Below are 54,895 nucleotides of genomic sequence, written 5' to 3'. Positions count from 1 at the left end.
GGGGGCTGTCGAAGCTGGGCAGCAGACTGCGACCGAGAGTGCCGGAACCGCAGGCGGCGGAGTAAGTAGAAAGACGCCCTGGGGGATGATCCCCCAGAACTTCAAACTCTCAGAAGCTCTTCAACGCGTAGATCTTCGACAGATCGCCGCCCCATTCCCCATTGTAGAGGTCCAGCAGGCGCTGCGCCGGCACCTTGCCGGTCGCGACGATCTCGGCCAGGGGCTCGAGGTAGCCCGTCTCGTTGTCGCCGCCGGCGTTCAGGCGATTGCGCGCAGCAAGGCCGGACCGCGAGATGTTCAGCACTTCGCCCGCGATATCGCGCAAGGTGCCGCCACCGCCCCTGAACGACTTGGGTAGCGGCGCGTCGAGCGCCAGCCGAGGCACGGCGTTGCGCAGCTCCTCGCGGCCTTCCATGTCCCAGTCCTTGACCAGATCCCAAGCGGCATCGAGCGCCGTGTGATCGTAAAGCAGGCCCACCCAGAAAGCGGGAAGCGCACAGATCCAGCCCCACGGGCCGCCATCGGCGCCGCGCATTTCGAGGAACGACTTGAGGCGCACTTCCGGGAACGCCGTGGAAAGGTGGTCCGTCCAATCCGAGAGGCGCGGACGCTCACCCGGCAGCACCGAAAGCTCACCCTTGAGGAAGTCGCGGAAGGAATGGCCTGCCGCGTCGATGTACTGGCCGTCGCGGAATACGAAATACATCGGCACGTCGAGCATGTAGTCGACGTAGCGCTCGTAGCCGAAGCCGTCCTCGAACACGAAGGGCAGCATGCCGGTGCGGGCGGGATCGGTGTCCGACCAGATGTGGCTGCGGTAGGAAAGGAAGCCGTTGGGCTTGCCTTCGGTGAACGGCGAACTGGCGAAAAGCGCGGTCGCCAGCGGCTGCAGCGCGAGACTGGTGCGGAACTTCTTCACCATGTCCGCCTCGCTCGAATAGTCGAGGTTCACCTGGATGGTGCAGGTCCGCAGCATCATGTCGAGACCCATCGTCCCCACGCGCGGCATGTGCCGCAGCATGATGTCGTATCGGCCCTTAGGCATGATCGGAAGTTCGGCACGGGTCTTGTCGGGCCACATGCCGAGGCCCAGGAAGGCCTTGCCGATACGATCGCCGATGGTCTTCACCTGCGCCAGATGGCGGCCGGTCTCGGCACATGTCTGGTGCAGGTTTTCCAGCGGTGCGCCCGAGAGTTCGAGCTGACCGGCCGGTTCCAGGCTGACCGTTCCGTCGCTGCCCTTCATGGCGATGACGTTCTCGCCTTCCATGATGGGCTCCCATCCGAACTCGGTCAGGGCCATCAGCAGGTCGCGGATGCCGCCTTTCTCGGCATAGGACGGCGCATGGTGATCGGCCGTGTCGTAGACGAACTTTTCGTGCTCTGTACCGATCCGCCACGCATCGCGCGGCTTTTCGCCCGCAGCCATCGGCGCGGCGAGTTGGTCCAGGCTTTCGATCACCGGATCTTCGCGATCCGAAACCTCACGGGTGCTCATGGCGGCGGAGGTAGTGCGGCCTGCGTTCGGACGCTAGAACTTTTTGTACCGGGCGGTTTGTTTTGCTGCGGAACCTGGAAAAAGGACGTCCTGGGGGGTGATCCCCCAGACCCTGGAAATGTCGGCCTTGTGCGCCGCCTTTCCGTTTCGATTTCCTTGCGGCGCAGGGGGGCTTTGCTGCCCTGCCGGCCTATCTACTTTCCCCAATCTCCTGCGACAGCCATCCACAAGGCCGTCGCCCCGATACTCGCCGTCTCCCCGCGCAGGATCCGGGGGCCGAGCGTGATCGCCCGGGCCATCGGATGCGCGCGCACCAGCGCGCGTTCCTCGTCGTCGAAGCCGCCTTCCGGCCCCACGAGCAGCGCGGCCGGGCCTTCGTGCGCGGAAAACTGGGCGGCAGCGGGCGCGCCGCCGGTTTCGTCGGCGAAGAACAGCGCGCGGTCCGCAGGCCAGTCGCGCAGAAGCGCTTCGAGCTTCATCGGCTCGGCCACTTCCGGCAGCGCGGTGCGGGCGCATTGCTCGGCGGCTTCGGTGACGATCGTGGCGGCGCGCTCGGCATTGAGCTTGTCCGCCACGCAGCGGCGCGTGACGAGCGGCTGGATCCTTGCCACGCCGAGTTCGGTGGCTTTTTCGAGAACAAGGTCGAAGTTCGGCTTCTTGAGCAGTGCTGCGCAAAGCCAGAGATCCGGGACGGCCTCCCGCGGGCGCAGCCGATCGCGGACCTCCAGCGTGACGTCCCGCTTGCCTGCGCCGGACACGGCGCAGGCCCATTCGCCGCTCTTGTCGTCGCAGAGGATCACGGCATCGCCGGGAGCGACCCGCATCACCTTGGAGAGGTAGTGCGCCTGCCCCCCCTCGATCACGACACTGCTGCCTTGCGCCAGGTGCGTAGTGACGAAAAGACGCGGCGCACTGCGCGGGGGCCAGGCGGGAGTGGCAGCCATGATCTGGGTTAATCTCCGAAAAAGCGGTGAGCGCGCCTTTTCACCGGAAGGCGGCCAAGGTGCAACCTTTGCGGGCGTGCGGCATGTTCACTGGGAACGTTCGAGCATGACAGTCCGGCGGCGATGGTCTACCTGCGTGGAGGTGAACGACTCTCTACTCGTCCCGGATACGCAACATCGCGGCCTCGTTTCGCTGCTGCCGGCCGGCCTGCGTCCTTATGCCCTGCTGGCCCGCTTCGACCGTCCGATCGGCTGGTGGCTGCTGTTCTGGCCCTGCGTCTGGGGCGTGCTGCTGGCAGGAGGAGAATCGCGCTGGGGTCTGGTCCTGTGGCTGCTGCTGGGGTCGATCGCCATGCGCGGCGCGGGATGTGTGCTCAACGACATCGTCGACGCCGATCTTGATCGCAAGGTGGCGCGCACGGCGTCCCGGCCGGTTGCCAGCGGGCAGGTCAGCACGAAAGCGGCATGGGTCTGGTTGCTGGCGCTCTGCGCGGTGGGCCTGGTGGTACTGCTCCAGTTGCGCTGGCAGGCGCAGTTGACGGCGCTGGGCAGCGTTGCGCTGGTGGCCGCCTATCCTTTCATGAAGCGGATCACCTGGTGGCCGCAAGCATGGCTCGGCATGGTCTTCACCTGGGGCGCGCTGGTTGGCTGGGTTGAAATTCGCGGAGACCAGCTTGCCGTCATGGCCGCGCTCTACGCCGGATCGATCTTCTGGTGCATCGGCTACGACACCATCTATGCGCTTCAGGACCGCGAAGACGACGCGGTGGTCGGTATCCGCTCCTCGGCACTGCGGCTCGGCCGCCATGTTCGCGGCGGCGTGGCGGGGTTCTACGCCCTGGCCCTCGCATTCTGGGGGCTGGGTTTCTGGACCTTGCGCCAGGACTGGGTCGCGCTGGTGGCGCTGTTGCCGGTGGCGCTCCATCTCGGCTTCCAGGTGTTCACCCTCGATACCGAGGATGGTGAGAATGCGCTGGCCCGGTTCCGGTCCAATCGCGATCTCGGCCTGGTAATGGCGCTGGCCTGCTGGGTCGTCGGCAACGCCGGGATCATCTGATCCCGGCGCGCCTGGCCGTTCAGTCGTAGCTGACCATTTCGAACTCGATCCCGTCCCAGTCGAAGAAGTAGAACCGGCGGCCTGGCGCATAGTCCGCATGGTTGAAGGGTTCGAGCCCGGCGGCGATCACCACGCGTTCGGCAGCGTCGAGATCGCTCACCACCAGTCCAACATGGTTGAGGGGCGCGCCCTTCGGAAACCGGTCGTGGGGTTTGCGATCGGTGTAGACGGCGATGTAGCTGAAATCCCCGCCCACGTGGATGGTCTCTCCGCCATTGATGGCGGGCCCGCGCCAGCGTTCGTGCCAACCCAGCAGGTCCTGCAGGAGGGCTGAACTGCGGTCGATGTCGCTGACCGTGATATTGGCGTGTTCGAGGCGGCCCTGGGCCATTCTCATATCTCCTGTGCGTCACCGGCGAATCACCGGCTTGGCTTTGATACGACCTCAAGTTAACTTGAGATCAAGGCCGCATCAGGAGAAAACATGGTCGAGGACAGGTTCATTACCATCGGCCATCTGGCGCGGCGTACCGGCGTGGCCGTGTCGGCGATCCGTTTCTACGAGGAAAAAGGCCTGCTCACCGCGCTGCGGACCAGCGGCAACCAGAGGCGCTTCCTCCGCTCCGACATTCGCCGTGTCAGCTTCGTGCTGATCGCGCAGAAGCTGGGCCTGGGACTTTCCGAGATCGAGCGTGAGCTTTCCGCCCTGCCGCAAGGGCGCACGCCGACATTGGCAGATTGGGAGACGATCAGCCGCTCCCTGCGCGAAGCGATCGACGCAAAGATCGCGCTGCTGGAACTGACGCGCCGCAAGCTGGACGAATGCATCGGCTGCGGCTGCCTCAGCCTTGCCAAATGCCGGCTCTACAACCGCGACGACGAAGCCGGCGCGCAAGGGCCGGGGCCGCGCTTCGTGCTCAAGTGAAGCGGGGCGGCGTGGACAAATTCTGCCAATCTGGAAATGACTGTGATGGGTGGTTAGTTGCCGTTCCCGAATGGTAGGTTGCAAGCGTCTAGGTCGGCATCCCAAGCGCCACCACGATCTAAACAACGGTCGCTCGCAATGAAGTCGCGACCGGCCCAACCTACTGAAATGCCTATGACGAGGGCGACAAGAACAGCGATCAGAACGCGGGGCTTCATGCCGCCAAGCTGTCAATTGTCGGAAGAGCCGTCAACGACCGACATGGGGCGCTTCCGGCTGGACCGCTTTGCCGATTTAAATCTTGAAAGTCTGCCATTCCGCTTCCGGCGAGCGGCTTTGCGCTCCCTGATGAACTAGAGGCTGGTAAGCTGCCTTTCGATCAAGCCGTCGTCCTGGACTTGATCCGGACCGCTGGGTACTCTGGAGGCGAGAGCTTGCGATGGGCCACTGCTGCGTTGCGCTGCTTTCGGGCCTCGAATGGCCTTGCCAGCGGTCCCCGATCAAGTCCGGGACGACGTAAATACGCGAGAATGACAAGGGGCGTCAGCCGACAGCCTGAATTTGTCCAAGCCGCCTGGATGCCGAGGACCTTGCGCAGTTCGGCATCGATCCGCGAGTGCTTTCTGGGATTGCCGGACGACGAGCGGGCCGTAATCACAAAACTCTCGCGGTCAATGTCATTCCGCCGCCAGCAGCTCCTCGGCGCCAACAAGGTCGACGCTGACGAGGCGCGAGACGCCCTTTTCCACCATGGTCACGCCGAACAGGCGGTGCATGCGGCTCATCGTCACGGCATTATGCGTGACGATCAGGTAACGCGTGTCGGTTTCCTGCGTCATCGCTTCGAGCAGATCGCAGAACCGCTCGATGTTGGCATCGTCGAGCGGCGCGTCGACTTCGTCCAGCACGCAGATCGGCGCGGGATTGGTGAGGAACAGCGCAAAGATCAGCGCCACGGCGGTCAGCGCCTGCTCGCCGCCCGAAAGCAGCGTCAGAGACTGGAGGCGCTTGCCCGGCGGCTGGGCGAAGATCTCCAGACCGGCTTCCAGCGGATCGTCCGAATCGACCAGCGCGAGGTGGGCCTGACCGCCCTGGAACAGGCGCGTGAACAGGCGTTGGAAGTGCCCGTCCACGGCTTCGAAAGCGGCGCGCAGCCGCTCGCGGCCCTCGCGGTTGAGGTTGCCGATCGATCCGCGCAGCCGGTTCACTGCCTCGGCGAGTTCGGCCTTCTCGGTCACGCTGGTGCCGAGCTGGGCTTCGGCTTCCGCCAGTTCGGTTGCCGCGACCAGGTTGACCGGGCCGATCCGCTCGCGATCGGCGCCGAGGCGCTCCATGGCCGCCATTTCGTCCTGCGCGTCGCGCACATCGGTAGCGGCGAAAGCGAAGCGTTCGGGCAGGACCGGCGGCGGGCACTGGAAGCGCTCGCCGGAAACGCGGGTCATCTCGACCCGGCGGGCGTCTTCGTTCTCGGCGCGGGCTGCCGCGCCAGCGCGGTTCTCGCGGGCGCTGGCAAGCAGTTCCTGGGCGGCGGCAAGCGCTGCATCCGCCTTGCGGGCGGCGTCGGTGACGAAAGCGACGGCGGCTTCGGCCTTGCCCAGTTCCTCGGCGATGCGATTGCGCACGGCTTCGCCCTGCTCGATCTGTTCCATCAGCGAGGCCGGCTTGGCGGCGACGACGGCGCGTTCGGTCTCGATTTCCTCAAGCCGTCCGGACATCTGGGCGAGGCGGTTGGCCGCATCGCCTGCCCTGGACTGCCAGTTGCGGATGTCGCCGCGCTGCGAGGCGGTACGTTCGCGCGCAACGGCTAGCCCTTGGTCATGCGAAGCGAGAGTCGCAGTGGACATCTGGAGCGTGGCCCGCGCGGCGTCGTGCTTATCCCGCGCGGCAACCAGCCCGGCGCGCCCCTTTTCGGGATCGGGGAGGACCGACCGCTTGCCTTCGGCGGCGGCGATGTCCCGCTCGGCGGCCTGCCGCTGTTCCGCAAGCTCGCCCAGCGCGCGATCGATCTCGGCGCGGCGCGTTTCCTGGCGGACGCGCGCGTCCTCGGCCTGATCGGCAGCGCGCAGAGCGCCGCGTTCGGCATTGGCGGCGTCCGCAATCTCACGCTCGGCGGCGACCACGGCGGCTGCATGGGCGGAGAGTTCCTGCTGCACCGCGCTCTGACGCGCTTCGGCGGCGGCAACGGCTTCGCGCAGCGGCGGCAGCCGGGCTTCCAGTTCGGCGAAGCGGTTCTCGGCTTCGAGCCGCGCGGCTTCGGCAGCGCCTTCCCCGCGCGCGACGAAACCGTCCCAGCGGCGCAGTGCGCCTGCGCGGGTGACCAGCCATTCGCCGGTGCCCAACGTGCGCGCATCGTCTTCCTCGACCACATGGACGAGGGCGAGGCGCGCGGCGAGTTCCGGCGGGCATCGAGTCACATGGGCGGCAAGGCTGTCCTTCACTGCCGCCGGAGCTTGTGCGCCTGTCCAGAACCGGCCGTCCGCCCTGGCGACTTCGCCCAGCGGCGCCTTGGCATCGCGGCCGAGCACTGCCGCGACGGCGCGTTCATAGCCCGGCGCCGCACGCACGGCGTCGATGGCCACTGGCAGACCATGCGCGGCCCTGGCGCCCTTGGCGCGGGCCTCGCGATCCTTGAGCAGGGCGGAATGTTCACGTTCGATGCCGGTGAGGTCGGCGCGGGCGGCTGCCAGGGCCGAGGCAGCGGCATCGCGCTCGCTCTGAAGCTCGGCCTTGCGGGTCTGCTGAGCGTCCAGCCCCTCGCGCGCATGGGCGAGGGCGACGGTCGCCGCTTGGGCCCTGGCTCGTGCATCGACAACCGCGGCGTCGAGTTCTCCGGCGGCAGCAAGAGCGGCCGTTTGCGCTTCGAACCGCGCCGTTTCGGCGGCAAGGCGGTCGAGCCGGCCGCGTGCCTGCGTGAGTTCGGCTTCGGCAATGCGCCATTCCGCCTCGACTCCGGCCTGCGCGGCGGTGGCCTGCGCCAGATCGAGTTCGGCGGCGCGGGCAGCGCGTTCGGCGCCTTCGAGGGCATTGGCGAGGCGCGGGCGCTGGGCCTCGTCCTGTTCGAGCTGCTTTGCCCCTTCCGCCAGATCGCGCTCCAGCCGGGCGAGAGCCTCGGCGGCATCGCGCGTCATGCGATCGGCATCGCCGCGATCCTCATCGAGCCGGGCCTTCTGACGTTCAAGGTCCTTCAGGCGCTGTTCGGCGGCCTCGAGCTGGCTGGTGAGCGTTGCCATGCGATGGCCCTGGGCGCTGGCATCGTCGCGGCGGTCGGCGAGTTCGTCGCGCGCTTCGACCAAGGCTTCGGCGGCCTTGGCCTGGGCGTCCTGCGCCAGCTTGGCCGCGTCCTGCGCCTCGGCTACGCGGGTCTCGGCGCCTTGGGCTTCCCTCTTGGCGGCTTCGGCGGCCTGCGCCGCATCGCGCCAGCGGGCGAAAACCAGCCGCGCTTCGGCCAGGCGGATCTCGTCCGAGAGTGCCTTGTAGCGTTCGGCCGCCTTGGCCTGGCGGCGCAGGCCGGCGACTTGCTTGTCCAGCCCGGCCATGAGGTCTTCGAGGCGGGAGAGATTGGCCTCGGTGGCACGCAGCTTCTGCTCGGCGTCCTTGCGGCGGACGTGGAGACCGGCAATGCCCGCCGCTTCTTCCAGCATGGCGCGGCGTTCGGCGGGCTTGGCGGCGATGACGGCGGCGATGCGGCCCTGGCTGACGAGGGCGGGACTATGCGCGCCGGTGGCAGCATCGGCGAAGACCAGCGAGACGTCCTTGGCGCGCACGTCGCGGCCGTTGATGCGGTAGGCACTGCCCGCGCCGCGCTCGATGCGGCGGACCACCTCCAGTTCCTCGCGCACACCCTGGGCGTCCGGCGCGGCATCGGCCTGTAGCACCACTTCGGCGAAGGCGCGGGGCGGGCGGGAGGCGGTGCCGGCGAAGATCACGTCTTCCATGCCGCCGCCGCGCATCGACTTGGCCGAGCTTTCGCCCATGACCCAGCGAATCGCCTCCAGCAGGTTGGACTTGCCGCAACCGTTGGGGCCGACCACGCCGGTCAGCCCCGGTTCGATGCGCAATTCCGCCGGCTCCACGAAACTCTTGAAACCGGTGAGCTTGAGCCGTCTTATGCGCATCGTAATTCGTTCAGTTCAAAAGGGCGTTTGCAGGGGCGGCGCCGATCAGCGCGCGCCGGCTTCCTGCAGCTTGGGCTCGAGTTCCTTCCAGCCCATCGAGCCGACGACAGCGCCGTTGATGATGAAGGTGGGCGTGCCGTTGATATTGAGCTCGCTCGTCGCCTTCTGGGTCTGGTCGGCAAGCGCCTTGGCCCTGGCGGGATCGCCAAGGCAGGCCTTGGCCTGATCGCGCGAGATCCCGCGCGAGGCGAAGAATTCGGTCATGCCGCCGACTTCGGCGATGGCCTGCATCTGCTGGTCCCTGGGGAGGTCCTGAATCTGCTTCATCCGGGCGTCACCGGCCGACTGGAGGTTCTGGAACATGTTCGGCTGCCAGGCCCAGAACTGCTCGCTGAGCGGCAGCACCGCTTCCGTCGAACCGCACGTGGCCAGCAGGGTGGCGGGGAGGTCGAAAGCGTTGAGCATGAAGTGGCGCAGTTCGTAGCTCACGCGGCCGCTGCCGACATAGTCGTCGCGCAGCTTGTCGTAGCTTTCATGCGCGAACTCGGCGCAGTGCGAGCACGACAGGGCGCCATATTCGACCAGCTTGATCGGCGCATCCGGATTGCCGATGCGGTAGCCGCCCTCGGGCGTCTTGACCACGGTGTCCGCCCAAGACTTGCCGGCGGGCGGCGCAACCTTGGGCAGCGCCTGCTCCGACTTGGGCGCTTCGCCGGGCGCGGCTTCGTCCTTCTTGCCGCAGGCGGCGAGGCCCAGCGCGAGAGGCGCGGCGATCATACCGAGGGCGATAGCGCGCAGGGGGCGGCGCAGGGCGGTCTTGCGGATCATGTCGGCGAATCCTTGTGAGAAGCGGGGAAACTAGCCCAAGCTCGGGCTGGATAACAGCGGTGGAGAGACGGAGAACAGGCGCTTTCCCACAGGAATGCGCCCTTTCGCACCCTCAGATCGCGCCCTTGTGCCTGGCGGCCATCTGGGCGGTGATTTCCTTGGAGAGGCCCGGCCAGTCGTGCGCGTCGAGCAGCTTGCCGTTGAGGATGAAGCTGGGCGTGGAGTTCACGCCGAACTGCGTCACGGCGGCCTGCTGCTTCTTGATCGTCTCGAACACGGCCGTGTTGGCGAAGCAGGCGTCGGCCTGGGTACGGCTCATGCCCCAGGCCGCCACGCGCGTGTAGAAGTCGAGATCGCTGGCGATCGCTTTCATGCGATCCGGCAGGGCGCCCTGATACCAGCGCTTCTGCTGCTCCTCGCCGATCTTCTCCAGCTTGCCCATCCAGGCGTCCTGGCCGGAGAGGAAGGCGTTGTGCCGCACGAAGAAGCGCTTGGGATCGCCGCAAGTGGTGAGCATCGAGATCGTCAGGTCGATCGGGTTGCGCAGCAGGGTGGTGACGGTCACGCCGATCTGGCCTTTGGGCACCAGCGTCAGGCGCAGCGCCGGATCGGCCTCGCGGTTGAAGTGCGCGCAGTGCGGGCAGGTGTAGCTGACGAATTCGCGCAGCTGCATCTCGGCCTTGGGATTGCCGTACATGTGGCTGCCGTCCGCGGTGACGACGATCTGGTTGGCCCAGTTCGACCCCGGATTCGCGGCGGACGCCAGGGGTTTGTGGACCGGCTTGGCGGCGGCGACGCTCAGCAGGGCAACGGTGGCGAGTGCGGCGAGACGCAAGGTGGACTTCATCACTGCTTTTCCTGGTTTTGCGTTTGATCATCCTGGGCACCGAGGCTTCGGGCCAGCGATTCGAGCACCGCGCGAAGCTCGGGATCGCCGACGTCGCGCAGCGAATCCCCCAGTTCGAACGGTACGGGTTTGAGCGAGGGCGGAGCCGCCTTCGGCCGGGTGGCAGGCGGCGCCTTAACCTCTCCTTGCCGGATTTTCACTTTGGCGACAGCCTTGTAGCCGAAGAAGCGGTTCACCCGCTCCATGATCTCGGGCACGACGTGCTGGATCATCGGGGCATGGGCGGCCAGCACCACCAACTGCAGAATGCCGTCGCACTTCTCGCCCGGCGGGAACCGGATCGATTCGGGCGCGCACACGCGGGCATGGCGCAGACCGACGATCTCGGGCCAGCGCGTCACCACGCTCGATTGCACGAAGCCGAAGCGGCGGAAGGCGGTGCGGCCCACTTCGGGCATGAGGTCGGAAATCTGGCGTGCCTGTCCGCCGCGCGGGCGCTCGAAGCGCTTGGGGCCTTCCGCAGCCTTCGCGGCGCTCTTGCCGGTTCCCGCACCGGCGCCCTTGCCGGGGGCAGGAGCCTTGGGCGCCTTGGCCTTCTTTTCTGTTCCTTTGCTCGGATGCCGTTCCATTGTGCGCGCTCCAATGCCATAGGGCGCTGATGGATGCCAGCCGCGATACGATCCCGTCCAACGTTCCGGGCAAGGTTCTCGACTGGTACGATGCCCATGCCCGCACCCTGCCGTGGCGGGCGGCTCCCGGCACTCCCGCACCCGATCCCTACCGCGTCTGGCTTTCGGAGGTCATGCTCCAGCAAACCACCGTGACGGCAGTGAAGGACTATTTCGCCAAGTTCACCAGCCGCTGGCCCGGCGTCTGCGACCTGGCCGCCGCTTCCGACGAGGACGTCATGGCGGCCTGGGCGGGGCTCGGCTATTATGCCCGCGCCCGCAACCTGCTGGCCTGCGCCCGCGAAGTCGCGGCGCGGGGCGGGATTTTTCCCGACACCGAGGAAGGCCTGCGCGCTTTGCCGGGGCTGGGCGCCTATACCGCCGCCGCCGTGGCCGCGATCGCCTTCGGTCGCCGCGCGGTCGTGGTGGACGCCAATGTCGAGCGCGTGGTGACGCGGCTGTTCGCGCTGGACGCGCCGCTGCCGGGTTCCCGCCCTGCGATCCGCGCGCTCACCGATACGATCACGCCCGACCGCCGCGCCGGAGACTTCGCGCAGGCGCTGATGGACATGGGTGCGACCGTCTGCACCGCGCGCGCGCCGCGCTGTCTGCTCTGCCCGATTGCCGCCGATTGCCGGGCCAGGGCCATGGGCGCGCCGGAACGCTTCCCGGTCAAGGCGCCGAAGAAAGCCAAGCCCACGCGCAAGGGTCACGCCTTCTGGATTGAGCGCGATGACAAGGTCTGGCTGGTGCGCCGAGCGGGCAAGGGCATGCTGGGCGGCATGCGCGCGCTCCCCGACGACGGCTGGTCCGCCCGCGAGGATGGTCACGGCGAAGCGCCGATCCCAGGCCACTGGGAGAGCGCGGGGCGGGTCGGCCACGTCTTCACGCATTTCTCGCTCGAACTCGGGCTTTCCGTGCATCTCGGCGCTTGTCCCGACGATCCGCCGGGCGAAGGCGAGTGGTGGCCGCTCGACCGGCTCGATGACGCGGGCCTGCCCACGCTTTTCGCCAAGGCCGCGCGCCTCGCGCTGGCCGAGCCGGCATGACGGCGATCCGCGAGCGGCTGCAGGCGGCGCTCGATCGCCGCATGCTGCTGCGCATGGCGGGCGCTGCCGGGATCGGCGCTGCGCTCCTGCCAGGTCTCGTCCGCGCAGCCACGCAGCTGGAGAGCCTTCCCCGCGTCCGCGCTTTGCTGGAGCGCTGGACCGGAACCGCCGAGAAGCCCGGCGTCTTTCCCGGCCTCGTCGCTTCGCTGGGAATGCTGGGCCGCGAGGCCGAGTTCGTCGCGCGCGGTGCGCAGGGCTTTACCGACGGCACCCCGATCTCCGCCCAGAGCCTGTTCCGCATCTATTCGATGACCAAGCCGATCACCGGGATCATGGCGATGCAGCTGATCGCGGAGGGGCGGCTTTCGCTCGACCAGCCGCTTGCCGACGTGCTGCCCAGGTTCGCCGCGATGCAGGTTCAGGACCGCTACGACGGCTCGCTCTCCGCGCTTCACGCCGCGCCGCGGGCGATCACCATGCGGCACTTGCTCACCCACACGTCGGGGCTGGGCTATTCGATCATCCAGACCGGTCCGATCCGCGATCTGTTGCAGGCAAAGGGCCTCGCTGCGGGGCAGGTCACCCGCCTTCAAGTGCCGGGCTTCACCGATGCCGCCCCCGCGCCCAGCCTCGCGCTGTTCGCGGACCGTCTGGCCGACGTGCCGCTGGTCTACGATCCGGCGACGCATTGGAGCTATTCGCTGGGCCTCGACCTGATGGGGCGGGTGATCGAGGTCGTCACCGGCCGCCCGTTCGACATCTACTTGCGCGAGGCGCTGTTCGAACCGGCCGGGATGACGAGCACTTTCTTCCAGGTCCCCGCCGCCGATCGCGCCCGCCTGACGACCAACTACGCCGCGCTGGGCGAAGTGCTGGTGCCGATCGACGAGCCGGGCAATTCCCTGTTCCTGGACAAGCCTGCATTTCCCTTCGGCGGCTCGGGCCTGGTCAGCAGTCCACGCGATTACGACCGCTTCCTGCGCCTGCTCGCCCAGCGCGGCGTGCTGGACGGCAAGCGGGTGCTGGCGGAAAGCGCGGTCATGACCGGGACCGGTGACCTTCTGCCGCCTCTCGTCCGCCTTTCCGCGATGTTGCCACCCGGTAGCGGCTTCGGCGCGGGCGGGCGCGTGGGCAAGGGCGCGGAAGCCGGGATCTTCGGGTGGTCCGGCGCGGCGGCGACGGTAGGCATGGTGGACATGATCCGGGGCCTGCGCTCTCAGCTCTTCGCGCAGTTCATGCCGCCCAATGCCTTCGGCCTCATCCCCCAGTTCCAGACCGCGCTGAAGGCCGACATCATGGCCCTGTTGGAGACGCAGAGTTGAATCACACCGTCCTGCCGAAGCTGCTGCCTGTCGCGTTCGCGGGATCCTATCTCGACCGCGCCGACCACATCCGCAGCGATCCCGATGCGCTTTTCGCGCTGCAGACGGCCGAAGCCCGGCTGCTGCGGCTCGACGGTCTGGACGCGGTGCTCCAGGACGATGGCGCGCTGACCTGGGGAGAGCTGGGCGAGGCCGAACCGGGCAGCGAGATGATCTTCCTCGGCCTCGACGGCAAGGTTCCCTGTTTCGCGGAAGTTCCTCCGGTGACGCCGCCGGGCGGCCCTCACGCCTCGCCGGTCAACTGGCATGCGATGGCCGTGCTCGATCCTGCCGAACTGGCCGCCTATGGCGGCGCTCGCTCGCTGGTGAGCTGGCACTGTCGGCACCGGTTCTGTGCAGTCTGCGGCCATGGCACGGTTCTCGCCAAGGGCGGCTGGCAGCGCACCTGCATCAATCCCGGCTGCGGCGCCGACCATTTCCCGCGCGTCGACCCGGTGACGATCATGCTCGTCGAGCACCAGGACCGCGCCCTGCTGGGCCGCCAGCCGCGCTTCCCGGAAGGTCGCTATTCCACGCTCGCGGGCTTCGTGGAGCCGGGCGAGTCGGTGGAAGAGGCCGTCGCGCGGGAGATCCATGAGGAGGCGGGCCTGCGGGTGCGGGACGTGACATATGTGGCCAGCCAGCCCTGGCCGTTTCCGTCCTCGCTCATGATCGGCTGCCATGCGGTGGCGGACGACGATGCGATCACCATCGACGAAACCGAGCTTGAGGACGTGCGCTGGTTCACCCGCGAAGACGTGGCAGAAGCACTGGAAGCGATCGGTCGGGGCGAAAACGGCAAGGCTTTCGGCGCACCGCCTGCCCATGCGATCGCGCATGTGCTGATGCGCTGGTGGGTGGATCCGAGGTAACGTTACCCGGTTTGAAGACCGTCTACGGCCCGCGCCACGGCAGCGGCGATGGCGGCGCGCGCCTGCGGGCTGTTGCGCCAGCAGGTGGAACCCAGCGTTGCGGAAACCTCGGCGCAGATCGCGTCGGGATCGCGCGCGGCGAGATCGGCGAAGGTAGCGATGCCCAGTTCCTCCAGCCGCGAAACCACCGTGGGGCCGACGCCCTTCACCGCCAGCAGCGCCGCGCGTTCGTCCTTGCTGAACCCCGTCATACCAGTCCCAGCTTCGCCAGTTCCCGCGCCATGGCGGGTGGCATGGCGTCGCCTGCCGTCTCGCCTTCGCCGAGGTCGCGCGGGGCGTCCTGTTCCGCAAGGTAGCGCCAGCCCTGATGCGCGCGCTTCGGCTGGGTGACGACCGAAATCAGCCTGGGCGCGAGGCGGATATGCCAGCGACCGTCATCGCGTTGCTCGAAGCCCAGGATCGGCGAGCGGCCGATTAGCGCATGTTCGTAGATCCAGTATAGCGAGCCGCCGACCATCTCCTCCTGCCGCTTGGGCAGGTAGCGGGTGGTGAGGCGCGCCTCGCCGATATCTCCATGGCTTTCCAGCCAGGCGCGCAGATCCGCCGGGCTCTCGGCGGAAAAGGCGATCTTGGTCATGTGCAGCGGCATGGCGACTAGATAGGAAGGGGAAGCCTACCCGACCAGACCGGAGACCGTCGCCAGGCCGAGGAAAACCAGGAAGCCCATCGAGTCGGTGGTCATCGTCACGAAGATGGACGAGGCGATGGCCGGGTCGGCCTTGAAACGTTCCAGCGTCAGCGGCACGAAGACGCCGGCCATGCCCGCGATCAGGATGTTGGTCATCATGGCCATGGCTATGACCAGACCCAGCGTCACATTGCCGAATATAAGGCTCACCACGATGCCGATGACGACCGCCACCGTGCAGCCGTTCAGCAGGGCGATCGACATTTCGCGCCGCACCGCGCGCCAGGCGTTGGAGGCGGTAAGCTGGTTGGTGGCGAGTGCGCGCACCGTCACTGCCAGCGTCTGGGTGCCGGCATTGCCGCCGAGGCCAGCGACGATCGGCATGAGCGTGGCCAGCGCCACCATCTTCGAGATCGTACCCTCGAACATCGCTATCACCGAGGAGGCGAGGGTTGCGGTGAGCAGGTTGGCGATCAGCCAGCGCACGCGCGCAGAATAGGCGTCGCGGATCGGCTCGTTGATGTCGCCGTCGCCGGCGCCAGACAGCAGCAGGGTATCCTCGCCCGCTTCTTCCTGGATGATGTGGACGATGTCGTCGACGGTGATCTGGCCGATCAGCCGTCCGGCTTCATCGACCACCGCCGCCGAGATCAGCGCGTACTTCTGGAAGCGCAGCGCGACTTCCTCCTGGTCCATGTCGGCCGGGATAAGCGTCTGGTCGCGCGCCATCACGTCGTAGAGCGGTATGTTTCGCGGGGTGCGCAGGATCCACGAGAGCGCGCAAGTGCCGATCGGGCGGTGCATCGGATCGACGATGAACACTTCCCAGAACTCGGTGGGCAACTCGCGGTGCTCGCGCAGGAAATCGATGAGATCGCCTACCGTCATCGATTCGTGGACGGCCACGAAATCGCGGCTCATCAGGCGGCCGGCGGATTCCTCGGGGTAGGACAGCGCCGTCTCGATCGCGGCGCGGTCTTCCGGCTCCATCTCGGCCAGGACGGCCTGCTGGTCCTCCTCGTCGAGGTCTTCCAGCATGGCGACGGCATCGTCGGTGTCGAGCTGCTCGGCGATCTCGGCGACGACTTCGGCGGGCAGCGCCTCCATCAGCGCCTCGCGCACCCAGTCGTTCATCTCGGCGATGACTTCCACGCCCATGAGGTCGCGGATGGCGCGGGCGAGGCCGAGGCGCTCGTTCTCGTCGACCAGCTCGAACAAGTCGGCGATGTCGGCAGGGTGGAGCGGTTCGACGAGGTCGTAGACGCGCTCGAAGTCCTCGTCGTCCAGCGCATCCTTCACGCTGCGCACGAATTCGGCCTTGAGGCGGTTGTCGTCGTCGAGGGATTCGGATTCGGGCACATCGAGACGCGCGGTGTCTTCCGCCTGTTCCGCCGGGTCGTGCTGGAGGTCCGTTTCGCTCATCCCGGCGGGTCTACGCAGCTATTTCGCGATTGCAACAGGGGGGCAAAAATTCGCCCGACGTTTATCTCGGACCTCGCGGCGTGACATTGGCGCGCCAGTGCCTATATCGGGCGGCGATGCCCCACCGGCGCCAATCCGCGCCGGCAGAAGGAGACTGCAATGGCTGACGAATACCTGACCCTCACGCTCGACACCGGCAACGGCGAAGGCGGCGACGTGAAGATCAAGCTGCGTTCCGACCTCGCCCCCGGCCACGTCGAGCGTATCAAGGAACTGACCGGCGAAGGCTTCTACGACGGCATCAAGTTCCACCGCGTGATCCCCGGCTTCATGGCGCAGGGCGGCTGCCCCAACGGCACCGGCATGGGCGGTTCGGACAAGCCGGACCTCAAGGCCGAATTCAACGCCGAGCCGCACGTTCGCGGCGTGTGCTCGATGGCCCGCACCAGCGCGCCGCACTCGGCCAACAGCCAGTTCTTCATCTGCTTCGACGATGCCCGCTTCCTGGACAACCAGTACACCGTCTGGGGCCAGGTGGTCGAAGGCATGGAACTCGTGGACGCGCTGCCCAAGGGCGAGCCGCCGCGCGAACCCGGCAAGATCGTCAAGGCGACCATTTCGGAAGGCTGATCCTTTCCGAACGCCTGCAATGAAAAAGGGCGGCTCTGCAAGGAGCCGCCCTTTTTTCGTCTCGCTTCCGCGTCCTCCCGGACTTGATCCGGGTCCGCTGCCGGTCCTTAGGCGCAAGCTAGCGCCGGGTCGCACTGTTTCGAGCTGGGCTGTTCATGGCCAGCGGTCCCGGATCAAGTCCGGGACCACGACGTGGATGGACCTACTCCACCTTCTTGGCCTTCTCATTCTTTTCGAGCTGTTCCTCCGAAACGCCCAGCAGCTTGGCGAGACGGGCCTTTTCGGCTTTCGAAAGATCCCCATAGGCACGCGGCTCCGGCAATCCGGCGCTGGCGGCCTTCACCTTTTCCACGATGGCGGGCATCTGCTCCGTCAGCTTGGGCACGAAGCCCTGCATCTTCGCCATGACTTCCGGCGACATCATGATGAGGTAGGAATCGGCGGCGTAGACTTTGCCGGTCGGCGTCGCGAAGAAGGCGTTCAGCTCGGTCAGCTGGGTGGCTGTATACCTGCCGGCATAGGCCTGCGTCAGGCCTTCCCGGATATCAGGTTCGACCTGGGTCATCAGCGGGATCATCTCGCTCATCATGGTGCGCGTGGAAACCTGCATCCGCTGTTTGAAGGCAGGGTCGTAGATTTCCATGATCTCGGCCATCGAAGCCTCGCCCAGATCCTCCGTGTTCACGCCGCCGAGGCCCGCAAGCTGCTTGAGCGGCAGCTTCATCGTGGAGTCCATGATGGAATCCATCATCTTGTCGAGCGTGCCGTTCATCAGGCGGGCGTAGGTTCCCAATGGGAATACGTGGTCCACCGTTTGGCGGGCGGCGGCGATGCGCGCGGGGTCAGTCACCGGCGCAGCAGACACCGTCTGGACAGGTTCGGCGGCGCGGCCCGGCGTGGCCGAGGCGATAGCGGCTGCGGCGGCAGCGGTGAAGAAGACGAAACGCATGGCGGAGCCCCCAGACAGGTCGAAAAGTTCCGGGATCATACCGCGAAGCACCTGCCAGGGGAATGAAATCGCCTGTTATGTCGCAAAAGCGCCGCCCGGAGGGGGCGGCGCCCGGAGCCGTTACAGCCCGGCTTGCAGCAGCCACTCGTGGAAGATGCGCACGGGGCGCGATTCTAGCGCCTTGGGCTTGCAGACGAACCAGTAGCGGTAGGGGCTCTCGACGTCGATGTCGAACAGCCGCGCCAGGCGGTTGTCGTGGCTGCGACGGAAGTGGTCGTCGTGCATGATCGCGATGCCGAGGCCCTGGGCGGCGGCTTCGAGCACCAGCTGGCCAGAGTCGAAGCGGTCGACCGAGGCCGGTTCCAGCTTTTCCAGACCGATCGCGCTCTTCCAGGCATCCAGGCTCTGCGGCAGGTCCTGGTGGATCAGGAACGTCTGCTTGGAGAGGATCGCCTCGTCCGGAACGGTGCCGATCTCGCGCGCCATCTCCTGCGAGGTGATGGCGTAGACCTTGTTGTGGTCGAGCTGGATGCGATAGTAGGCCGGGTCCGGCTCGGGCGAGAGGATGATCGCCGCGTCCAGCGTGTCGCCGACGCGGTCTTCCAGATGGGCGCCGGTGTCGATGTCGATATGCAGGCGCGGGTGCAGCTTGCGCAGTTCCGGCAGGCGCGGGAACAGGCGCTGGCCGCCGAACAGCGATGGCACGCCCAGGTGCAGGCGGAGTACCTGGCCGCGATCGATCTGCGATTCCACAGCTTCGGCCAGTTCTTCCAGCTTGGGGCCGACGACGTTGTAGAAGGCCTGGCCTTCGTCCGTCAGCTTCATCGACTGGTGCTGGCGGGTGAAGAGACGCTTGCCGGTGAAGTCCTCCAGCGCGGCGACCCGGCGCGACAGTGCCGAAGGGCTGAGCGCCAGCTCGTTGGCGGCGGCCTTGGCCGAACCGAGGCGGACGACGCGAACGAAGGCTTCAAGCGCGCGCAGGGGGGGTAGTCGGCGTACTGGCAATGTCTCGTCTTTTCACTTGGGGTGTCGAGGCCGCCGATCAAGGCGGCTTCGAGGTTCAATCTGTCTCTTCGACCACTTCCGTGATCGGCGGATGCAGCCTCAGCCGCGTGACCCGGCGCTCGTCGCCATCGGTGACTTCGATGCGCCAGCCGCTGTCGTGCTCCAGGACCGTGCCGACCGCCGGAACCTGACCGGCCAGCACGAAAGCGAGGCCGCCCAGGGTGTCCACCGCTTCCTCGACTTCGGCGAGGCGCGGGTCGATCCGCTCTGCCACATCATCAAGCTCGACGCGGGCGTCGGCGTCCCAGATACCGTTCTCTTGCGAAATTAGCAACTCTTCGGGGGCGTCGTCGTGCTCATCCTCGATGTTGCCCACGATTTCCTCGACAAGGTCCTCGATGGTGATGATCCCGTCGGTGCCGCTGTACTCGTCGATCACGACGGCCAGGTGCGTGCGCTGGGCGCGCATGTCGGCCAGTACGTCCAGCGCGCCGCGGGCCTGGGGCACGTAGAGCGGCTGGCGCAGCAGGGTGGACCAGTCCTCGGGCGGCTGCTCCCCGCGCGCCAGGATGGGGAACACGTCCTTGATGTGGATCATGCCCTTTATCGCGTCGAGCGAATCCCCGTAGACGGGCATGCGGCTGTGGCCATGTTCGGCAAAGGCCTCGACCACTTCGGCCCAGCTGGCCGAGGCGGGAATCGCCACGATCTCGCTGCGCGGCACCGCGATGTCGTCCGCATCGTGCTCGCTGAAGTGGAGCAGGTTGCGCAGCATCTGCCGCTCGATCGAGGAAAGGTCGCCGCGCGCGCGGGCCTCGTCCTCGGCATCGCTCTCATGTTCGTTGATGACGCCTTCGATCTGCGCGCGAAGCGACTGATCGCCGTCGTTCTGGAAAAGCCTCCGGAAAACACGCCAGAGCGTGCCGGTACTGTCCCCGTCTCCCGAGCCGGACTCGGTGTGGCGGCCATTGTCGGCCATCGTCCTGTGTTACCCCTGTAAGGTTAAGTTCTGTCGCCATATGGGTCGGCAATGCCGATGAGGGCAAGAGCCTTTGTTTCCAAAGCCTCCATCGCCTCGGCGTCCTCGTCCGAAATCTCGTGGTCGAGCCCGGCGAGGTGGAGCAGGCCGTGGACGATCAGGTGGCTGGCGTGGTGCTGCACCGGCACGTTCTTTTCCTCGGCTTCCCGGGCGCAAGTCTCGAAGGCGAGGGCGAGATCGCCCAGCATCTCCGGCGGCCCATCGGGCGCGAGATCGAGCAGGGCGGCGCGTTCGAGCATGGGGAAGGACAGCACGTTGGTCGGCTTGTCCTTGGCACGCCATTCGCGGTTCAGCACATGGACTTCGGCGTCCGAGGTGAACAGCAGGCTGGCGATGAGCCGCGGATTGTCGAGTTCCGGGGCCACCTGAACCAGGGCCTCGAGCGCGGCTTCGGCAAGGTCGGCCCAGTCGGTGCTGCCGGGCCAGGGGGCTTCGATATCGATTTCGAGATCCATCCCTGGCCCTTTGGCGCAATTCCAGCCGAGAAGCTACTCGCCCTTTTTGTCCGAAGGGTCCACGTAAGGTCCTTCGTAGGCTTCGACGATGCGGCCGACGATCGGGTGGCGGACGACGTCCTGCACGGTGAAGCGGGTGACGTCGATGCCCTCAACGCCCTCCAGCCGGCTGACCGCGTCGGCAAGGCCGCTCATGCGGTCGCCGCCGGGGATGTCGACCTGCCGGGGGTCGCCGCAGACGACCATGCGGCTGTTCTGGCCGAAGCGGGTGAGGAACATCTTCATCTGCTCGCGCGTGGTGTTCTGCGCTTCGTCGAGGATGACGAAGGCGTCGGCCAGCGTGCGGCCGCGCATAAAGGCGATCGGCGCGATCTCGATCTCTCCCGAGGCAAGACGGCGTTCCACCTGTTCGGGCGGCATGCAGTCGTAGAGTGCGTCGTACAGCGGGCGCAGGTAGGGATCGACCTTGTCCTTCATGTCGCCGGGCAGGAATCCCAGCTTCTCGCCCGCTTCCACAGCCGGACGGGAGAGAATCAGGCGCTGGACGGAGCCGGTCATGAGCTGACTGACCGCCTGCGCCACCGCGAGGTAGGTCTTGCCCGTGCCCGCCGGGCCCAGCGCGAAAATCACATCCGATCGGGCGAGCGCGCGCATGTACTCGATCTGCATCGCGGAACGCGGCACGATCGTCTTGCGGCGGGTGCGGATCATGATCGGCGGCGCGCCGGTGTCGCCGGAGATGATGCCCTCCAGCGTGGGTTCGGCCGACATGACGATCAGGGCCTCCACCGCGCCGGAATCGAGAGCCTGGCCCTGCTCCAGCCGGTGATACATGCTTTTGAGCGTATCCCTTGCGCGGGCGACGGCATCTTCGGGGCCTTCGATCTGGATCTTGTTGCCGCGTGCGGCAATGTAGACGCCGAGGCGATTTTCGACCTGGACGAGATTGGCGTCGAACTGGCCGAACAAGGCCCCCAGCAAAGTCTGCTCGTCGAACTCGACTTCGACACGCGCCCGGCGGTGTGCTTCGGGCCTGAACTGCGCCGCTTCACCGGCGCGTGCTGCTTTGCGGGCCATGTGCTCCTTTCAGATGAGGATGCATTCATTCTGTCTCGAAGATGGCTCCGCGCATCGCTTCCTGCAAGATCCGCCTAGCGGAAAAATGCGCAGCTCATCGGGGATAAAGGGGCGTTTCGGCGCGGTCCTTGCGGATTTGTCGCAGGGCTAAGACAAACCTGAAATTTTCCTGCAAACAACATTTTAAGTTCGTTCAGCTTGCGGAGTGCAAACCTGAACTCACAGACCGGGCAGAAGCCTTCAGGTTTTCAGCTCGATCGGTTCAAGGAGAAACACAATGCGCAAGTTCATCATGGCCGCCCTGGCAGCAAGCGTTATCGTTCCCACCGTGGCGGTTCCCACCATGGCCTCGGCCCAGAGCGCCCGCGAAGTCCGTGAAAGCGCCCGCGACGTCCGCCACGACGAACGCAAGCTGCGCCAGGCCCAGCGCTACGGCGATCGCCGCGACGTTCGTGAGGCGCGCCGCGATCTGAACGATTCCCGCCGCGAACTGCGGGGCGACTGGCGCGACTACCGCAAGAGCCATCGCAACGACTTCCGCCGTCCTGCCTATGTCGGGCCGCGCGGCTACCAGTACCGCCCGGTCGCCGTAGGCCACCGCTTCCAGCCTTCGTACTACGGCAGCCGCTACTGGGTGAACGACTATGGCCGCTACCGCCTTCCCGCGCCGCGCGCCGGCCACCGCTGGGTTCGCTACGGCAACGACGTAGTCATGGTGAACATGCGAAATGGCCGTGTAGTCGCCGTCAACAACGGCTTCTTCTGGTAAGCCGTCAACCTTCTACAACCGCCGAGTCCCCCGGCGGGTCGCGAGGAGCCTCCGGCGCATGCCGGGGGCTCTTTGGCATGTGTGGCGCCTTTGGAACGTGTCGGCCACGCGATGAAGCGGGCTTGCGGCGAAGGCGAACAAGCGGCTAGCCTCGGCCCATGAGAAGGACATCTTCCGCCAGGACGGTTCTGGCATTCGCACCGCTCCTCGCCCTCGGCCTGTCGCTGGCCGCCTGCAAGAAGGACGCGGCGCCGCCCGAGCCGACCTCCAGCGCCGAGCCGGTGGAAGAGGTCAGCCAGCCTGCGCCGATGACGGCGGAAGACTGGATCCGCGCCAACCACAAGGACGCCGTCTCCAGCGATCTTGGCCAGCTGCAATACGCCGCGGCGGAGACCGACCTCGACGGTGACGGCACGCCGGAAGTGCTGGTCTATCTCGGCGGGCCGATGTTCTGCGGCACCGGTGGCTGCAACCTCGCGGTGCTCAAGCGCGAGGGCGGCGATCTGATCCAGGTGAGCGAGACCAGCGTGGTGCAGCTTCCGGTCGGCGTGCTGGACAGCAAGTCTCACGGCTGGCGCGATCTGGCGGTGAGCGTTTCGGGGGGCGGCATGACGGAAGGCATCTCGCGCCTGCGCTTCACTGGCAGCCGCTACCCCGGCAATGCCAGCGTGGAAGTGAGCGCCGATGCCGCTCCGATAAGCAAGCCGCTGATCACGGAAGATGCGCTGAAGCCGCTGGATTGAGCGGCGGGCGGGTGTGTTTCGCGCCCAACGCCTGGATGACGGCAGTTGTGGGTAGAGGCGGCGCCAGGACCGAGGATCGAAAACGGAGGTCTAACCCTCAAGCCACCGGCGGAAGGCGGCATTGACCGCGTCCGGCTGCTCCATCGGCACCATGTGCCCGGCGTCGGAAATAATCTCGTAGGCGGAGCCGGGCAGCGCTTGCACCATTTCCTCGGCCAGTCGCGGCGGGGTGAGGGCATCCGCTTCTCCGACCATGACCATCGCCGGAACGGTGACCGTGCCGAGCGTCTCCAGCGAATCGGCGCGGTCGATGATGGCGGCCTGCTGGTCCATGTAGGTGCCGAAGCCGACGCGCAGGGCCATCTGCACCACCTCCTCGAACAGCGGCTCCGGACAGTCCGGCGCGACCAGCTGGCGCAACGAGCCGCGCAGCACATGCTCGAAGCCGCGCGCACGGGCCGTGGCTATAGCGGCGCGGCGCAGCGCTGCCTGCTCTCCGGTATCGGCGCGGGCATTGGTGGCGACGAGGGCGAGACGGGTGACGCGCTCCGGCGCGCGGCGCCAGATCTCCATGGCCACGTAGCCGCCCATCGAGAACCCCGCGATGGCGAACCGATCCGGGGCCGTGTCGAGCACGCGGCTGGCCATGAGCGCGATCGAATCGTCCTTCAGCGTATCGCCGACGGAAATCTCCGCGATGTCGCAAAGGCCGGCGATCTGCGCCTGCCAGACGTGGCGGTCGCAGGACAGACCCGGAACGAGAACCAGCGATTGCCTCCGGGTCACGCCGGAACGGTGCTCAGCAACCTGGCGGACAGAGAGTTCGCGCCTGCTTCCGTCAATTCCACGGTGACGACGTCGCCCACGGCGGCCTCACCGACGAAGTGAACCGACTGCAGCCACGGCGACTTGCCCAGCCATTGCCCCGGAAGCTTGCCCTTGCGCTCCACCAGGACTTCGCAGGTTCGTCCTACCGTAGCCTTGTTGAAGGCATACTGGTCTCGGTTGACCGCAGCCTGGAGGCGCTGGAGCCGCTCGTCCATCACTGCGGGCGCGACTTGGTCGTCCATCGTCGCGGCAGGCGTGCCGGCGCGGGGCGAATACTTGAAGCTGAAGCACTGGGCATAGCCGACCGCGTCGACCAGCCTGAGCGTATCCTCGAACTCGGCGTCGGTCTCGCCGGGGAAGCCGACGATGAAGTCGCCTGAAAGTGCGATGTCGGGCCGCACCGCGCGCACCCGGTCGAGGATCTTGAGGTAGCTTTCGGCGGTGTGGCTGCGATTCATCGCCTTGAGCACGCGGTCGTTGCCCGCCTGAACCGGCAGGTGGAGGAAGGGCATCAGCTTGGCCACCTCGCCATGCGCCACGATCAGCGCCTCGGTCATGTCGTTGGGGTGGCTGGTGGTGTAGCGGATGCGGGCGAGATCGGGGATCTCGGCCAGTTCGCGGATCAGGCCGGCCAGGCCGACCTTCCGTCCCTTGGCATCCTTGCCGTACCACGCATTCACGTTCTGCCCGAGCAGGGTGATCTCGCGCGCCCCGGCATCGACCAGCCGCTTCGCCTCGTCGATCAGGTCGGCATGGGGGCGGGAAACTTCGGCGCCGCGCGTATAGGGCACGACACAGTAGGTGCAGAACTTGTCGCAGCCTTCCTGCACGGTGAGGAAGGCGGTCGGGCCGGAGCGCCGACCCCCTTGTCCTCGGGGCGGAAGGGCGTCGAACTTGGTTTCCGCCGGCATGTCGGTATCGGTGATGCGCTTGCCTTCGGCGGCCACGCGGATCATCTCGGGCAGCCGGTGGTAGGCCTGGGGACCGACAACCATCTTGACCGCGGGCGAACGTTTCATGATCTCGTCACCTTCGGCCTGCGCGACGCAGCCGGCCACCGCGATCAGCGGCGTCGAGCCGTCCTGGCGCTTCAGACGTCCGATGTCGGAAAAGACCTTCTCCGCCGCGCGCTCGCGGATATGGCAGGTGTTGAGCACGACCAGGTCGGCCTCCTCGCCTTCCGGTGCGGCGGCGATGCCCTGCTCGGCCAGCAGTTCCGCCATGCGCTCGCCGTCATAGACGTTCATCTGGCAGCCGAAGCTCTTGACCCGGTAGGTCCTGGGAATCTCGATGGTCGGCGTAAGCGGAGGGACGGGGCTGGGCATAGCCGCGCCCCTAGCGGATTTGCCGGCGATTTTGAAGCGGAGGTTGGTTTATCCGCGATTCCCGGCTAATCGCGCGCGTCATGAGCGATAACCAGACCCTTTACGCCGCCTTCGCAGGCCACCTCAACGCCGCGCTCGATGCGCTCGAAGTAGCCGGTACGCTGCCCGGCGGGTTGAAGCGAAGCGCGATTACGGTCGAGCCGCCACGCGATGCCTCGCACGGCGATCTCTCGACCAATGCGGCGATGGTGCTGTCCAAGCCTGCCGGGATGAAGCCGCGCGATCTGGCCGAGGCGCTGGTGGTGGAACTGTCGAAGCTCGATTCGGTGACCTCTGCCGAGATCGCGGGGCCCGGCTTCATCAACTTGCGCCTCTCGTCGGCCACCTGGCTGGCCGAACTGCGCGCCATCGCCGCGCAGGGCGCCGATTACGGCCGTTCGAGCATCGGTGGCGGCACCACCGTCAATATCGAGTACGTTTCGGCCAACCCGACCGGCCCGATGCACATGGGCCACTGTCGCGGTGCCGTCGTCGGCGATGCACTGGCAACGCTGCTCGAATTCGCCGGGCACAAGGTCATCAAGGAATATTACGTCAACGACGCCGGTGCGCAGGTTCAGGTGCTCGCCCGTTCGGCGCACGTCCGCTATCGCGAGGCGCTTGGTGAAGCCGTGGGCGCGATTCCCGAGGGCCTCTACCCGGGCGACTACCTAATCCCGGTCGGCCAGCAACTCGCTGACGAGTTCGGCACCAGATACGTGGCCGCTCCCGAGTCGGAATGGCTGACGCTGTTCCGCGAAAAGGCCGTTGCCGCCATGCTGGTGATGATCAAGCAGGATCTCGCGCTGCTGGGCATCCATCACGACCTGTTCTCCTCGGAAGCCGAGCTTCAGGCATCGGGCAAGCCGGATGAGGCGGAAGCATGGCTGCGTGCCAAAGGCCTCGTCTACGACGGCGTACTCGAAGCGCCCAAGGGCAAGACGCTTGAGGATTGGGAAGCGGTGGAACTGCCGCTGTTCAAGTCGACCGCGTTCGGTGACGATCAGGACCGCCCGATCAAGAAGTCGGACGGCACCTGGACCTACTTCGGCGCCGATCTGGCCTATCACTTCCAGAAGGCCCAAAACGCCGACGCGCTCGTCGATATCTGGGGCGCCGACCACGCCGGCACCGTCAAGCGCATCAAGGCCGCCGTCGCCGCCATGACCGGTGCCGATGGCGAACCCACGCCCTTCGAGATCAAGCTGGTGCAGATGGTGCAGCTGCTGCGCGACGGTGAGCCGGTGAAGATGTCCAAGCGTTCGGGCAACTTCGTGACGCTGGCCGAAGTCGTCACCGAAGTGGGCAAGGACGTGGTGCGCTTCACCATGCTGACCCGCAAGCCGGAAGCGCAGATGGACTTCGACTTCGCCAAGGTCGTGGAAGCCTCGAAGGACAACCCGGTGTTCTACGTGCAGTACGCCAATGCCCGCGTCCATTCGACCTTGCGCAAGGGCCTGGCCGAGGGCGGCTTCACTCCCTCGGGCGAGCACCTTGAACTGCTGGGTGAAGAGGAACTGGAGCTGGTCAAGCTGGCCGCGCAGTTCCCCCGCATCGTCGAAGCCGCTGCCGCCGCGCGCGAGCCGCACCGCATCGCCTTCTTCCTCGGCGATGTCGCGGCGGCCTTCCACGGCTACTGGAACCTCGGCAACGACCGCGTGGAAAAGCGCTTCGTTAACGCTGCCGATGCTAACCTGACCGGCGCACGGCTGTTCCTGGCCGCGCAGATCGGGCAGCTTGTCCGCAATGGCCTGGCGCTGCTCGGCGTCGAGGCAGTGGAGGAAATGTAACTCATGGCGAACTGGGGGCAGAATCAGGACGGCGGAGACCTGAACGCCGGGCGCTCTCCTGCCGGTTTCGAGCGTTCGGACCAACCTGCGAACAAGCTGGAACTCGGTGATGGCGACGTGCGCCTGCCCTGGCTCGAAGGCGAGGACGAGGAGTTCGAGGACCAGCAGGGTGGCGGGTCCGGGCAGACCCTGCTCCTCATTGCGCTCGCCGTGGTCGCTATCCTGGTGATCGTCGGCGGCATCTGGTGGGCCACCCGCGACAAGGCGGAGCCGCTGGTAGCCAGCGGCGGCGTGATCGAGGCGCCCAGGGAGCCTTACAAGACGCGTCCGGAAAACCCCGGCGGAGACGTCGTGGCCGGCACCGGCGATACCAGTTACGCGGTTGCCGAGGGCCAGACCCGCATGCCCCAAATCGGTCAGAACCAGGCCGGCAACCCGCCCCCGGCGCAGCCGTCTCCCTCTCCGTCGCCCTCGGCCAGCGAATCGGCCAAGCCGGAGCCGGTGGTGACCGGGGTGGGCGTGCAGGTCGGCGCCTATACTTCGAAGCCTACTGCGGAAGCGGGCTGGAACGCGCTGAAAGTGCAGTATCCCGCGCTTTCCGGGGTCAGCCATCGCATCGTCGAAGGACAGGCGGATATCGGCAAGGTCTACCGCCTCCAGGCCGTACCCGGCGATCTCGCGGCAGCGCGGGCGCTGTGCAGCGGGATGAAGGCGGCCGGACTGAGCTGTCAGGTCAAGCCGTAAAGCTGCCTCGCTCGTCAATGGGCGCGTAGCGACGCAATCCAGGGGCGGTTCGCGCCGCTCTGGATTGCCGCGTCGGCTTCGCGTCCTCGCAAGGACGAGGGCGGCAGGGAGCGCGGGGCAGATCGGCGGGGCGCACGGCCGCCATTTCGAGGGTCTGGGGCATCATCCCCAGGTCTTCCCCTTTCCACACTTCCCAAGTTCCCAAATCTTGCGAAAATCGCATAATCCTGCGACCAAGCGCGATTATGACACCCGCCATCTTCGGCCTTTCCGGGCTGACTCTCAGCGCCGACGAGCGCGCGTTCTTCCGCGATGCCGATCCGGCCGGCTACATCCTCTTCGGCCGCAATGTGCAAGACCGCGAACAGTTGCGGGCGCTGACGGATGAACTGCGCGCGATCCATGGCCGCGACCGGCTCTACATCACCATCGACCAGGAAGGCGGCCGCGTCGCGCGGATGAAGCCGCCGGTGTGGTGCGCCTATCCGCCGGGCGAAGTCTTCGACAAGCTCTACGACCTTGCGCCTGCCAGCGCGATCGAGGCGGCGCGGGACAACGCCGAAGCGCTTGGGATGGACCTTGCGGAAGTGGGCGTGACGGCAGATTGTCACCCGCCGCTCGACCTCCGCCACACCGGAGCGCATGACATCGTTGGCGACCGTTCGTTCGGCGGCGATCCGATGCGCGTCGCCGCGCTGGGCCGCGCGACCCTTCAGGGGCTGGCGCGCGCGGGCATCGTCGGCTGCGTCAAGCACATCCCCGGCCACGGCCGCGCCATGGCGGACAGCCACAAGGAACTCCCGACCGTGGAGGCGAGCGAGGCGGAACTGGAACGCGATATCCAGCCGTTCCGCACGCTCAAGGACGTGCCCTTCGGCATGACCGCACATGTGCGCTATACGGCTTGGGATGCCGAAAACCCGGCAACGCTCTCGCCCTTCGTCGTTCGCGAAATCATCCGCAAGCGCATCGGCTTCACCGGCCTGCTGATGAGCGACGATCTCGACATGCAGGCGCTTTCGGGCAGCGTGCCCGAACTGGCGGAACGAGCGATCACGGCGGGGTGCGATCTCGCCCTGAACTGCTGGGCGAAGATGGACGACATGATCGGGATCGCCCAGCGCGTTCCGGGCATGCGCGCCGAGACCGCCGAAAAGCTGGACCTCGCGCTGGCTTCGGTGACAGGCACGAGGGCGACGGGCACCCATGCGGAACTGCTCGCCCGGCGCGACGCCTTGCTGGCGCTGGCGGCCTGAGCATGGCGACAGCGCCTCAACTTCCCCTGGGCCTACCCGGTTCAGGCACCGGCTCCGATCCCGCGTGGGACGGCGAGGAGCGAACCGAGGCGCGCAAGGAAGCGCTCTATCTGGAGATCGACGGCTGGGAAGGTCCGCTCGACCTTCTCCTCGACCTAGCGCGTCGGCAGAAGGTGGACTTGCGGCGGATCTCCATCCTCGAACTGGTCGCGGCCTATCTCGACTATATCGAGCAGGCCGAGGCGCTGCGGCTGGAACTGGCGGCGGACTATCTGGTGATGGCGGCCTGGCTGGCCTACCTGAAGTCGGCGCTGCTGTTGCCGAAGGACGAGCAGGCAGACCCCAGTCCCGAAGAACTGGCCATGCGCCTGCAACTGCGCCTGCAACGCCTCGGCGCGATGCGCGAGGCGGCGGCGCGGCTCATGGCGCGCGATCGGCTGGGCCGCGACGTGTTCCTGCGCGGTGCGCCGGAGGGCCTGCGGGTGGAGCGCAAGTCGGCCTGGCAGTGCTCGTGGTACGATCTCGTGCGGGCCTATGGCGATGTGAAAGTGCGGAGCCAGCCGGTGGTCCACATGGTGCGCGAGCGCATGGTCATGACGCTGGACAGCGCCATCGCGCGCGTGTCCTCCATGCTCGGCGTTTCGCTCGACTGGATGGACCTGCGCGATTTTCTCCCCACCGCGAACGAAAGCTGGGCCAATCCGCAATTGCGCCGCTCGGCGCTGGCCTCCAGCTTCGTCGCCGCCCTCGAACTCGCGCGCACCGGCAAGGCCGAGATCGCGCAGGAGCAGACCTTCGGTCCGCTTCGCCTCAAGGCCTGTAAGTAAGATGACGGAACCGATGGACGACCTTACGCGCGCGGTGGAGGCGACGCTGTTCGCCGCCGAGCAGCCGCTGACGGTCGAGCAGATTTCGAACCACCTCGGCCAGGCCGACGTGCGGCCGGCGCTCGCCCGCCTGCGCGCAGCGTACGAAGGGCGCGGCGTACTTCTGGTGGAGCGCGGCAAGCGCTGGCACTTCGAGACCGCGCCCGACCTCGCGCACCTCCTGCGCCGAGAGAAGGAGGACGTGCGCCGTCTCTCGCGTGCGGCCACCGAGGTTCTGGCGATCGTCGCCTATCACGAGCCGGTCAGCCGCGCGGAAATCGAAGCGATTCGCGGCGTGCAGACCGCCAAAGGCACTCTCGACGTGCTGATGGAGGCGGGCTGGGTGCGTGTCGCCGGCCGCCGGGAAGTGCCGGGGCGCCCGGTGATCTATGCCACGACGCCCGATTTCCTCGCGCATTTCGGCCTGGGATCGCTGCGCGAACTGCCGGGCCTGGAAGAACTGCGCGCGGCGGGCCTGCTCGATCCTGTGGATGACGAGATGATCCAGACGGGCCTCCGCCCGGGTAAAGTTCCTGGCGAGGACGATGACGCTTTGGACGACGGGACGGAAGAGCTTGGCGATCCGGACCTCTTCCAAGAAGATGACCGCCAAGCGACCGTACTTGGTCAGATCAATGACGGACTGGCAAGTTCGCGGTAAAGTGCCTAGATGATGTGCATGCGGCCGGAATCGGTCGCACGGTTTTTGGAGTTGAGGTTATGGGTAGCTTCTCGATCTGGCACTGGATGATCGTCCTGGTGATCGTGCTCGTGCTGTTCGGACGCGGCCGCGTTTCGGAAATCATGGGTGATTTCGGCAAGGGCATCAAGAGCTTCAAGCAGGGTATGAACGAGGAAGAGAACAAGGCTTCTTCCACGCCTGCCCCGCAGATCACCGCCCAGCAGGGCGATGCGCCGGTGGTCACTCCGGCGAAGGCCGAGAACAAGACCGAGCAGTCGTAAGCTAGCGCCGGAAACGCGCTCGCATGTTCGATATAGGTGCTTCAGAGCTGCTTCTGATCGTCGTCGTGGCGGTTGTGGTCATCGGTCCCAAGGACATGCCGATGGCGATGCGCACGGCTGGGCGGTGGATCGGCAAGATGCGCAAGATCTCCGGTCATTTCCGATCGGGGATCGACGCCATGGTGCGCGAAGCCGAGCTGGAAGAGATGGAGCGCAAGTGGCGAGAGCAGAACGAGGCGATCATGAAGGCCAACCCCGTTCTGCCCGATCTCAACCAGATGCAGGCCCCGAACGGTTCGGAGGCGCCTTCCCTGGCGCATGCGGCAGACGATGTGCCGGCGGTAGAGCGAGATGCCAGGTCTGAGGACGCCGCTCTGCCCACCGATGCGAAGAAGCCCTCGGCCCAAGCGGAAATGCACCTCCCTCCGCCGCCGCCCTGATCGTTTGCCCCGATTTCCCGGCCGCTTACCCGGCCTTGATAGAAGCGCGCCATGCAGCCATTCCGCATCTCCGACATTGACGACTCCCAGGCCCCGCTGCTCGATCACCTGATCGAACTGCGGGGGCGGCTGATGCGTGCCTTCCTCGCTTTCGCAGTGGCTTTCGGCATCTGCTTCTACTTTTCGGGCGACATCTTCTCGTTCCTCGTGCGCCCACTGACGGAAGCCTTCCCGCCCGGGCAAGGCAAGCTGATCTACACCAAGCTTTACGAAGCCTTCTTCGTGGAAGTGAAGATCGCGCTGTTCGCGGCCTTCTTCGTCAGCTTCCCGGTGATCGCCAACCAGATCTGGGCCTTCGTCGCGCCCGGTCTCTACGCCAAGGAAAAGAAGGCATTCCTGCCGTTCCTGGTGGCGACACCGGTGCTGTTCACCATGGGCGCGGCGCTGGCCTATTACGTCGTCATGCCGACGGCATTCCACTTCTTCCTCGGGTTCGAAGGGCAGAAGGGCGGTCTCAAGCTGGAGGCGCTGCCCGGAACCGGCGACTATCTCGCCCTGGTCATGCAGTTCATTCTCGCGTTCGGCATCAGCTTCCTGCTGCCTGTACTGCTGATGCTGCTGAACCGCGCCGGGATCATCACCCGCGCCCAGTGCGTGGCCGCGCGCCGCTATGCCATCGTCGGCATCTTCATCATCGCCGCCGTGGCGACCCCGCCGGACGTCGTCTCGCAGCTGCTGCTCGCGATCCCGCTGCTTGCGCTTTACGAGGGCACGCTGCTGTTCATGTGGTTCACCGAAAAGCGCGATGCGCGCGAGAAGACCGCTGAACAGGCCCGAGCCGAGGCCGAAGGCGGCACGCCGGCGGCGTGATCGTTCCGGAGCGAGGCAGGAGATCGCTGATCTCCCGCCCCGATCCCGGCATCAACGAGCCGCAGAGTCCTTGGCCGCGTCCTTGGCCGCATCCTTGGCGATCATCCGGTCCTTGGCGGCCGACCAGGCGAGCTTCCCGTCGATCCACGTTTCGAGAACCCGCGTGGCGCGCAGCTTGTCCGGCGTTGCCAGCATCGGATCGGCATCCACGAAAAGAAAGTCCGCGCGATAACCCTTGGCGATGCGGCCGAGGCGATCCTCTGCGAACATCGCGTAGGCGGCGCCGGTGGTATAGGCGCCAAGTGCGGCTTCTCGGCTTAATGCTTCCTGCGGCTGCCAGCCGTTGAAGGGCTGGTTGTCCGCACCCTGGCGGGTGACCGCCACGGCCAGGCCGACGAAAGGCTGCGCAGGCTCTACCGGCGTATCCGAACCGAACGCCAGCTTCGCGCCCGTGGCCGCGATCGACTTCCAGGCATAGGCGCCCCCCAGGCGGTTCGGGCCGAGCCGGGCTTCGGCCATCGTCCGGTCGGAGGCTTCGTGCTGCGGCTGCATCGAGGCGATCGTGCCGAACTTGCCGAAGCGCGGCAGATCGGCGGGATCGACGATCTGCGCATGTTCGATGCGCCAGCGGCGGTCGCCCTTGTAGGTGGCGGAAAGCTCCTCGATCGAATCGAGCACCGTGGCGTTGGCCTGATCGCCGATGGCGTGGACGGCGACCTGGAAATTGTCCATCGCCGCGCGGCTCATCAGGTTGCTCAGCTGCGTCTCGTTCATGCGCGGCAGGCCCCTGGTGCCTGCGGCATCGGCATAAGGCTGCTTGAGCCAGGCCCCGCGCGAGCCCAGCGCTCCGTCGAGGTAGAGCTTCACGCCGTTCATCTTGAGATGATCGCCGTAGAGCCACGGCGTCGGGCGAGGGCCGCCTATCAGCGTCATGTTGTCCACCCCGTCCGCGTAGGAGACGATGCGGATGCGCAAGCGGCCGTCGTCGGCGGTGCGGCGCATCGACTGCCAGTCCTCGATCGAGGTGCCCATGTCGGCGATGGCGGTGACGCCCTGCGCCAGCAGCGCCAGCTGGGCTTCGCCAAGCGCGGCGTCGCGATCTTCGGGGCGAGGCCGGGGCATCTTCGCCTCGATCAGCGCCATGGCGCCGTCCACGAAGACGCCGGAGGGCTGCTTGCTGCCGGCGCTCCGCAAGATTTCCCCTCCGGCAGGCGCGGCGGTCGTCGCGGTCACCCCGGCGGCGGAGATCGCGGCCGAGTTGGCCCAGCCGGCATGGCCGTCGACGCGGGTGAGCCAGGCGGGCTTGCCGCCGGTCGCGCCGTCCAGTTCGGCAGCGGTCGGCATGCGGTCCAGCCCCCACTGCACCTGGTTCCAGCCGCTGCCGAGAATCCACGGCGCATCGGGATGCGCCGCAGCCCAGGCCGAGATGCGCGACAGCGCTTCGTCGAGAGTCTTGGCCATCGACAAGTCGAGCGTCATCTTGGCGAAGCCGGTGCCCATGACGTGCCCGTGGGCATCGATCATCCCCGGCACGACCACGCGGCCCTTGCCGTCCACCTGATAGTCGACCTTCTTGGGCCGCTTGTCGCCATGCCGGTAGACTTCGGCGATGCGTCCGTCGTTGCCGATCAGAAAGCCTTCGAAGCGCTCTACGCCGCCCTTGCCGTCCGCCGTGACGCCGTCGACATTGTCCACCAGCACGTCTGCCAAAGCGGAAGGTGCCAGCGCGGGGCTTGCCGCGACGGCGGTGGAAGCGAGCAGCAGCGCGAAGGCTGCGCCTTTCGTGGGATTCACTTGATACCCTTCTTGGGGAGACGCTTGATGATGGCGCTGGTGTCGAGACGGCCGCCGCCCTGCGCCTGGATGTCGGCAAAGAACTGATCGATCAGCGCCGCCACCGGCAGCGAGACGCCAAGCCCGCGCCCTTCGTCGAGGCTGAGGCCCAGGTCCTTGCGCATCCAGTCGATCGCGAAGCCGAAGTCGAACTGGTCGTCGTTCATCGTCTTCCAGCGGTTGTCCATCTGCCAGGACTGGGCGGCGCCGCCGGAGATCGCCTCGTAGACTTTGTCCATGTCGAGGTGCGAGGCCTGGGCGAAGCGCACGGCTTCGGCCAGTGCGGCGACATTGCCGGCGATGCAGATCTGGTTGGCCATCTTGGCGATCTGACCGGATCCCGCCTTGCCGACGTGGACGATACGGCTGGAATAGGCTTCCATCACCGGGTGCGCGGCCTCGATCGCCTCATCCCGGCCGCCGCACATCAGGGTGAGGGTGCCTTTTTCCGCGCCGATCTGCGATCCGGTCATCGGCGCATCGACGCAGTGGATGCGCAAGTCCCGCGCCTCGACCGAGATCTGGCGGGCGATGCGGGCCGAAACCGTCGTGTGATCGATGAAGACGCCGCCCTTCTTGAGCATGCGGAACACGCCATTGGGGCCGAGCACGACTTCCGAGAGGTCGTCGTCGTTGCCGACGCAAGTGATGACGACGTCCGCGTCCTGAGCGGCATGGGCCGGATTCGCGGCAATGCGATGCGCAAGGCCGGGATTGTCCTGCGACCACTTTCGCGCCCGCTCCGGCGAGCGATTGAAGATGGTGAGTTCATGACCGGCCAAGGCGATATGCCGCGCGATCGCGCCGCCCATGACACCCAGGCCGATGAAGGAAACCTTGCGTTTTTCGCTCATGGCAAGCGTTCTAGCGCTTTTTGCACGAAAGCAAACCGGGCGAGGGAGAGAAATCCGACGAAGCGGCCTTTCCCGGTGATCTCGCTGCATTTGCCGCCTTCCAGTCCCGCTCGCAATGACAAGGCTGGAGGTGTTCGGAACCCCGCGATGACTCCATTCGGGAAACAATATTGCCTGAGAAAACCCGCGAAGGAATTTTTCCGAGCGTTCGCCTTTCCATCGGACGCAGTTTCCTTTAGGCGCGCCACCATGGAACAGCCATTGCTCAAGATCGCTGCGGAACCCGAAGAGGCTACGCTGACTGCCGAAGACGTTCGTGCGGCAGCGATGCGCATTATCGGCAAGGTCGTCCGTACCCCAACTCTGCATTCCACCACGCTCAGCGCGATCACCGGCGCGGATATCTGGCTCAAGTTCGAAAACCTCCAGTTCACCGCCGCCTACAAGGAACGCGGCGCCCTCAATGCCCTGCTGCTGCTCGATGAGGAGCGCAAGTCGCGCGGCGTGATCGCCGCTTCCGCCGGAAATCACGCCCAGGGCCTGTCGTATCACGGCACCCGGCTGGGCGTGCCGGTGACCATCGTGATGCCGCGCACCACGCCCACGGTGAAGGTCATGCAGACCGAAAGCGTTGGCGGCAAAGTCGTGCTGGAAGGCGAGAGCTTCGATGAAGCCTATACGCATGCCCGCAAGCTGGAGGCGGAGCTGGGCCTGACGTTCATCCACCCCTTCGACCACCCGCACGTCGCGGCCGGGCAGGGCACCGTGGCGCTGGAAATGCTGGAGGACGTGCCCGACCTCGACACCCTGGTCCTGCCGATCGGCGGCGGCGGTCTCGCCACGGGCATGGGCACGGCGGCGCGCGCGATCAATCCGGACATCCGCCTCGTCGGTGTGGAGGCGCAGCTCTATCCCTCGATGTACAACCTGCTCAAGGGTACCAGCCTGCCGATCGGCGGCGATACGCTGGCGGAAGGCATCGCCGTCTTTGCGCCGGGGCAGTTCACGTCCACTGTCCTGCGCGATCTGCTGGACGAGTTCCTGCTCGTCAGCGAATCGGGTATCGAGAGCGCGCTCGCCCTGCTGCTCCAGATCGAGAAGACGCTTGTGGAAGGCGCTGGCGCCACGGGTCTGGCTGCGGTCATGGCCAATCCCGAGCTGTTCGCAGGGCGCAAGGTCGGCATCGTGCTGTCCGGCGGCAATATCGATACCCGCCTGTTGGCGAACGTGCTGCTGCGCGATCTCGCGCGTTCGGGGCGTCTCGCCCGCCTGCGGATCGGCCTGCAGGACCGCGCGGGCGCGCTGTTCAAGGTGGCCAAGGTGTTCCACGAGCACAACGTGAACATCATCGAGGTCTTCCATCAGCGCATCTTCACGCACTTGCCCGCCAAGGGACTCGTCACCGAGATCGAGTGCGAGGCGCGCGACAAGGCGCAGCTCGATGCCCTGGTGGCGGCACTGCGGCGGGAAGGCTACGAAGTGAAGCAGGTCGAAACCGAGTAGCTCCGCGAATCGGTTCGTCGAAAACCGTCTACAATAAGGCAGCGGAAGATCCGTCTTCCGCTGCTGGACGGAGTGCCTGTTCGAAAACGGACGCTCCAGAGGCAAAGTGGCCGGTCGGGCGTTAACTGCGCAGGCCTGATCTGCTAACATCCGGGAGCGAGAAAGAACCAAAGCGGGACAACCGAGCGATATCTCCACCCACTTGGTCGCGATTCCGGTACGGCTCGGGCGCCTTTCGTGGTTAAAACGCTTTCAACCGGCGCAGCGGCTATGCATATTCAAGGCTAACTCGGGAGCAGCGTCGGCATGGCGGCGGCTTCCACCCTGCTAGAGGATCAGTTTCGTCCGTGACGGCACCCGTTCGTTTCCCCCGGTTCTTCGTGACCAGTCCGGCTCCGTGCCCCTATCTGCCGGGCCGCAGCGAGCGGAAGGTCTTTACCGAACTCAAGGGCCCTCATGCCGATTCGCTGAACGACGCGCTGGGCCGCATCGGCTTCCGGCGCAGCCAGACCGTCGCCTATCGCCCCTCCTGCCTCGACTGCAACGCCTGCATTTCCGTTCGCGTGGTTGCGGGAGAGTTCGCCCCCTCCGGAACCCAGAAGCGCCTGCTTAAGCGCAATGGCGATCTCGTCGCCACCGTCTGCCGCCCATGGTCCACCAGCGAGCAATTCGATCTGCTCCAGCGCTACCTTGCCGTGCGCCATCCGGAAGGCGGGATGACGGCGATGGACGAAGTCGATTTCGCGGACATGGTCGAGCATACTCCCGTCACCAGTTACGTGATCGAATACCGCGAACCGTCCAGCGACGGCATCACCCCCGGTCGTCTCGTGGGGGCGTGCCTCACCGACCGCCAGTGCGACGGCCTGTCGATGATCTACAGCTTCTACGATCCCCACCACGATCGTCAGGGGCTGGGAACCTATATCATCCTGGATCACATCGATCGCGCTACCGACATGGGGCTGACTTACGTCTACCTGGGCTACTGGGTCGAGGGTGCACCGCGCATGCAGTACAAAGTCCGCTTCCGTCCGATGGAGAAGCTGGGCCGGGCGGGCTGGGAGCGCATTTCCTCGGAGGAACACGATCGCCTGATCGCCGCCGCCGTGGCCAATCCCCGCAGCCGCGATGCCGTGAACGAAGGCGCACGCAAGGACGGGGTACCCTCGATCGCGCAATAGCGCTTGATGGCGGCCAGCCTGCTGCCGGCCGCCATGACTTGCAGGCATCACTCGGCGGCGCCGCTCATTGGGACATATAGAGTGCCGCTTCTTCCGCGCGGCGGCGCTTCAAGCCTTCCAGCACTTTGCCGTCGTTGTAGATCCACTTGCCGAATTGCATGGCGGCCTCGGCGAAGCGGCCCTGGCGGTGCAGCTTGGTCAAGGTCGCCGTGGCGATGGCCCCGGTGTTGTAGTGGAAGGAGACCAGTGCATCGAACTGGCGGGATGAAGTCGCGGCGCTATCGATCGCAGCGATGACGTCCCGGACGTACCGCAGGATCTCGCGCTCGAAACGTGCGTCGCATTGGACCTGGGTCCAGACCGTTCCGCGTACGATGTCCGGGCCTGTGGAACCCCAGCCGATGGTCCAGGGCTGGCCATCCTTGCTGCCCGGATCGGGATAGGCTTCGAAAAGCCCGTCGGCGCGCCGCCTTGCGCAACCTTCCCACTTCTGGATCAGGGCGCGCCCGGCCGATCCCAGCGTCAGTTCGGTTTCGCTGGGAGATCGGCCCGATGCCAGCGCTTCATCGATCGCCCGGTCGAGCGCAGCGACTTCGTGTGACGTGAATCCGCGCCCGAGCAACAGGCGCACTTCGTCGAAAATCGGCTTGCGGTGGAACATCGGCCTCTCCTTGGTTGAGAAAGGCCGATCAAGTAAGCCCGACGAGGGGGTGTAGGAAAACGGTTTCTTTTCACGAAACCGTTTTCCGAAAGATCAGACGTCGAGATTGGCGACGTTCAGCGCGTTTTCCTGGATGAAGTCGCGGCGGGGTTCCACCACGTCGCCCATGAGGCGGGTGAAGATTTCGTCGGTGACGTCGGCATCCTCGACCTTGACCTGGAGCAGCGCCCGGTTCTCCGGATCCAGCGTGGTTTCCCAGAGCTGGTCGGCATTCATTTCGCCGAGACCCTTGTAGCGCTGGATCGACAGGCCCTTGCGGCCGGCGGCCAGCACCGCGTCGAGCAGTTGCGAGGGGCGGCTAATCGTGTCGCCGCCCGCGATGGGGCGCGTGACCGGCGTATCGTCGTCGCCTTCGGGCGCTTCCGTTTCGACCGTCTCGGTGCCGGCGCGCACGAGGCGCGCGGTTCCGGCGTAGACCTCTGCGTTTTCGGCAGCGATGCGGGCCAGCTTGCGGGCTTCGGCACTGGCGATGAAGCCGGCCTCGATCTTGTGGTGATCGGTAACGCCGCGCCAGAGGCGTTCTATTTCGAGGTTGCCGGCCTCGGTGAGGCGGGCAGTCCACCGGGCTTCCGGGTCGCCGCGGTCGAGCCAGCCGGTGGCCCGGGCCAAGGCGGTCGAACGCTCGGAGGCCGAAAGGTCGGGCGCGAGCGCACCGGAAATGGCCAGGGCCTCGATGATGACCGGATCGAAGCGGCGCGGCACGAAGGCCATGATGTTGCGCATGCGGATGGCATGTTCGACCAGAGCTTCAAGGTCCGAACCCATGCGCGCGCCGCCGCTGCTTTCGAGAACGCGGCCGGACAGTCCGGCTTCTACCAGGTAGCGGTCGAGTGCGGCATTGTCCTTCAGGTAGACTTCGCTGCGGCCCTTGGCGACCTTGTAGAGCGGCGGCTGGGCGATGAAGAGGTGCCCGGCACGGATGATGTCCGGCATCTGGCGGTGGAAGAAGGTCAGCAGCAGCGTGCGGATATGCGCGCCGTCGACGTCGGCGTCGGTCATGATGACGATCTTGTGGTAGCGCAATTTTTCCAGGTTGAAATCGTCGCGGATGCCGGTGCCCATGGCCTGGATCAGCGTGCCGACCTCCTTCGAGGAGATGATGCGATCGAATCGCGCACGCTCGACGTTGAGGATCTTGCCCTTCAGCGGAAGGATCGCCTGGATCTTGCGGTCGCGGCCCTGCTTGGCGGAGCCGCCTGCGGAGTCACCCTCGACCAGGAACAGTTCGCACTTGCTGGGATCGCGTTCCTGGCAATCGGCCAGCTTGCCGGGCAGCGAGGCGATGTCCATCGCGCCCTTGCGGCGGGTCAGTTCGCGGGCGCGCTTGGCGGCTTCGCGGGCGGCGGCGGCATCGACCACCTTCTGGATGATGGTCTTGGCGTGGCCGGGGTTTTCCTCCAGCCATTCGCTCATCTTGTCGGCCATCAGCGATTCGAGCGGCTGGCGCACTTCCGACGAAACCAGCTTGTCCTTGGTCTGGGACGAGAACTTGGGATCCGGCAGCTTGACCGAAACGATCGCGGTCAGACCTTCGCGCATGTCCTCGCCCGAGAGCGAGACCTTTTCCTTCTTGAGCAGGCCCGAACGCTCGGCATAGCCGTTCAGCGTGCGGGTCAGCGCGGCGCGGAACGCGGCGAGGTGGGTGCCGCCGTCACGCTGCGGGATGTTGTTCGTAAAGCAGAGCACGTTCTCGTAATAGGAATCGTTCCACTCGAGAGCGACTTCCATGCCGATGCCGTCCTTGTCCGCGCCGATCGCGATCGGTTCGGGCATGAGCGCCTGCTTGTTACGGTCGAGATACTTCACGAAAGCGCCGATGCCGCCTTCGTAGTAGAGGTCGTGCTCCACGGCTTCCTCATGGCGCTTGTCGCGCAGCTTGATGCGCACGCCGGAATTGAGGAAGGCGAGTTCGCGGTAGCGATGCTCCAGCTTGTCGAAGTCGAACTCGGTGACGTTCTTGAACGTCTCGGTCGAGGCGAGGAAGGTCACGCGGGTGCCCTTCTTGAAGCCGTTGTCATCCGGGTTCTCGCTCACTTTCGGGGCAGCGCCGCGCACTTCCAAAGGCGCTACGGCATCGCCATTGGCGAACTTCATCCAGTGTTCCTTGCCCTCGCGCCAGATCGTGAGTTCCAGCCATTCGGACAGGGCGTTGACCACCGAGACGCCCACGCCGTGGAGGCCCCCCGAGACCTTGTAGGCGTTGTCGTCCGAGGTGTTCTCGAACTTGCCGCCCGCGTGAAGCTGGGTCATGATGACTTCGGCGGCGGAAACGCCTTCCTCGGCATGGATGCCGGTGGGGATGCCGCGGCCGTTGTCTTCCACCGAAACGGAGCCATCCGCGTTCAGTTCGATCAGCACGAGGTCGCAGTGACCTGCCAGTGCCTCGTCAATGGCGTTGTCGGAGACTTCGAAGACCATGTGGTGCAGGCCCGAACCATCGTCAGTGTCGCCGATGTACATACCCGGGCGCTTGCGAACCGCGTCGAGGCCCTTGAGGACCTTGATGGAATCCGCGCCGTAGCTGTTCTGGTTCTTGCCGTTTTCAGGCACGGTGTCTTCAGTGCTTGCCATGGCGAGTATATAGGGTTCGGTGGCCATAAACCCAAGCAGAACCGGGTCCGACTCAGGGCTTTTCCACAGAGTCCAAGCGTGATGGCGCCCAGCGGTCGGGCCGGTGCGGCAAGTTGCGTCGGGCGCACGAAAGAGGCGTCAATGATGCACGCTCCTGCCCGTTCGATATGCAAAAAAGGCGGCCTCTAGGGCCGCCCTTCTGTATAGCCGGAAAATTGCCGATCCTCAGATGAGGGTGACGGCAAAAGCCAGAGCGCTCACACCCAGCGCTGCGGCGAAACCGACCGTCTTTTCGACGATGGTCATGGAATTGCTCCTGCAAACATCTTGTTTTGTTTTATCGCATGCATGGCTCTTCTCATCGCGCATGCTGCAAGTGCGAGATAGGCGCACTTGGAATTTTCACAACGTCAAAAGAAACAATATTGCTTGCAAGAAACGCAAGTGGGGAGTCTGGCCTGGCGCGGGGGCTAAATCCGTTTGCGCATACTGGACACCCGCACTGTCCCCCTATAGTGGCCGGCCATGACTAATCCGACTCCTGAGCAGACCACGCAGACGTCCGATTCCATCCTGATCGTCGATTTCGGCAGTCAGGTCACGCAGCTGATCGCACGCCGCGTGCGCGAAGCCGGCGTCTATTCCGAAATCGCGCCGTTCAATGCCGCGAAGGAAGCCTTCGCCCGCATGAACCCGGCCGGCGTGATCCTGTCCGGATCGCCCGCGTCGGTGCTGGATGAGAACGGCCCGCGCATTCCGGCGGAGATCCTGGACAGCGGCCTGCCGATGCTGGGCATCTGCTACGGCCAGCAGTCTCTGATGCACCAGCTGGGCGGCGAAGTGCTCTCGGGCGATTCGGGTGAGTTCGGCCGCGCCTTCATCGAGATCGGTGACGATTGCGCACTGTTCGACGGTCTCTGGGCCAAGGGCGAAAGCCACCAGGTCTGGATGAGCCACGGCGACAAGGTGACCAGCCTGGCCCCCGGCTTCCGCCCGGTGGCGGCCAGCCCCGGCGCCCCCTTCGCCGTGATCGCCAACGACGAGAAGCGCATCTACGCGATGCAGTTCCACCCCGAAGTCGTGCATACGCCCGACGGCGGCAAGCTGCTCAAGAACTTCGTGCGTCACGTCTGCGGCCTTTCCGGCGACTGGACGATGGCGGAGTTCCGCAAGACCAAGATCGAGGAAATCCGCGCCCAGGTCGGCAACAAGCGGGTGATCTGCGGCCTGTCGGGCGGGGTGGATTCCGCCGTCGCGGCACTGCTGATCCACGAAGCGATCGGCGACCAGCTCACTTGCGTCTTCGTCGATGGCGGCGTGCTGCGCATGGGCGAGGCCGAGCAGGTCGTCAGCCTGTTCCGCGGCCACTACAATATCCCGCTGGTCCACGTCGATGCCTCGACGCTGTTCCTCAAGGGCCTGGAAGGCGTCACCGACCCCGAGGCCAAGCGCAAATTCATCGGCAAGACCTTCATCGACGTCTTCGAGGATGAGGCGAAGAAGATCGGCGGGGCAGAGTTCCTGGCCCAGGGCACGCTTTATCCCGACGTGATCGAATCGGTCTCGTTCACCGGCGGTCCTTCGGTGACGATCAAGAGCCACCACAACGTCGGCGGCCTGCCCGAGCGCATGAACATGAAGCTCGTCGAGCCGCTGCGGGAACTGTTCAAGGACGAAGTCCGCGTGCTCGGCCGCGAACTCGGCCTTCCCGATGTTTTCGTCGGCCGGCACCCGTTCCCCGGACCGGGCCTGGCAATCCGCATCCCCGGCGAAGTGACTCGCGAACGCTGCGACATCTTGCGCAAGGCCGATGCGATCTACCTGGAGGAGATCCGCAACGCCGGTCTTTACGACGCCATCTGGCAGGCCTTCGCAGTGCTGCTGCCGGTCAAGACCGTGGGCGTGATGGGCGACGGCCGCACTTACGACAGCGTCTGCGCCCTGCGCGCCGTTACCTCGACCGACGGCATGACCGCCGACATCTACCCCTTCGACGCCGGCTTCCTCTCGCGCGTGGCCACCCGCATCATCAACGAGGTCAAGGGCATCAACCGCGTAGTCTACGACTACACCTCGAAGCCCCCCGGCACGATCGAGTGGGAATGATCCCCTTGCAGATATGATTCACGAAGAGCCGGTCTCCTTTGGGGGGCCGGTTTTTTCGCTTCAGAGCAGAAGCTTGAGGCCTTCGAGCTTCAGCAGGAAGGCCTTGGTCTCGAGCCCCCCGGCAAATCCGGTGAGGGAGCCGCCGGCGCCGACCACGCGGTGGCAGGGAGCGATGATCGAGATAGGGTTGCGACCGTTTGCGGCACCGACGGCACGGCCGGCGGTGGGCCGGCCGAGAGTCCGGGCGATCTCGCCGTAGCTGCGGGTCTCGCCAAAGGGAATCGTGAGAAGCTGCGCCCAGACGCTTTTCTGGAAAGCGGTGCCGTGGAAGTCGAGCGGGAGATCGAAGGCGCGGCGCGCTCCGGCGAAGTACTCCGACAGTTGCGCGGCGGTTTCGGTCAGGATCGGGTGGTGGATGTGGTCCTGCACTTCGCCGAGGCGCACGCGGGCGGGATCGTCGTTCTCCCAGAGGACGGCGACGAGCCCGGTGTCGCTGGCGATCAGAGTCAGTTCGCCGACCGGCGAGGGCATCTTGCTGCGAGCGAGGGCCATGCGGGCGTCCTTGATGGCGGCGGGTTGGAGCGCCGCAGGTACACGCTGGGGGCGCTGCGAGGAACGGTTGATTCAGGAAAAGAGGTCCCGGATCTGTGCCGCCGGGGATCACCCTTGCCGCTGCGAAACGCCGAACGGTACCCGGAGCCGGAGGTCTTCACGCTGGGGCGACGGCTCGGCGATCGGCAGCACGAAAGAGCGGCCGGGGCTTACGCCCCGACCGCTTCCTCGGGCATTGCGTCGATCTTACCGGGCTGCGGTGGTCTTCGGCTTCGTGTAAGGCACGAAGTCCTGCAATCCCACGAACCCGTTCCACATGTTCGGCGTCGTCCGGTCGCGAAGCTGTACCGTATCGAGGCGGCAGAGCTGGCTCGAATAGAGCTTCGTCACCAGGATGTCGTCCGAATCCAGAGACTCGGCATTACTCGGCCGGTTGACGTAGTATGTGCTGCCGATGCGGTAGACGATGGCGGTCTTATCGATGACCTGGGTGTTGTGCGTCTGATTCAGCGGAATGCAGCTCACCGGCTTGCCGGCCACCCGGCCATCGAGGATTTTGGCGAGCTGCTGCTCGCCGGTCAGTTTCTGTCGAGCGTTCACGGTGGGCGCGGCGAGCAGGCTGGCCGCGAGCAGCGTGGCACCGACGACATGTTTCAGTGACATGGTCTCTACCTTACTTTCCCAACCCTATGCCGATCTTATGGCACCGTTCGTCTGAACACGGGCTGAAATTCCGCAGGCCGCTTTGGAAAACCCAGCCAGTTTCAGCGCGTCACGCCGTGCCGCCCACGGTGATCCCGTCGATCAGCAGCGTAGGCTGGCCGACGCCCGCGGGCACGCTCTGGCCGCCCTTGCCGCAGACGCCGACGCCGCGATCGAGTTCGAGGTCGTTGCCGATGCCGGTCACGCGGGTGAGCACCGAGGGGCCGTCGCCGATCAGCGTGGCGCCCTTGATCGGGGCGCCCAGCTTGCCGTTCTCGACCTTGTAGGCTTCGTTGCACGAGAACACGAACTTGCCCGAGACGATGTCCACCTGGCCGCCGCCCATCGACTTGACGAAGATGCCGTTCTTCATGCGCGAGAGCAGTTCCGCGGGATCGTCCTGGCCGGCCTTCATGAAGGTGTTGGTCATGCGGACCTGCGGGGCATGGGCGTAGTTTTCGCGGCGGCCATTGCCGGTGGACTGGACGCCCATGAGACGCGCGTTCATCCGGTCCTGCATGTAGCCCTTGAGGATGCCATCCTCGATCAACACGGTCTCCTGCGTGGGCGTGCCTTCGTCGTCTATCGACAGCGAGCCGCGACGATCGGCGATCGAGCCGTCGTCGACGATGGTGACGCCGGGCGCGGCGACGCGCTCACCGATGCGGCCTGCGAAGGCGGACGTGCCCTTGCGGTTGAAATCACCTTCAAGACCGTGGCCGACGGCTTCGTGGAGGATCACGCCGGGCCAGCCAGGGGCGAGCAGGACGGTCATCTCGCCGGCGGGGGCGTCCACGCTCTCCAGGTTGACCAGCGCCTGGTTCAGCGCGGTGTCGATCGCGCGGTTCCAGTTGGGGGGGGCGAACAGCGAATCGTAGAGATGGCGCCCGCCCATTCCGAACGAGCCGGTCTCGCGGCGGCCGTTGCTTTCCGCGACGATCGACACGCTGAGGCGCACGAGCGGGCGCACGTCGGTGGCGATGAAGCCGTCAGGGCGGACGATTTCGATTACCGACCACTGGCCGGTCAGACTGGCGCTGACTTGCGAGACGCGGGGATCGCGGGCGCGCGCGGCGGCGTCGATCGTCTCCAGGAGCTTCACCTTCTCCTCGAAAGGAACCAGATCGAGCGGCGAGACGTGGGTGTAAAGGTGACGGTTGCTCTTCTGCGGCGGTGCGGCGCGCACGGCGCCGGCGGGATCGAGCAGTTGCAGCGTCTCGCCTGCGCGGCGGATAGCGGCGGGGGAAATCTCGTTGGCATGAGCGAAGCCGGTCATCTCGCCGGTGACACCGCGCAGGCCAAAGCCGGCATCGCGCGAATAGTCCGCCGTTTTCAGGCGCCCGTCATCGAAGCCGAAGGCCTCGGTCGCCATGAACTGCATGTAGAGTTCGCCGTCCTCGCAATTGCGCAAGGTTTCGGCGGCGAGCGCCTGGGCGTCCTCGGGCGAAAGCTGGCGGTAGAGGAGCGAGCGCGGATCGGTCATGGTCATGCCTCCGATATAGGCCGCGCGGAGCAGTAGGCAATAAAAGGGAGTGGGCCGGGCGCATGTTCCAGCGCACCGCTGGGCGCCCGGCGCTAGATCTCGATTTAAGCCAGGCCCAGGAACAGCCCGGCCAGCGCGGCGCTCATCAGGTTCGACAGGCTGCCGGCGCAAAGCGCGCGGACGCCGAGGCGGGCGATGATCGGGCGCTGGTTGGGGGCGAGACTGCCAGTGACGGCCATCTGGATGGCAATCGACGAAAAGTTGGCGAAGCCGCAGAGCGCGAAAGTAACGACGGCGACGGTGCGCGGGCTGAGCGCGCTCATCTGGCCGAGGTCGATGAAAGCGACGAATTCGTTGAGCACGATCTTGCTGCCGAACAGGCTGCCGGCCTGCATGGCCTCGTGCCAGTCGGGCATCGCCAGCAGGTAGAACACCGGCGCGAAGATGTAGCCCAAGAGGCCCTGGAAGGTTACGCCGGTGAAGCCGAACAGGCTGCCGACCCAGCCGACGAGGCCGTTGGCGAGTGCGATCAGCGCCACGAAGGCGAGCACCATGGCGCCCACTGCCACTGCCAGCTTCACGCCGGTCTGAGCGCCTTGCGAGGCGGCCATGATGATGTTGGCGGGCTTCTCTTCCTCGTGCTCGACGGCTTCGGGTTCGTCTATGTGGACGCCGGGCAGGTGAGTGACGTCGGCGCGGTTCAGCGCGGCAGCGGCGGCGCCTGCGGGCGGGAGGGTGCCTTCGTGGACGTTCACCTCTTCGCCGGACGAAGAGGCAATCGAAACAGGGCGCGGATCGGGCATGATCATCTTCGCCATGAAGATGCCGCCCGGCGCCGACATGAAAGCGGCGGCGACGAGGTAATCGATGCGGATGCCCATCGAGGCATAGGCGGCCAGGATCGTGCCGGCCACGCCCGCCAGGCCGACGCTCATCACGCAGAACAGCTGCGAAGGGTTGAGTGCGGCCAGGTAAGGGCGGATTACCAAGGGCGCTTCGCTTTGGCCGACGAAGATGTTCGACGCGGCGCAGAGGCTTTCCACTTTGCTGATGCCGGTCAGCTTCTCCAGCCCGCCGCCGATCCAGCGGACCACCAGCGGCATGATCTTGAGGTAGTAGAGGATCGAGATCAGCGAGGCGAAGAAGATGATCACCGGCAGGGCGGAGATGGCGAAGCTGCGGCCGCCGATCTCGGGGCTGGCGAGCGGGCCGAACAGGAAGTCCACGCCAGCATGGGCATAGCCGAGCAGGCTTTCCACGCCGGAGGCCGCGCCGCCCAGCAGGTCCTTGCCGAGCGGAACGTAAAGCACGAGCGCGGCAAGGCCTGCCTGAAGGGCGAAGGCGGCACCGACCACGCGCAGACGGATGGCCCGGCGATCGGTGGAGAGCAGAAAGGCGGCGACCATGATGAGAACGATGCCGAGCAGGCTGTAGGCGACGTGCATCGTCCCCATTTCTCCGAAAATACGTGCTGAATCTGTGCGCAAACCTAAAGGGGCGCATTCATGACGGCTAGTGCAATTGTTCCGCGCCCGTTAGAGCATCGCCATGGAACCGCAAGCCCCTGCAAGCGCGCAATCCCGCGCCATCACCATTCCCCGCTCCATGTTCGTGTTCTCCACGCTCTATGGCGGGCTGGTGGTGCTGGCGGGCGTTCTGGGCATCAAGATCGCCTCTCTGGGCCAATGGCCGGTGCTGGGCGATCTCGCCGTGGAATCGGGCATTTTCGCGTTTCTGCTGCTCGTCGTGCTGTCCAGCGCCGTGGCTGAACTGCACGGGACGACCGTCGCCAATCGCCTCGTGCGCTTCGGCTTCATTCCGCTGATCGTTTCCATGTGTCTGCTGACCCTGGTGATCCACGTCGTTCCGCCTGCCCCGTTCTGGGACGATCAGGAGGCCTATGCCCGCCTGCTCGGCCAGGGCGCGCGTATGCAGTTTGCAGGTCTCGTATCGTATGGCGTGTCGCAGACGCTGAACGTCACCGTATTTTCGCGCCTTTCCGCCGGCCGGGAAGGGCGGATGCTGATGATGCGCGCCTGGATCGCCAGCCTGCTGTCGCAAGTGGTGGACACGCTGATCTTCATCACGATCTCCTTTGCAGGCGTGCTGCCGCTGTGGGACATCATGGGTGGACAGATCATCTCGAAGCTGGTGCTTTCGACGATCATGGTGCCGCCGTTCATCTGGCTCTTCGTCAAGCTGGGCCGGAAGCTGGACGGAGAATGAAATAATCGGTCGTCCGCACGCGGAAACGGGTTTTATTTCTGTGCGGGGGGATTAAAGCGCCCCCATGCCGATTCCGCACGATCCCGCCATGCTCTCCAAAGCCGAGACGCTCGTCGATGCGCTGCCTTACCTGCAGCGTTATGCCGGCCGCACTTTCGTCGTGAAGTACGGCGGCCATGCCATGGGCGATCCTGAACTGGCGCGTGATTTCGCCGAGGATGTGGTGCTGCTCAAGGCGGTGGGTATCAACCCGGTGGTCGTCCACGGCGGCGGTCCGCAGATCGGCGCCATGCTCAAGACCATGGGCGTGGAATCGCGCTTCATCGACGGCCTTCGCGTCACCGACAAGCAGACCGCGCAAGTGGCGGAAATGGTGCTCTCGGGAGTCATAAACAAGGAAATCGTCGGCTGGATCGCGCAGGCTGGCGGGAAGGCCATGGGCATTTCCGGCAAGGACGGCGGCCTCGTCACTGCCAGCAAGGTGCAGCGAACCGCCAAGGATCCGGACAGCAACATCGAACGCGCCGTCGATCTCGGCTTCGTGGGCGAGCCTGCAAAGATCGACATCGGCGTGATCGAGACGATTTCGTCGGCCGGCATGATCCCGGTCATCGCCCCGATCGCGCCGGGCGAAGACGGCCAGACCTACAATATCAACGCCGACACCATGGCGGGCGCCATCGCTGCCGCGCTCGGCGCCTCGCGCCTGTTCCTGCTGACCGACGTGCGCGGCGTGCTCGACAAGCAGGGCGAACTGCTGACCGACCTGACGCCTTGCGACATCGTCAAGCTGCAGCAGGACGGGACGATTTCGGGCGGAATGATCCCCAAGCTGGAAACCTGCATCCACGCGGTGGAGGCCGGCTGCGAAGCCGCGGTCGTGCTTGACGGGCGGGTTTCCCATGCCATGTTGCTGGAGATATTCACGCAGGAAGGCGCCGGAACCCTGATCCGGGCCGGCTGAGCCGCACTGCAAGAGGAACCGTTCGGCTGAAAGGCACTTCGAGCCAAATGCGCAAAACCGTCGTCATCGCCAGCACTGTTTCTGCTTTCGCTCTCCTGCTTGCAGCCTGCGGCAAGGATCCGATCGCGCAGTCCAGCAGCGAGGCGTCGATCGCGGCAAGCGAAGCCGTCGCCGCCTCCGAAGAACCTTCCGGCGATGCCACCGAAGCTGCCGGAAATGGCCTTGCCGCGCAGCTCGACCAGAGCGCGCTGGGTGAGCGCCGCGATCCCGAACGCCTGCTGCGCTACTATGTCAATGCCCTGCGCATCGGCGACTGGGACGACGCCGCCAAGGCGTGGACACTCGATGCCCAGATGACGCCGAACCGGTTGGCCGAGGAATTCGGCGGCGATGCCGGACCGAGGATCGCGCTCGGCCGGGGCGACAGCAGCAATGCGGCCGGTACGCTGTTTTACGAGGCGCCGGTCGTGCTGGACTTTGCGGATGGGCGCCCCTCTCGCCGGGGCAGCATCGTCCTGCGCCGGATCAACGATCTGCCCGGCGCGAGTGAACAGCAGCTCAACTGGCGCATCGAACGGATGTCGACCGTCACGCGCTAGGCCTGATGCGGGGGGGCATGGCCTTGCCTCCGCGAGCATGCGCTGCCGGAAATCCCCTGATCTTGTCCCGTGCGAGACCGCCCGCTTCGTCATGGCGAGCCGCCGAAGCCGCCCGGCCATCCAGGAGCGGTTTACGCGGCTTTGGATCGCTTCTCCCGCTTCGCGGGCTCGCGGCGGCGGGAAAGGGATCGGGTGCCGGTGGTCCGCCTGCGCATAACCACGCGGAGCGTGGCTCTGTAACCGAGTGTTGCGCCGAACCGTCCTGCGCCGTTCCTGCGCTTGCTCCCCGCCCCCCGCCTCGGCTATCAGGCGGCGATTCATTCCTCAGAAAGGCCCCACGCCCATGCTCGGCGGTGTGATCAACGCCCTAATCTACCTTGTCCAGATCCTCACGACCCTTGTGCTCGTGCAATTCGTGCTGGGCCTGCTGATCGCCTTCAACGTGGTGAACCTCCAGAACCGGTTCGTCGAAGCGGTCTGGCGCGCGCTCAATGCGCTGCTGGAACCGATCCTCGGCCCGATCCGACGCATCATGCCCAATACCGGCGGGATCGACTTCTCGCCGATGGTGCTGATCATCGGCCTCAACGTGCTGATCATGATCCTCCAGCCGCTGGCCTATGCCTGACATGACCGCTGCCAACATCATCGACGGCAAGGCCTTCGCCGAGCGCCTGCGCACCCGCATCGCCGCCGTGGCCGCCGACTTCGAGGCGAGGGCCGGCCGCAAGGCGGGCCTCGCAGTTGTGCTCGTGGGCGAGGATCCGGCAAGCCAGGTCTACGTGCGCAACAAGGGCAGGCAGACCCTGGCAGCCGGGATGGAGAGCTTCGAACATAAGCTCCCCGCCGATACCTCGGAGGCCGATCTGCTGGCCGTGGTCGAGCGGCTCAACGCCGATCCGGCGGTGGACGGCATTCTCGTCCAATTGCCGCTGCCTTCGCACATGAACGAGCAGAAGGTCATCGCGACGATCAATCCCGACAAGGATGTGGACGGCTTCCATGTCGTCAACGTCGGGCGGCTCGCCACCGGCCTGCCGGGCTTCGTGCCCTGCACCCCGCTGGGCTGCGTCATGCTGCTGAAGGACCGGCTGGGGTCGCTGTCGGGCCTCGACGCCGTGGTGATCGGGCGTTCGAACATCGTCGGCAAGCCGATGGCGCAACTGCTGATCGCGGAAAGCTGCACCGTCACCGTCGCCCATAGCCGCACCAGGGATTTGCCCGAAGTCGTGCGCCGCGCCGATATCGTGGTGGCGGCGGTCGGCCGTCCGGAAATGGTCAAGGGCGACTGGCTCAAGCCGGGCGCTACCGTGATCGACGTGGGCATCAACCGCGTTCCGGGGGCCGAGGAAGGCAAGTCCAGGCTGGTGGGCGATGTCGACTTCGCCTCCGCCGCGCAGGCGGCAGGCGCGATCACCCCGGTTCCGGGCGGCGTGGGGCCGATGACCATCGCCGTCCTGTTGCGCAACACGGTGGTCGCCGCCCACCGCAATGCCGGTCTCTCGCTGGACGAGAGCAAGCTTTGAACCGGGCGCCGCGCCGGGTTCGGGCGGCCGTGGTGGGTGGGGCCGCGTTGCTCGCGCTCACCGCCGCCCCCGCCGCCGCGCGCAAACGGCCGGACTACGCGCCCGGAGCAGGCACGGCCAATCCCAGCGCCCTTGTCGCGGCGGAGATCGCCTTTGCCAGAACCGCGCGCGAAAAGGGCCAGTGGCAGGCCTTCGACGAATATGCCGACGATGAAGCGGTGATGTTCGTTCCCGAGCCGGTTCGTGCCAAGGACTGGCTGAGCGGCCGCCAGGAACCGGCGGCGCCGGTGCAGTGGCAGCCCTATCAGGTCTGGATGAGCTGCGACGGCACGCTGGGCGTCACCAAGGGCGCCTGGCAGCGCCCGGACGGATCGGTCGGCTATTTCACGACGATCTGGCAGAAGCGCAAGAAGGGCGACTATCGCTGGGTTCTCGATCAGGGCGACTCCCTGGCGGAAGCGCTCAAGGAGCCGGCCATGCTTTCCGCTTCGGTCGCCGATTGCGTTCGCGGGCCGCGCGGCGACGAACTCGTGGTGGAGCGCGACAGGAAGACGCTGGCGCCCGGCATGGACGGTCGGGGGCGGTCCAAGGACGGCACGCTGTCCTGGAGCTATCACGTCAACGCCGATCACTCGCGCTGGCTTCAGGTCTCGCTGCTGAAGAACGGCGCGATGACCGAAGTGTTGCGCAGCGAAGTCGCCGCGCCCAAGGAATGATGAACGGCATGTACGAAGTTTTTCTCAGCGCCTTCGTCACGCTTTTCGTGGTGATCGATCCGCCGGGCTGCGCGCCGATCTATGCCGGACTGTCCGCCGACGCCAGCCGCTCGCAGGCGATCTCCATGGCGGCGCGGGCCTGCCTGATCGCGAGTGCCATCCTGGTGGTCTTCGCACTGTTCGGCGCGCGGCTGCTGGGCGCGCTCCATATCGAACTCAACGCCTTTCGCATCGCCGGCGGCATCATGCTATTCATGATCGCCATCGACATGGTCTTCGAAAAGCGCACCCAGCGCCGTGAGGAGCGTGCCGAAAAGATCATCGCCCACAATGCGGAGACGCCGGAAATCGACGACGTCTCGGTGTTTCCCATGGCCATGCCGATGCTGGCGGGACCGGGCTCGATCGCGACGATCATGCTGCTGACCTCGCGCGCGCATGGCGCCGAGCAGACGGCGGCAATCCTCGTCGCCATGCTTGCCGTCATGTTGCTGAGCTTCGGCGCGCTTGCTGCCGCCGGCCCGCTCATGCGTGTGCTCGGGGACAAAGTCGAAGCCGTGATCACGCGGCTCCTTGGCGTGCTGCTGGCAGCGTTGGCGGCGCAATATGTGATCGATGGTGTGAAGACGGTCCTGCTGCAGTAGGCGGAAAGTTCACCGAAGGTTCAGCGGTTTGCGTCATGCTCGCCTCTCCTTGCAAGGGAGAGTGGGATGCTCCGCTGGCTGTCTGCCGGTGCCGCCGGAATGCTGCTGCTGGCTGCCTCGGGCGCGGGGGCACAGATCGTCGGACCTCCGGCGCCGCAGCCCGGCACCGAGACCTATCGAAGAGCCGAGGCGGCCGCCGACGAGGCGCGTTATCGCCTCGACTTGCGCAAGATCGATCGCACGATACGGGAAGGCCGCGAGTCCGGGCGGCTGTCGAAACGGGATGCCAAGACGCTGCGTAAGGAACGGCAGCAGATCGGCTCCCTAGCGGAGCGCTACGGCAGCGATGGCCTCTCATCGCAGGAAGCGCAGGAACTCTACATGCGAGAGCGCGTGCTGGAGAGCCAGGCCCGGCTGCCCGGTAAAGGCAAGCGCTGAAGTGCGCAGCCCAGGGATCACCCAGCCATCCCATGGAAGCTGTTGACGACGTGTGGAGACGATGAGCCGCGAGTACGTCGCTGCGCCTACTGCAGGGTCACCCCCTCGTCATCGTCATCCGAATGTCGGCCGAAGAACTGCATGAGCTGCACCAGTAGCTCACAACGCGCAGGCAGAGTCTCGGCCTCCAGCAGCGCCTGCTTGGCGGCGGCATCGAAGGGCGCGATCTGCGAGACGCCGTTGATCAAGGATTGATCGTCCAGCCGGCCGACCTGGTCCCAGTCCACGGCATAGCCCTGGGCATCGGCGAAACGCTTCGCCTCGCGTTCGAAGCTGGCCCGCTCGATGGGCGCGAGCACTTCGTTGTCGCGTTCGGGCAGGAGTTCGGCCTCGATCTGGCGGAACGGCGTCGTCACGTCGAGTTCGCGCAGCAGGCGAAAGCGCGATTCGCCCGTCAGCACGATGTTGAAGCGGCCATCTTCGAGCGCTTCGACATCACCGATCCGACCAAGGCAGCCGACCGAGAACAGCGGCGCGCCCTCCACCGGGCGCTGCGGCTGGATCATGCCGATGCGCCGGTCGCGGGCGAGGGCATCGCTCACCATCGCCCGGTAGCGGGGCTCGAAGATATGGAGCGGCAATTGCAGCCCCGGATAGAGCACCGCGCCCGGAAGCGGGAAGATGGTGATCCGTGCCACCGTCAGCCGAACAGAATGGTGGAAAGCTTGCGGCGGGTGGTCGAAACCCAGGGATCTTCCAGCCCGGTCGCTTCGAAGATCTGGAGCAGCTTGGCACGCGCGGCTCCTTCGTTCCATTCGCGGTCGCCGGCGACCATGCGCAGCAGGGTATCGGCGGCGGCATCGCGCTCTCCGGCGGCGAAGGCCGCGTTGGCGAAAGCGAGTTGGGCATCCATGTCGGCGGGGCGCTCGGCAGCGGCGGCGCGCAGGGCGGCCAGTTCGCTGTCCTCGGGCTTGTCCTTGGCCAGCGCCAGCGCGGAACGGGCACGCTCGACGAGCGGATCGGCGGCGAGGGCGGGATCGAGGCTGGCGAGCACCTGCTCGGCTTCCTCGACGCGTCCCGACAGCACCAGCGCGCGCACGAAGCCGGCGACGACTTCGGCGTTCTCCGGCGCCAGTTCGAGGATCTGCATGAAGATCGAGGCGGCGCGTTCACCGTCGCCTTCGGCAAGGGCTTCCTCGCCCATGGCGATCAGCGGGGCGAGGTCCTGCTGCGGCTCCGCGCCGTCGGGCTGAACCGGAAGCTGTGACAGCAGCTGGTCCAGCGTCTGCTTGAGCTGCGATTCGGTGCGGGCGTTCGTCAGGTCGGCTACCGGCTGGCCCTGGAAGATCGCATAGACCGTGGGGATCGAGCGGACCTGGAACTGCGAGGCGATGAACTGCTCTTCGTCGACATTGACCTTGGCGAGGACCACGCCTTTCTCGGCATAGTCCTCGGCGACTTTCTCCAGCACCGGGGTCAGCGCCTTGCAGGGACCGCACCATTCGGCCCAGAAATCGAGGATCACCAGCTTCGTCATGGACGGTTCGGCCACTGTCTTGCGGAACCGGTCGACCGCCTTCTGTTCGTCGAGGTTGAGACCCATGCTGGCCAAGATACGTGCTCCCGTGAAACGAATGGCGTGAAAAACGAATGGCACCTTAGATCGTCCTTCGGGACGGATTTGTGAAGGGTGGATCTCGGTTTTGGTTCGGCCCGTGGAGAGGGGCACTGTCACGCCTGCAGCTCCGCTCACCCGGAAAATGCCGTTATCCCTGGATTTTGAAAATTCTTTCGATTTTCCTCTTGCAGCCCCCAAGGGTCACTGCTAGTGGCGCGCCTCCACCCCGGACCTGCCGGAAACTCCAGCAGGTCTTGAACGTCAGAGCGGGCGTAGCTCAGGGGTAGAGCACAACCTTGCCAAGGTTGGGGTCGAGGGTTCGAATCCCTTCGCCCGCTCCAGTTCACATAGGGACTTTCCGGTTCGCCGAAAGTCTCCGAAACGCCAGAGCGGGCGTAGCTCAGGGGTAGAGCACAACCTTGCCAAGGTTGGGGTCGAGGGTTCGAATCCCTTCGCCCGCTCCAGTTTCCATCCGTGGAAATCCAGACATTTCAAAACCTGCAACGCACACTAGGGCGTAAACTCATAAATTGCACCGTCGAGGCGTCCAAATGGCGAACAGCTCGGGCCGAAGCGGCCGCCGGGCGGGCTGG

General features: G+C 66.0%; 56 protein-coding genes and 2 tRNA genes (1 of these 58 cut by a window edge). 30 read left to right on the top strand and 28 right to left on the bottom strand.

Annotation, left to right across the window (positions count from 1 at the left end; genetic code table 11):
* Positions 1-65: the end of a methyltransferase family protein gene (locus L284_RS34890; RefSeq protein ID WP_021233944.1), read on the top strand. Its footprint begins 1,288 nt before the window's first position; 65 of the gene's 1,353 nt are visible here — the last part of the coding sequence; the start codon falls outside the window, past its left edge; the stop codon is at positions 63-65.
* 44 nt (positions 66-109) lie between these two features.
* Here L284_RS34890 and L284_RS34885 read toward each other — a convergent pair whose 3' ends face one another.
* On the bottom strand, positions 110-1,498 hold the full coding sequence (locus tag L284_RS34885; RefSeq protein ID WP_021233943.1) for a glutamate--cysteine ligase: 1,389 nt from the start codon (positions 1,496-1,498) through the stop codon (positions 110-112).
* A gap of 194 nt (positions 1,499-1,692) precedes the next feature.
* On the bottom strand, positions 1,693-2,442 hold the full coding sequence (locus L284_RS34880) for a 16S rRNA (uracil(1498)-N(3))-methyltransferase (protein ID WP_021233942.1): 750 nt from the start codon (positions 2,440-2,442) through the stop codon (positions 1,693-1,695).
* Between the two features lie 106 nt (positions 2,443-2,548).
* On the opposite strand from L284_RS34880, the gene ubiA reads away from it, so the two are divergent.
* On the top strand, positions 2,549-3,499 hold the full coding sequence (gene ubiA / locus L284_RS34875; protein WP_052018375.1) for a 4-hydroxybenzoate octaprenyltransferase: 951 nt from the start codon (positions 2,549-2,551) through the stop codon (positions 3,497-3,499).
* 19 nt (positions 3,500-3,518) lie between these two features.
* On the opposite strand, the gene L284_RS34870 is transcribed toward ubiA, so the two are convergent.
* Positions 3,519-3,890, bottom strand: a complete 372-nt coding sequence (locus L284_RS34870; protein WP_021233940.1) for a VOC family protein — start codon at positions 3,888-3,890, stop codon at positions 3,519-3,521.
* Positions 3,891-3,983: 93 nt separating this feature from the next.
* Here L284_RS34870 and soxR point away from each other — a divergent pair, with 93 nt between their 5' ends.
* Positions 3,984-4,424, top strand: a complete 441-nt coding sequence (soxR, locus tag L284_RS34865) for a redox-sensitive transcriptional activator SoxR (protein ID WP_021233939.1) — start codon at positions 3,984-3,986, stop codon at positions 4,422-4,424.
* A gap of 677 nt (positions 4,425-5,101) precedes the next feature.
* Here the strand turns inward: soxR and smc are convergent.
* The 4 genes from smc to L284_RS34845 form a co-directional block, all read right to left on the bottom strand.
* The gene (gene smc, locus L284_RS34860) at positions 5,102-8,539 is read right to left on the bottom strand and encodes a chromosome segregation protein SMC (RefSeq protein WP_021233938.1); all 3,438 of its coding nucleotides are present in this window, start codon (positions 8,537-8,539) and stop codon (positions 5,102-5,104) included.
* Between the two features lie 45 nt (positions 8,540-8,584).
* The gene (locus tag L284_RS34855) at positions 8,585-9,367 is read right to left on the bottom strand and encodes a DsbA family protein (protein WP_021233937.1); all 783 of its coding nucleotides are present in this window, start codon (positions 9,365-9,367) and stop codon (positions 8,585-8,587) included.
* A 112-nt stretch (positions 9,368-9,479) separates the two neighbouring features.
* Complete coding sequence (locus L284_RS34850; RefSeq protein WP_021233936.1) at positions 9,480-10,214, bottom strand: DsbA family protein; 735 nt, start codon at positions 10,212-10,214, stop codon at positions 9,480-9,482.
* Positions 10,214-10,843 (bottom strand): DUF721 domain-containing protein, encoded by a 630-nt coding sequence (locus tag L284_RS34845; protein ID WP_021233935.1) that lies wholly within the window; start codon positions 10,841-10,843, stop codon positions 10,214-10,216. Before L284_RS34845 ends, L284_RS34850 begins: the two co-directional genes overlap by 1 nt.
* A gap of 29 nt (positions 10,844-10,872) precedes the next feature.
* Here L284_RS34845 and L284_RS34840 point away from each other — a divergent pair, with 29 nt between their 5' ends.
* The 3 genes from L284_RS34840 to nudC are packed head-to-tail and all read left to right on the top strand — an operon-like array spanning position 10,873 to position 14,164.
* Complete coding sequence (locus L284_RS34840; RefSeq protein WP_021233934.1) at positions 10,873-11,931, top strand: A/G-specific adenine glycosylase; 1,059 nt, start codon at positions 10,873-10,875, stop codon at positions 11,929-11,931.
* A complete protein-coding gene (locus L284_RS34835) occupies positions 11,928-13,253 on the top strand; it encodes a serine hydrolase domain-containing protein (RefSeq protein ID WP_021233933.1) in 1,326 nt (441 codons plus the stop codon). Before L284_RS34840 ends, L284_RS34835 begins: the two co-directional genes overlap by 4 nt.
* Positions 13,250-14,164, top strand: coding sequence for an NAD(+) diphosphatase (gene nudC, locus L284_RS34830; protein ID WP_021233932.1), 915 nt, complete (start codon positions 13,250-13,252; stop codon positions 14,162-14,164). The genes L284_RS34835 and nudC overlap by 4 nt, the downstream gene beginning before the upstream one ends.
* 2 nt (positions 14,165-14,166) lie before the next feature.
* Here nudC and L284_RS34825 read toward each other — a convergent pair whose 3' ends face one another.
* From L284_RS34825 to mgtE, 3 genes are read right to left on the bottom strand one after another with little or no spacing between them, the layout of a single operon-like run.
* Complete coding sequence (locus L284_RS34825) at positions 14,167-14,415, bottom strand: hypothetical protein (protein WP_021233931.1); 249 nt, start codon at positions 14,413-14,415, stop codon at positions 14,167-14,169.
* Complete coding sequence (locus L284_RS34820) at positions 14,412-14,813, bottom strand: DUF1489 family protein (protein WP_021233930.1); 402 nt, start codon at positions 14,811-14,813, stop codon at positions 14,412-14,414. The genes L284_RS34825 and L284_RS34820 overlap by 4 nt, the downstream gene beginning before the upstream one ends.
* A gap of 24 nt (positions 14,814-14,837) precedes the next feature.
* Entirely contained in the window at positions 14,838-16,274 is a 1,437-nt protein-coding gene (gene mgtE, locus L284_RS34815; protein ID WP_021233929.1) for a magnesium transporter, read from the bottom strand.
* A 159-nt stretch (positions 16,275-16,433) separates the two neighbouring features.
* Here mgtE and L284_RS34810 point away from each other — a divergent pair, with 159 nt between their 5' ends.
* Entirely contained in the window at positions 16,434-16,904 is a 471-nt protein-coding gene (locus tag L284_RS34810) for a peptidylprolyl isomerase (RefSeq protein ID WP_021233928.1), read from the top strand.
* Between the two features lie 202 nt (positions 16,905-17,106).
* On the opposite strand, the gene L284_RS34805 is transcribed toward L284_RS34810, so the two are convergent.
* The 5 genes from L284_RS34805 to L284_RS34785 all read right to left on the bottom strand — a co-directional run bounded on the left by L284_RS34805 (position 17,107) and on the right by L284_RS34785 (position 21,429).
* The gene (locus L284_RS34805) at positions 17,107-17,892 is read right to left on the bottom strand and encodes a DUF2059 domain-containing protein (RefSeq protein WP_021233927.1); all 786 of its coding nucleotides are present in this window, start codon (positions 17,890-17,892) and stop codon (positions 17,107-17,109) included.
* Positions 17,893-17,973: 81 nt separating this feature from the next.
* Complete coding sequence (locus tag L284_RS34800; RefSeq protein WP_021233926.1) at positions 17,974-18,858, bottom strand: LysR substrate-binding domain-containing protein; 885 nt, start codon at positions 18,856-18,858, stop codon at positions 17,974-17,976.
* Positions 18,859-18,913: 55 nt separating this feature from the next.
* Positions 18,914-19,837 carry a hemolysin family protein gene (locus L284_RS34795; protein WP_021233925.1) on the bottom strand — a complete coding sequence of 308 codons (924 nt, stop codon included), beginning with the start codon at positions 19,835-19,837 and terminating at the stop codon, positions 18,914-18,916.
* Between the two features lie 23 nt (positions 19,838-19,860).
* On the bottom strand, positions 19,861-20,352 hold the full coding sequence (gene ybeY, locus L284_RS34790) for an rRNA maturation RNase YbeY (protein WP_021233924.1): 492 nt from the start codon (positions 20,350-20,352) through the stop codon (positions 19,861-19,863).
* Between the two features lie 33 nt (positions 20,353-20,385).
* Positions 20,386-21,429, bottom strand: a complete 1,044-nt coding sequence (locus tag L284_RS34785) for a PhoH family protein (protein WP_021233923.1) — start codon at positions 21,427-21,429, stop codon at positions 20,386-20,388.
* A 277-nt stretch (positions 21,430-21,706) separates the two neighbouring features.
* Here L284_RS34785 and L284_RS34780 point away from each other — a divergent pair, with 277 nt between their 5' ends.
* Both L284_RS34780 and L284_RS34775 read left to right on the top strand, forming a co-directional pair.
* Positions 21,707-22,198 (top strand): RcnB family protein, encoded by a 492-nt coding sequence (locus L284_RS34780; RefSeq protein ID WP_021233922.1) that lies wholly within the window; start codon positions 21,707-21,709, stop codon positions 22,196-22,198.
* A 158-nt stretch (positions 22,199-22,356) separates the two neighbouring features.
* Positions 22,357-22,941, top strand: coding sequence for a hypothetical protein (locus tag L284_RS34775; RefSeq protein WP_021233921.1), 585 nt, complete (start codon positions 22,357-22,359; stop codon positions 22,939-22,941).
* 90 nt (positions 22,942-23,031) lie between these two features.
* Here the strand turns inward: L284_RS34775 and L284_RS34770 are convergent, their stop codons facing one another.
* Positions 23,032-23,727: an alpha/beta fold hydrolase gene (locus L284_RS34770; protein ID WP_021233920.1), complete on the bottom strand. Its 696-nt coding sequence runs from the start codon at positions 23,725-23,727 to the stop codon at positions 23,032-23,034.
* A complete protein-coding gene (gene miaB / locus L284_RS34765; RefSeq protein WP_021233919.1) occupies positions 23,724-25,094 on the bottom strand; it encodes a tRNA (N6-isopentenyl adenosine(37)-C2)-methylthiotransferase MiaB in 1,371 nt (456 codons plus the stop codon). Before miaB ends, L284_RS34770 begins: the two co-directional genes overlap by 4 nt.
* A gap of 80 nt (positions 25,095-25,174) precedes the next feature.
* Here miaB and argS point away from each other — a divergent pair, with 80 nt between their 5' ends.
* From argS to tatC, 8 genes are all read left to right on the top strand, one after another.
* Positions 25,175-26,923 carry an arginine--tRNA ligase gene (argS, locus tag L284_RS34760; RefSeq protein ID WP_021233918.1) on the top strand — a complete coding sequence of 583 codons (1,749 nt, stop codon included), beginning with the start codon at positions 25,175-25,177 and terminating at the stop codon, positions 26,921-26,923.
* A 3-nt stretch (positions 26,924-26,926) separates the two neighbouring features.
* Complete coding sequence (locus L284_RS34755) at positions 26,927-27,667, top strand: SPOR domain-containing protein (RefSeq protein WP_021233917.1); 741 nt, start codon at positions 26,927-26,929, stop codon at positions 27,665-27,667.
* Positions 27,668-27,912: 245 nt separating this feature from the next.
* Positions 27,913-28,923 (top strand): beta-N-acetylhexosaminidase, encoded by a 1,011-nt coding sequence (gene nagZ, locus L284_RS34750; protein ID WP_021233916.1) that lies wholly within the window; start codon positions 27,913-27,915, stop codon positions 28,921-28,923.
* 2 nt (positions 28,924-28,925) lie between these two features.
* The gene (locus tag L284_RS34745) at positions 28,926-29,750 is read left to right on the top strand and encodes a segregation and condensation protein A (protein WP_021233915.1); all 825 of its coding nucleotides are present in this window, start codon (positions 28,926-28,928) and stop codon (positions 29,748-29,750) included.
* A 1-nt stretch (position 29,751) separates the two neighbouring features.
* Positions 29,752-30,450, top strand: a complete 699-nt coding sequence (gene scpB, locus L284_RS34740; RefSeq protein ID WP_021233914.1) for an SMC-Scp complex subunit ScpB — start codon at positions 29,752-29,754, stop codon at positions 30,448-30,450.
* Positions 30,451-30,509: 59 nt separating this feature from the next.
* Positions 30,510-30,752, top strand: coding sequence for a twin-arginine translocase TatA/TatE family subunit (locus L284_RS34735; RefSeq protein ID WP_021233913.1), 243 nt, complete (start codon positions 30,510-30,512; stop codon positions 30,750-30,752).
* 23 nt (positions 30,753-30,775) lie between these two features.
* Complete coding sequence (gene tatB, locus L284_RS34730; protein WP_021233912.1) at positions 30,776-31,192, top strand: Sec-independent protein translocase protein TatB; 417 nt, start codon at positions 30,776-30,778, stop codon at positions 31,190-31,192.
* A 51-nt stretch (positions 31,193-31,243) separates the two neighbouring features.
* Complete coding sequence (gene tatC / locus L284_RS34725) at positions 31,244-32,062, top strand: twin-arginine translocase subunit TatC (protein ID WP_021233911.1); 819 nt, start codon at positions 31,244-31,246, stop codon at positions 32,060-32,062.
* Between the two features lie 51 nt (positions 32,063-32,113).
* On the opposite strand, the gene L284_RS34720 is transcribed toward tatC, so the two are convergent.
* Positions 32,114-33,826 (bottom strand): amidohydrolase, encoded by a 1,713-nt coding sequence (locus L284_RS34720; protein ID WP_407635843.1) that lies wholly within the window; start codon positions 33,824-33,826, stop codon positions 32,114-32,116.
* Positions 33,827-33,852: 26 nt separating this feature from the next.
* On the bottom strand, positions 33,853-34,749 hold the full coding sequence (locus tag L284_RS34715; protein ID WP_021233909.1) for an NAD(P)-dependent oxidoreductase: 897 nt from the start codon (positions 34,747-34,749) through the stop codon (positions 33,853-33,855).
* Between the two features lie 249 nt (positions 34,750-34,998).
* Here L284_RS34715 and L284_RS34710 point away from each other — a divergent pair, with 249 nt between their 5' ends.
* Together L284_RS34710 and L284_RS34705 are read left to right on the top strand one after the other, a co-directional pair.
* Positions 34,999-36,252 (top strand): threonine ammonia-lyase, encoded by a 1,254-nt coding sequence (locus tag L284_RS34710; RefSeq protein ID WP_021233908.1) that lies wholly within the window; start codon positions 34,999-35,001, stop codon positions 36,250-36,252.
* Between the two features lie 347 nt (positions 36,253-36,599).
* The gene (locus L284_RS34705) at positions 36,600-37,436 is read left to right on the top strand and encodes an arginyltransferase (protein WP_031342066.1); all 837 of its coding nucleotides are present in this window, start codon (positions 36,600-36,602) and stop codon (positions 37,434-37,436) included.
* Positions 37,437-37,500: 64 nt separating this feature from the next.
* Here the strand turns inward: L284_RS34705 and L284_RS34700 are convergent, their stop codons facing one another.
* The 3 genes from L284_RS34700 to L284_RS48215 all read right to left on the bottom strand — a co-directional run bounded on the left by L284_RS34700 (position 37,501) and on the right by L284_RS48215 (position 41,097).
* Entirely contained in the window at positions 37,501-38,097 is a 597-nt protein-coding gene (locus L284_RS34700; RefSeq protein WP_021233906.1) for a lysozyme, read from the bottom strand.
* 93 nt (positions 38,098-38,190) lie between these two features.
* A complete protein-coding gene (gene gyrB, locus L284_RS34695; protein WP_031342065.1) occupies positions 38,191-40,728 on the bottom strand; it encodes a DNA topoisomerase (ATP-hydrolyzing) subunit B in 2,538 nt (845 codons plus the stop codon).
* A 225-nt stretch (positions 40,729-40,953) separates the two neighbouring features.
* Positions 40,954-41,097 carry a hypothetical protein gene (locus L284_RS48215; protein WP_160172116.1) on the bottom strand — a complete coding sequence of 48 codons (144 nt, stop codon included), beginning with the start codon at positions 41,095-41,097 and terminating at the stop codon, positions 40,954-40,956.
* Between the two features lie 156 nt (positions 41,098-41,253).
* Between L284_RS48215 and guaA the strand changes: the two genes are divergently transcribed.
* On the top strand, positions 41,254-42,834 hold the full coding sequence (gene guaA / locus L284_RS34690; RefSeq protein ID WP_021233904.1) for a glutamine-hydrolyzing GMP synthase: 1,581 nt from the start codon (positions 41,254-41,256) through the stop codon (positions 42,832-42,834).
* Positions 42,835-42,894: 60 nt separating this feature from the next.
* On the opposite strand, the gene L284_RS34685 is transcribed toward guaA, so the two are convergent.
* The 4 genes from L284_RS34685 to L284_RS34670 all read right to left on the bottom strand — a co-directional run bounded on the left by L284_RS34685 (position 42,895) and on the right by L284_RS34670 (position 47,016).
* Entirely contained in the window at positions 42,895-43,386 is a 492-nt protein-coding gene (locus L284_RS34685; protein ID WP_021233903.1) for a methylated-DNA--[protein]-cysteine S-methyltransferase, read from the bottom strand.
* 246 nt (positions 43,387-43,632) lie between these two features.
* The gene (locus L284_RS34680) at positions 43,633-44,049 is read right to left on the bottom strand and encodes a hypothetical protein (RefSeq protein ID WP_021233902.1); all 417 of its coding nucleotides are present in this window, start codon (positions 44,047-44,049) and stop codon (positions 43,633-43,635) included.
* Between the two features lie 109 nt (positions 44,050-44,158).
* Positions 44,159-45,577: a metalloprotease TldD gene (gene tldD, locus L284_RS34675; RefSeq protein ID WP_021233901.1), complete on the bottom strand. Its 1,419-nt coding sequence runs from the start codon at positions 45,575-45,577 to the stop codon at positions 44,159-44,161.
* 98 nt (positions 45,578-45,675) lie between these two features.
* Positions 45,676-47,016 carry a NupC/NupG family nucleoside CNT transporter gene (locus tag L284_RS34670; protein WP_031342063.1) on the bottom strand — a complete coding sequence of 447 codons (1,341 nt, stop codon included), beginning with the start codon at positions 47,014-47,016 and terminating at the stop codon, positions 45,676-45,678.
* A gap of 103 nt (positions 47,017-47,119) precedes the next feature.
* Between L284_RS34670 and L284_RS34665 the strand changes: the two genes are divergently transcribed.
* The 8 genes from L284_RS34665 (at position 47,120) to L284_RS34630 (ending at position 52,684) form a co-directional block, all read left to right on the top strand.
* Positions 47,120-47,797 carry a queuosine precursor transporter gene (locus L284_RS34665; protein WP_021233899.1) on the top strand — a complete coding sequence of 226 codons (678 nt, stop codon included), beginning with the start codon at positions 47,120-47,122 and terminating at the stop codon, positions 47,795-47,797.
* 64 nt (positions 47,798-47,861) lie between these two features.
* The gene (gene argB / locus L284_RS34660; protein WP_021233898.1) at positions 47,862-48,761 is read left to right on the top strand and encodes an acetylglutamate kinase; all 900 of its coding nucleotides are present in this window, start codon (positions 47,862-47,864) and stop codon (positions 48,759-48,761) included.
* Between the two features lie 47 nt (positions 48,762-48,808).
* Complete coding sequence (locus L284_RS34655) at positions 48,809-49,360, top strand: hypothetical protein (protein WP_021233897.1); 552 nt, start codon at positions 48,809-48,811, stop codon at positions 49,358-49,360.
* Positions 49,361-49,703: 343 nt separating this feature from the next.
* Complete coding sequence (locus L284_RS34650) at positions 49,704-49,988, top strand: YggT family protein (RefSeq protein ID WP_021233896.1); 285 nt, start codon at positions 49,704-49,706, stop codon at positions 49,986-49,988.
* A 1-nt stretch (position 49,989) separates the two neighbouring features.
* The gene (gene folD, locus L284_RS34645) at positions 49,990-50,886 is read left to right on the top strand and encodes a bifunctional methylenetetrahydrofolate dehydrogenase/methenyltetrahydrofolate cyclohydrolase FolD (protein WP_031342059.1); all 897 of its coding nucleotides are present in this window, start codon (positions 49,990-49,992) and stop codon (positions 50,884-50,886) included.
* On the top strand, positions 50,883-51,602 hold the full coding sequence (locus L284_RS34640; RefSeq protein WP_235054353.1) for a hypothetical protein: 720 nt from the start codon (positions 50,883-50,885) through the stop codon (positions 51,600-51,602). The genes folD and L284_RS34640 overlap by 4 nt, the downstream gene beginning before the upstream one ends.
* 8 nt (positions 51,603-51,610) lie before the next feature.
* Complete coding sequence (locus L284_RS34635) at positions 51,611-52,246, top strand: MarC family protein (protein ID WP_031342055.1); 636 nt, start codon at positions 51,611-51,613, stop codon at positions 52,244-52,246.
* A 66-nt stretch (positions 52,247-52,312) separates the two neighbouring features.
* The gene (locus L284_RS34630; RefSeq protein ID WP_021233892.1) at positions 52,313-52,684 is read left to right on the top strand and encodes an invasion associated locus B family protein; all 372 of its coding nucleotides are present in this window, start codon (positions 52,313-52,315) and stop codon (positions 52,682-52,684) included.
* A gap of 86 nt (positions 52,685-52,770) precedes the next feature.
* Here L284_RS34630 and L284_RS34625 read toward each other — a convergent pair whose 3' ends face one another.
* Positions 52,771-53,382, bottom strand: a complete 612-nt coding sequence (locus tag L284_RS34625) for an LON peptidase substrate-binding domain-containing protein (RefSeq protein ID WP_021233891.1) — start codon at positions 53,380-53,382, stop codon at positions 52,771-52,773.
* Positions 53,383-53,384: 2 nt separating this feature from the next.
* Positions 53,385-54,287 (bottom strand): thioredoxin, encoded by a 903-nt coding sequence (gene trxA / locus L284_RS34620; RefSeq protein WP_021233890.1) that lies wholly within the window; start codon positions 54,285-54,287, stop codon positions 53,385-53,387.
* Between the two features lie 281 nt (positions 54,288-54,568).
* On the opposite strand from trxA, the gene L284_RS34615 reads away from it, so the two are divergent.
* Positions 54,569-54,643: transfer RNA gene (locus tag L284_RS34615), tRNA-Gly, on the top strand.
* A 48-nt stretch (positions 54,644-54,691) separates the two neighbouring features.
* A tRNA-Gly gene (locus tag L284_RS34610) sits at positions 54,692-54,766 on the top strand.
* Positions 54,767-54,895: the final 129 nt, after the last annotated feature.

Source organism: Novosphingobium lindaniclasticum LE124, from assembly GCF_000445125.1.
Lineage (GTDB): Bacteria > Pseudomonadota > Alphaproteobacteria > Sphingomonadales > Sphingomonadaceae > Novosphingobium > Novosphingobium lindaniclasticum.
This window is presented reverse-complemented; position numbering and strand designations above follow the sequence as displayed.

Excerpts from the sequence above, each read along its gene's own strand:
- ybeY (WP_021233924.1), bottom strand. The coding sequence starts at position 20,352 with ATGGATCTCGAAATCGATATCGAAGCCCCCTGGCCCGGCAGCACCGAC.
- gyrB (WP_031342065.1), bottom strand. The coding sequence starts at position 40,728 with ATGGCAAGCACTGAAGACACCGTGCCTGAAAACGGCAAGAACCAGAAC.
- L284_RS34685 (WP_021233903.1), bottom strand. The coding sequence starts at position 43,386 with ATGGCCCTCGCTCGCAGCAAGATGCCCTCGCCGGTCGGCGAACTGACT.
- L284_RS34780 (WP_021233922.1), top strand. The coding sequence starts at position 21,707 with ATGCGCAAGTTCATCATGGCCGCCCTGGCAGCAAGCGTTATCGTTCCC.
- L284_RS34650 (WP_021233896.1), top strand. The coding sequence starts at position 49,704 with ATGCTCGGCGGTGTGATCAACGCCCTAATCTACCTTGTCCAGATCCTC.
- L284_RS34805 (WP_021233927.1), bottom strand. The coding sequence starts at position 17,892 with ATGATCCCGGAACTTTTCGACCTGTCTGGGGGCTCCGCCATGCGTTTC.
- L284_RS34810 (WP_021233928.1), top strand. The coding sequence starts at position 16,434 with ATGGCTGACGAATACCTGACCCTCACGCTCGACACCGGCAACGGCGAA.
- L284_RS34670 (WP_031342063.1), bottom strand. The coding sequence starts at position 47,016 with ATGCACGTCGCCTACAGCCTGCTCGGCATCGTTCTCATCATGGTCGCC.
- ubiA (WP_052018375.1), top strand. The coding sequence starts at position 2,549 with ATGACAGTCCGGCGGCGATGGTCTACCTGCGTGGAGGTGAACGACTCT.
- L284_RS34710 (WP_021233908.1), top strand. The coding sequence starts at position 34,999 with ATGGAACAGCCATTGCTCAAGATCGCTGCGGAACCCGAAGAGGCTACG.
- miaB (WP_021233919.1), bottom strand. The coding sequence starts at position 25,094 with ATGCCCAGCCCCGTCCCTCCGCTTACGCCGACCATCGAGATTCCCAGG.
- L284_RS34835 (WP_021233933.1), top strand. The coding sequence starts at position 11,928 with ATGACGGCGATCCGCGAGCGGCTGCAGGCGGCGCTCGATCGCCGCATG.
- L284_RS34755 (WP_021233917.1), top strand. The coding sequence starts at position 26,927 with ATGGCGAACTGGGGGCAGAATCAGGACGGCGGAGACCTGAACGCCGGG.
- L284_RS34825 (WP_021233931.1), bottom strand. The coding sequence starts at position 14,415 with ATGACGGGGTTCAGCAAGGACGAACGCGCGGCGCTGCTGGCGGTGAAG.
- L284_RS34795 (WP_021233925.1), bottom strand. The coding sequence starts at position 19,837 with ATGGCCGACAATGGCCGCCACACCGAGTCCGGCTCGGGAGACGGGGAC.
- L284_RS34880 (WP_021233942.1), bottom strand. The coding sequence starts at position 2,442 with ATGGCTGCCACTCCCGCCTGGCCCCCGCGCAGTGCGCCGCGTCTTTTC.
- trxA (WP_021233890.1), bottom strand. The coding sequence starts at position 54,287 with ATGGGTCTCAACCTCGACGAACAGAAGGCGGTCGACCGGTTCCGCAAG.
- L284_RS34655 (WP_021233897.1), top strand. The coding sequence starts at position 48,809 with ATGCGCAAAACCGTCGTCATCGCCAGCACTGTTTCTGCTTTCGCTCTC.
- L284_RS34735 (WP_021233913.1), top strand. The coding sequence starts at position 30,510 with ATGGGTAGCTTCTCGATCTGGCACTGGATGATCGTCCTGGTGATCGTG.
- soxR (WP_021233939.1), top strand. The coding sequence starts at position 3,984 with ATGGTCGAGGACAGGTTCATTACCATCGGCCATCTGGCGCGGCGTACC.
- tatB (WP_021233912.1), top strand. The coding sequence starts at position 30,776 with ATGTTCGATATAGGTGCTTCAGAGCTGCTTCTGATCGTCGTCGTGGCG.
- L284_RS34885 (WP_021233943.1), bottom strand. The coding sequence starts at position 1,498 with ATGAGCACCCGTGAGGTTTCGGATCGCGAAGATCCGGTGATCGAAAGC.
- L284_RS34820 (WP_021233930.1), bottom strand. The coding sequence starts at position 14,813 with ATGCCGCTGCACATGACCAAGATCGCCTTTTCCGCCGAGAGCCCGGCG.
- tatC (WP_021233911.1), top strand. The coding sequence starts at position 31,244 with ATGCAGCCATTCCGCATCTCCGACATTGACGACTCCCAGGCCCCGCTG.
- L284_RS34870 (WP_021233940.1), bottom strand. The coding sequence starts at position 3,890 with ATGGCCCAGGGCCGCCTCGAACACGCCAATATCACGGTCAGCGACATC.
- L284_RS34630 (WP_021233892.1), top strand. The coding sequence starts at position 52,313 with ATGCTCCGCTGGCTGTCTGCCGGTGCCGCCGGAATGCTGCTGCTGGCT.
- L284_RS34745 (WP_021233915.1), top strand. The coding sequence starts at position 28,926 with ATGGCGACAGCGCCTCAACTTCCCCTGGGCCTACCCGGTTCAGGCACC.
- tldD (WP_021233901.1), bottom strand. The coding sequence starts at position 45,577 with ATGACCATGACCGATCCGCGCTCGCTCCTCTACCGCCAGCTTTCGCCC.
- L284_RS34775 (WP_021233921.1), top strand. The coding sequence starts at position 22,357 with ATGAGAAGGACATCTTCCGCCAGGACGGTTCTGGCATTCGCACCGCTC.
- L284_RS34855 (WP_021233937.1), bottom strand. The coding sequence starts at position 9,367 with ATGATCCGCAAGACCGCCCTGCGCCGCCCCCTGCGCGCTATCGCCCTC.
- mgtE (WP_021233929.1), bottom strand. The coding sequence starts at position 16,274 with ATGAGCGAAACGGACCTCCAGCACGACCCGGCGGAACAGGCGGAAGAC.
- nagZ (WP_021233916.1), top strand. The coding sequence starts at position 27,913 with ATGACACCCGCCATCTTCGGCCTTTCCGGGCTGACTCTCAGCGCCGAC.
- smc (WP_021233938.1), bottom strand. The coding sequence starts at position 8,539 with ATGCGCATAAGACGGCTCAAGCTCACCGGTTTCAAGAGTTTCGTGGAG.
- L284_RS34850 (WP_021233936.1), bottom strand. The coding sequence starts at position 10,214 with ATGAAGTCCACCTTGCGTCTCGCCGCACTCGCCACCGTTGCCCTGCTG.
- scpB (WP_021233914.1), top strand. The coding sequence starts at position 29,752 with ATGACGGAACCGATGGACGACCTTACGCGCGCGGTGGAGGCGACGCTG.
- L284_RS34845 (WP_021233935.1), bottom strand. The coding sequence starts at position 10,843 with ATGGAACGGCATCCGAGCAAAGGAACAGAAAAGAAGGCCAAGGCGCCC.
- argB (WP_021233898.1), top strand. The coding sequence starts at position 47,862 with ATGCCGATTCCGCACGATCCCGCCATGCTCTCCAAAGCCGAGACGCTC.
- L284_RS34840 (WP_021233934.1), top strand. The coding sequence starts at position 10,873 with ATGGATGCCAGCCGCGATACGATCCCGTCCAACGTTCCGGGCAAGGTT.
- guaA (WP_021233904.1), top strand. The coding sequence starts at position 41,254 with ATGACTAATCCGACTCCTGAGCAGACCACGCAGACGTCCGATTCCATC.
- L284_RS34700 (WP_021233906.1), bottom strand. The coding sequence starts at position 38,097 with ATGTTCCACCGCAAGCCGATTTTCGACGAAGTGCGCCTGTTGCTCGGG.
- L284_RS34665 (WP_021233899.1), top strand. The coding sequence starts at position 47,120 with ATGGAACCGCAAGCCCCTGCAAGCGCGCAATCCCGCGCCATCACCATT.
- L284_RS34785 (WP_021233923.1), bottom strand. The coding sequence starts at position 21,429 with ATGGCCCGCAAAGCAGCACGCGCCGGTGAAGCGGCGCAGTTCAGGCCC.
- L284_RS34635 (WP_031342055.1), top strand. The coding sequence starts at position 51,611 with ATGTACGAAGTTTTTCTCAGCGCCTTCGTCACGCTTTTCGTGGTGATC.
- L284_RS34715 (WP_021233909.1), bottom strand. The coding sequence starts at position 34,749 with ATGAGCGAAAAACGCAAGGTTTCCTTCATCGGCCTGGGTGTCATGGGC.
- L284_RS48215 (WP_160172116.1), bottom strand. The coding sequence starts at position 41,097 with ATGCGCGATGAGAAGAGCCATGCATGCGATAAAACAAAACAAGATGTT.
- L284_RS34680 (WP_021233902.1), bottom strand. The coding sequence starts at position 44,049 with ATGTCACTGAAACATGTCGTCGGTGCCACGCTGCTCGCGGCCAGCCTG.
- folD (WP_031342059.1), top strand. The coding sequence starts at position 49,990 with ATGACCGCTGCCAACATCATCGACGGCAAGGCCTTCGCCGAGCGCCTG.
- argS (WP_021233918.1), top strand. The coding sequence starts at position 25,175 with ATGAGCGATAACCAGACCCTTTACGCCGCCTTCGCAGGCCACCTCAAC.